47 protein-coding genes and 4 tRNA genes (1 of these 51 running past the window's edge) are annotated in these 57671 nt (G+C 37.0%); 18 read left to right on the top strand and 33 right to left on the bottom strand.

The window, feature by feature from the left end; genetic code table 11:
- Both alr and N3A72_09865 read left to right on the top strand, forming a co-directional pair.
- Positions 1-927, top strand: the 3' portion of a protein-coding gene (gene alr / locus N3A72_09870; GenBank protein ID MCX7919889.1) for an alanine racemase. It extends 192 nt beyond the left edge of the window; only the last 927 of its 1119 coding nucleotides appear in the window; the start codon falls outside the window, past its left edge; the stop codon is at positions 925-927.
- Between the two features lie 78 nt (positions 928-1005).
- Positions 1006-2742 (top strand): DEAD/DEAH box helicase, encoded by a 1737-nt coding sequence (locus N3A72_09865; protein ID MCX7919888.1) that lies wholly within the window; start codon positions 1006-1008, stop codon positions 2740-2742.
- A 104-nt stretch (positions 2743-2846) separates the two neighbouring features.
- Here the strand turns inward: N3A72_09865 and yqeB are convergent, their stop codons facing one another.
- The 16 genes from yqeB to N3A72_09785 all read right to left on the bottom strand — a co-directional run bounded on the left by yqeB (position 2847) and on the right by N3A72_09785 (position 20414).
- Positions 2847-3722, bottom strand: a complete 876-nt coding sequence (yqeB, locus tag N3A72_09860; protein ID MCX7919887.1) for a selenium-dependent molybdenum cofactor biosynthesis protein YqeB — start codon at positions 3720-3722, stop codon at positions 2847-2849.
- Between the two features lie 17 nt (positions 3723-3739).
- Positions 3740-4435, bottom strand: a complete 696-nt coding sequence (locus tag N3A72_09855) for a nucleotidyltransferase family protein (GenBank protein ID MCX7919886.1) — start codon at positions 4433-4435, stop codon at positions 3740-3742.
- Positions 4436-4489: 54 nt separating this feature from the next.
- A complete protein-coding gene (locus N3A72_09850) occupies positions 4490-5191 on the bottom strand; it encodes a polyprenol monophosphomannose synthase (protein ID MCX7919885.1) in 702 nt (233 codons plus the stop codon).
- Between the two features lie 29 nt (positions 5192-5220).
- Positions 5221-7734 carry a YfhO family protein gene (locus tag N3A72_09845; protein MCX7919884.1) on the bottom strand — a complete coding sequence of 838 codons (2514 nt, stop codon included), beginning with the start codon at positions 7732-7734 and terminating at the stop codon, positions 5221-5223.
- A 2-nt stretch (positions 7735-7736) separates the two neighbouring features.
- The gene (locus tag N3A72_09840; protein MCX7919883.1) at positions 7737-8633 is read right to left on the bottom strand and encodes a class I SAM-dependent methyltransferase; all 897 of its coding nucleotides are present in this window, start codon (positions 8631-8633) and stop codon (positions 7737-7739) included.
- Positions 8614-9348: a class I SAM-dependent methyltransferase gene (locus N3A72_09835; protein ID MCX7919882.1), complete on the bottom strand. Its 735-nt coding sequence runs from the start codon at positions 9346-9348 to the stop codon at positions 8614-8616. The genes N3A72_09840 and N3A72_09835 overlap by 20 nt, the downstream gene beginning before the upstream one ends.
- Positions 9349-9491: 143 nt before the next feature.
- Entirely contained in the window at positions 9492-10709 is a 1218-nt protein-coding gene (locus N3A72_09830) for a glycosyltransferase (protein ID MCX7919881.1), read from the bottom strand.
- Between the two features lie 16 nt (positions 10710-10725).
- Positions 10726-11505: a sugar phosphate nucleotidyltransferase gene (locus N3A72_09825; protein ID MCX7919880.1), complete on the bottom strand. Its 780-nt coding sequence runs from the start codon at positions 11503-11505 to the stop codon at positions 10726-10728.
- Between the two features lie 143 nt (positions 11506-11648).
- Complete coding sequence (gene rfbD / locus N3A72_09820; protein ID MCX7919879.1) at positions 11649-12512, bottom strand: dTDP-4-dehydrorhamnose reductase; 864 nt, start codon at positions 12510-12512, stop codon at positions 11649-11651.
- A gap of 78 nt (positions 12513-12590) precedes the next feature.
- On the bottom strand, positions 12591-13046 hold the full coding sequence (locus tag N3A72_09815; GenBank protein MCX7919878.1) for a dTDP-4-dehydrorhamnose 3,5-epimerase family protein: 456 nt from the start codon (positions 13044-13046) through the stop codon (positions 12591-12593).
- A gap of 36 nt (positions 13047-13082) precedes the next feature.
- Entirely contained in the window at positions 13083-14138 is a 1056-nt protein-coding gene (gene rfbB, locus N3A72_09810) for a dTDP-glucose 4,6-dehydratase (GenBank protein ID MCX7919877.1), read from the bottom strand.
- A 310-nt stretch (positions 14139-14448) separates the two neighbouring features.
- Positions 14449-15771 carry a glycosyltransferase gene (locus N3A72_09805; GenBank protein ID MCX7919876.1) on the bottom strand — a complete coding sequence of 441 codons (1323 nt, stop codon included), beginning with the start codon at positions 15769-15771 and terminating at the stop codon, positions 14449-14451.
- Between the two features lie 84 nt (positions 15772-15855).
- Positions 15856-17226, bottom strand: coding sequence for a glycosyltransferase (locus N3A72_09800; protein ID MCX7919875.1), 1371 nt, complete (start codon positions 17224-17226; stop codon positions 15856-15858).
- 142 nt (positions 17227-17368) lie between these two features.
- Entirely contained in the window at positions 17369-18361 is a 993-nt protein-coding gene (locus tag N3A72_09795) for a glycosyltransferase (protein ID MCX7919874.1), read from the bottom strand.
- A gap of 48 nt (positions 18362-18409) precedes the next feature.
- Positions 18410-19474, bottom strand: a complete 1065-nt coding sequence (locus tag N3A72_09790; protein ID MCX7919873.1) for a glycosyltransferase family 2 protein — start codon at positions 19472-19474, stop codon at positions 18410-18412.
- Positions 19475-19562: 88 nt separating this feature from the next.
- Entirely contained in the window at positions 19563-20414 is an 852-nt protein-coding gene (locus tag N3A72_09785) for a glycosyltransferase family 2 protein (protein MCX7919872.1), read from the bottom strand.
- Positions 20415-20791: 377 nt separating this feature from the next.
- On the opposite strand from N3A72_09785, the gene N3A72_09780 reads away from it, so the two are divergent.
- The 3 genes from N3A72_09780 to N3A72_09770 are packed head-to-tail and all read left to right on the top strand — an operon-like array spanning position 20792 to position 23061.
- A complete protein-coding gene (locus N3A72_09780; GenBank protein MCX7919871.1) occupies positions 20792-21631 on the top strand; it encodes a class I SAM-dependent methyltransferase in 840 nt (279 codons plus the stop codon).
- Positions 21632-21657: 26 nt separating this feature from the next.
- Positions 21658-22272: a class I SAM-dependent methyltransferase gene (locus N3A72_09775; protein MCX7919870.1), complete on the top strand. Its 615-nt coding sequence runs from the start codon at positions 21658-21660 to the stop codon at positions 22270-22272.
- Positions 22273-22275: 3 nt separating this feature from the next.
- The gene (locus tag N3A72_09770; protein ID MCX7919869.1) at positions 22276-23061 is read left to right on the top strand and encodes a PD-(D/E)XK nuclease family protein; all 786 of its coding nucleotides are present in this window, start codon (positions 22276-22278) and stop codon (positions 23059-23061) included.
- A gap of 79 nt (positions 23062-23140) precedes the next feature.
- Here the strand turns inward: N3A72_09770 and lgt are convergent, their stop codons facing one another.
- The 4 genes from lgt to N3A72_09750 all read right to left on the bottom strand — a co-directional run bounded on the left by lgt (position 23141) and on the right by N3A72_09750 (position 28630).
- A complete protein-coding gene (gene lgt / locus N3A72_09765; protein MCX7919868.1) occupies positions 23141-23890 on the bottom strand; it encodes a prolipoprotein diacylglyceryl transferase in 750 nt (249 codons plus the stop codon).
- Positions 23891-23986: 96 nt separating this feature from the next.
- Positions 23987-24511 (bottom strand): signal peptidase II, encoded by a 525-nt coding sequence (gene lspA, locus N3A72_09760; GenBank protein ID MCX7919867.1) that lies wholly within the window; start codon positions 24509-24511, stop codon positions 23987-23989.
- 147 nt (positions 24512-24658) lie between these two features.
- Entirely contained in the window at positions 24659-27436 is a 2778-nt protein-coding gene (ileS, locus tag N3A72_09755; protein MCX7919866.1) for an isoleucine--tRNA ligase, read from the bottom strand.
- Between the two features lie 615 nt (positions 27437-28051).
- The gene (locus tag N3A72_09750) at positions 28052-28630 is read right to left on the bottom strand and encodes a Fe-Mn family superoxide dismutase (protein ID MCX7919865.1); all 579 of its coding nucleotides are present in this window, start codon (positions 28628-28630) and stop codon (positions 28052-28054) included.
- Positions 28631-29241: 611 nt separating this feature from the next.
- Between N3A72_09750 and larB the strand changes: the two genes are divergently transcribed.
- Positions 29242-29991 carry a nickel pincer cofactor biosynthesis protein LarB gene (gene larB / locus N3A72_09745; GenBank protein ID MCX7919864.1) on the top strand — a complete coding sequence of 250 codons (750 nt, stop codon included), beginning with the start codon at positions 29242-29244 and terminating at the stop codon, positions 29989-29991.
- Positions 29992-30061: 70 nt separating this feature from the next.
- Positions 30062-31228, top strand: coding sequence for a nickel pincer cofactor biosynthesis protein LarC (larC, locus tag N3A72_09740; GenBank protein MCX7919863.1), 1167 nt, complete (start codon positions 30062-30064; stop codon positions 31226-31228).
- A 73-nt stretch (positions 31229-31301) separates the two neighbouring features.
- Here the strand turns inward: larC and dusB are convergent, their stop codons facing one another.
- The 12 genes from dusB to N3A72_09680 all read right to left on the bottom strand — a co-directional run bounded on the left by dusB (position 31302) and on the right by N3A72_09680 (position 46458).
- Positions 31302-32264 carry a tRNA dihydrouridine synthase DusB gene (gene dusB / locus N3A72_09735; protein ID MCX7919862.1) on the bottom strand — a complete coding sequence of 321 codons (963 nt, stop codon included), beginning with the start codon at positions 32262-32264 and terminating at the stop codon, positions 31302-31304.
- Between the two features lie 184 nt (positions 32265-32448).
- Positions 32449-33456, bottom strand: a complete 1008-nt coding sequence (gene tsaD / locus N3A72_09730; protein MCX7919861.1) for a tRNA (adenosine(37)-N6)-threonylcarbamoyltransferase complex transferase subunit TsaD — start codon at positions 33454-33456, stop codon at positions 32449-32451.
- A gap of 149 nt (positions 33457-33605) precedes the next feature.
- A complete protein-coding gene (locus N3A72_09725; GenBank protein MCX7919860.1) occupies positions 33606-35462 on the bottom strand; it encodes a cobalamin-dependent protein in 1857 nt (618 codons plus the stop codon).
- 9 nt (positions 35463-35471) lie between these two features.
- Positions 35472-36248: a glycosyltransferase family 4 protein gene (locus N3A72_09720; GenBank protein ID MCX7919859.1), complete on the bottom strand. Its 777-nt coding sequence runs from the start codon at positions 36246-36248 to the stop codon at positions 35472-35474.
- 520 nt (positions 36249-36768) lie between these two features.
- The gene (locus N3A72_09715; GenBank protein ID MCX7919858.1) at positions 36769-37614 is read right to left on the bottom strand and encodes a glycosyltransferase family 2 protein; all 846 of its coding nucleotides are present in this window, start codon (positions 37612-37614) and stop codon (positions 36769-36771) included.
- Complete coding sequence (locus tag N3A72_09710; GenBank protein ID MCX7919857.1) at positions 37611-38987, bottom strand: glycosyltransferase family 4 protein; 1377 nt, start codon at positions 38985-38987, stop codon at positions 37611-37613. Before N3A72_09710 ends, N3A72_09715 begins: the two co-directional genes overlap by 4 nt.
- A 67-nt stretch (positions 38988-39054) precedes the next feature.
- Positions 39055-40401, bottom strand: coding sequence for a glycosyltransferase (locus N3A72_09705; protein ID MCX7919856.1), 1347 nt, complete (start codon positions 40399-40401; stop codon positions 39055-39057).
- A 152-nt stretch (positions 40402-40553) separates the two neighbouring features.
- The gene (locus tag N3A72_09700; protein ID MCX7919855.1) at positions 40554-41834 is read right to left on the bottom strand and encodes a hypothetical protein; all 1281 of its coding nucleotides are present in this window, start codon (positions 41832-41834) and stop codon (positions 40554-40556) included.
- A gap of 63 nt (positions 41835-41897) precedes the next feature.
- On the bottom strand, positions 41898-43046 hold the full coding sequence (locus N3A72_09695; protein MCX7919854.1) for a radical SAM protein: 1149 nt from the start codon (positions 43044-43046) through the stop codon (positions 41898-41900).
- Between the two features lie 126 nt (positions 43047-43172).
- A complete protein-coding gene (locus tag N3A72_09690) occupies positions 43173-44645 on the bottom strand; it encodes a methyltransferase domain-containing protein (protein ID MCX7919853.1) in 1473 nt (490 codons plus the stop codon).
- Positions 44603-45538 carry a glycosyltransferase family 2 protein gene (locus N3A72_09685; GenBank protein MCX7919852.1) on the bottom strand — a complete coding sequence of 312 codons (936 nt, stop codon included), beginning with the start codon at positions 45536-45538 and terminating at the stop codon, positions 44603-44605. The genes N3A72_09690 and N3A72_09685 overlap by 43 nt, the downstream gene beginning before the upstream one ends.
- Entirely contained in the window at positions 45535-46458 is a 924-nt protein-coding gene (locus N3A72_09680) for a glycosyltransferase family 2 protein (GenBank protein ID MCX7919851.1), read from the bottom strand. The genes N3A72_09685 and N3A72_09680 overlap by 4 nt, the downstream gene beginning before the upstream one ends.
- Positions 46459-46666: 208 nt before the next feature.
- Here N3A72_09680 and N3A72_09675 point away from each other — a divergent pair.
- The 4 genes from N3A72_09675 to N3A72_09660 all read left to right on the top strand — a co-directional run bounded on the left by N3A72_09675 (position 46667) and on the right by N3A72_09660 (position 47336).
- Positions 46667-46743 (top strand) — tRNA-His (locus tag N3A72_09675).
- 57 nt (positions 46744-46800) lie between these two features.
- Positions 46801-46877, top strand: a tRNA-Arg gene (locus N3A72_09670).
- A 142-nt stretch (positions 46878-47019) separates the two neighbouring features.
- Positions 47020-47095: transfer RNA gene (locus N3A72_09665), tRNA-Lys, on the top strand.
- Positions 47096-47250: 155 nt separating this feature from the next.
- A tRNA-Leu gene (locus N3A72_09660) sits at positions 47251-47336 on the top strand.
- A 357-nt stretch (positions 47337-47693) separates the two neighbouring features.
- Here the strand turns inward: N3A72_09660 and N3A72_09655 are convergent.
- Positions 47694-48695: a hypothetical protein gene (locus N3A72_09655; protein MCX7919850.1), complete on the bottom strand. Its 1002-nt coding sequence runs from the start codon at positions 48693-48695 to the stop codon at positions 47694-47696.
- A gap of 164 nt (positions 48696-48859) precedes the next feature.
- Here N3A72_09655 and N3A72_09650 point away from each other — a divergent pair, with 164 nt between their 5' ends.
- From N3A72_09650 to N3A72_09620, 7 genes are all read left to right on the top strand, one after another.
- Complete coding sequence (locus N3A72_09650) at positions 48860-49078, top strand: NifU family protein (GenBank protein ID MCX7919849.1); 219 nt, start codon at positions 48860-48862, stop codon at positions 49076-49078.
- Between the two features lie 104 nt (positions 49079-49182).
- Positions 49183-49743, top strand: a complete 561-nt coding sequence (dcd, locus tag N3A72_09645) for a dCTP deaminase (GenBank protein MCX7919848.1) — start codon at positions 49183-49185, stop codon at positions 49741-49743.
- Positions 49744-49805: 62 nt separating this feature from the next.
- On the top strand, positions 49806-50993 hold the full coding sequence (locus tag N3A72_09640) for a radical SAM protein (GenBank protein ID MCX7919847.1): 1188 nt from the start codon (positions 49806-49808) through the stop codon (positions 50991-50993).
- Positions 50974-52068, top strand: coding sequence for a radical SAM protein (locus N3A72_09635; GenBank protein ID MCX7919846.1), 1095 nt, complete (start codon positions 50974-50976; stop codon positions 52066-52068). The genes N3A72_09640 and N3A72_09635 overlap by 20 nt, the downstream gene beginning before the upstream one ends.
- 51 nt (positions 52069-52119) lie before the next feature.
- Positions 52120-53244 (top strand): AI-2E family transporter, encoded by a 1125-nt coding sequence (locus tag N3A72_09630; GenBank protein ID MCX7919845.1) that lies wholly within the window; start codon positions 52120-52122, stop codon positions 53242-53244.
- Positions 53245-53326: 82 nt separating this feature from the next.
- Positions 53327-53950, top strand: a complete 624-nt coding sequence (gene udk, locus N3A72_09625) for a uridine kinase (protein MCX7919844.1) — start codon at positions 53327-53329, stop codon at positions 53948-53950.
- Between the two features lie 118 nt (positions 53951-54068).
- On the top strand, positions 54069-57506 hold the full coding sequence (locus N3A72_09620; GenBank protein MCX7919843.1) for a hypothetical protein: 3438 nt from the start codon (positions 54069-54071) through the stop codon (positions 57504-57506).
- The last annotated feature ends 165 nt before the right edge of the window (positions 57507-57671 follow it).

The following is a 57671-nucleotide window of genomic DNA, read 5'->3' as shown; positions in this document are numbered from 1 at the left end:
GCAACTTATGATGAATCTATTTTGTTACGCGAAGCAGGAATTACCATTCCGATTATCGTATTAAGCTGCTGTCAAACTGCTGAGGTTGATCCGGTGATTAACTATGAGCTGATTCCTAATATCTGTCATTATGATGTAGCGGTTAAACTTAATCAATTAGCCGCTAAACACAATCGAGTTATCCCATTTCATACCGAAATTGATACCGGAATTGGTCGCATTGGTGTCTATTATTCAGAAGCAACGAAATTGATTAAACGATTAGTTAACCTTACAAACTTGAAATTAACCGGATTGTTTACACATTTTGCATGCGCTGATACTGACCCAGAATTTACTGCACTGCAAGTACAACGATATAAAACAGTAATCAATGAACTAGCTACCATCGGTATATCCGTTCCTTTTCAACATGTGGCAAATAGCGCGACGGTATTAGCCTATCCGAAATACTATTTTGATGGCGTACGACCTGGATTAATCATCTATGGGTTATATCCCGCCATCTCGATGCAGCGGTTGGCAACATTACAGGAAGCAATGACATTAAAATCGCGAATCATTTATATTAAACGATGTAAAGCCGGACGGACAATTAGCTACGGGAAAACTTATATTACTAATAAACCAACAATAATTGCAACGATTAGTGCTGGTTATCGTAATGGATATCCGCGGTTATTATCCAACCGTGGTGAAGTGCTGGTTCATGGTAAACGAGTCCCAATCGTTGGTAGAATATGTATGGATCAATTTATGACAGACATTTCTGCTGTTCCACAAGCACAGGTTGGTGATGAAGTGGTCTTATTCGGCAAGCAAAAGCGAAATTGTATCCGAATTGATGAAGTAGCAGAATGGGCTTCAACAATATCTTACGAAATAGTTTGTTCTGTCGGTAGGTTGAATAAACGAATTTATATGTAGTGATTATCAATGTCAGTTGTAGGTATTTAGTTATAAGTCTCTGAAAAAATTTGAGCAGTAAACCTAACAACTTATTGTATGGAAATTTGGTTGATTGATAATGATTATTTAGGGGTTCGATTTCAGTTTAATCAGGCTATCGTTGATCAGATTCGAGCTTTAGAAAACCGACGATGGAATCATGAAAAGAAACGTTGGGAAGTACATCTGATTCATCTTCCTGACCTGATACGAATTGGTTCACTTCATCCATCGCAGATAGACCCGCAGATATTTCATCTCTATCGGAAAGATTGGATTCAAACTAATTTGCGGGTAAAAATCAACCATATATATACCACACTATCTGGTGCATCAATTCCGTTTAATCAAATCGAAGCAGCAACCTCGTTTCGACTCAGTGGATCGGAATATAATCCGAAATATATAGAGGGTGTTTGGGATGGAAAACGGCATTTATTTAATAAACGAACCTACCAATTTCCAACCGGTCTACTAAAAAAAATATTAAAAATTCTTGACGCCCATCAAATCAACTACCTTATAGTCGACGAAAGAATCAGCAGTTCACCGAGTTTAAATTTATCTTTCAAATCAAAAGAGAATATTCGAAAATATCAACTTCTAGCAATTCAAAAAGCGCTCGTTGCTAAACGCGGAATCATTGAAATGGCAACCGGTTCTGGTAAAACTATGGTTGCTGCTGGTATCATAGCTGAATTAAACCGACCGACTATCTTTTTCGTTCACACGCGTGAATTACTGTATCAAATTCGGGATTTTTTCCACCATCAATTCGGCATACCTATTGGTCAACTGGGTGACGGAATTATCAATTTGCTGCCGATTACAGTTGCAACAATCCAAACCTCAATTCGCGCGCTCGGTGGTGAATACCATCAATTTGACGAAGAAGATGAAGACGATAAAACCGATATTACTGCAAACCGTGACGCAATTATCCAAATGATTGAATCGTACCCGGTTGTATTTTTCGATGAATGTCATCATATTCCCTCTGATACCTGTTATTCTATAGCCATGCAGACGAAACGAGCTGAGTTCCGTTACGGGTTGAGTGCTACTCCATATCGGGCAGATGGACATGACTTGCTTATTGAAGCTGCGCTAGGCGAGAAAATTATTAAAATTAATGCTTCTATGTTAATTGACGAAAAGTATCTGGTCCCGCCTCGAATATATTTTATTCCGGTTCCTTCAAACAATACCAACTATAAATCGTTTGACTATTCAACCATCTATCAGAATGAAATCGTTCACAATAAATTTCGAAATAAATTAATCGCAAAAAAAGCACGGCTATTGCTTAACCAAGGGCTAAGCGTTCTTATTTTGGTTCAACAGGTTGAACATGGGAAACTGCTTCTTCGATTACTTCCAGAAGCAACGTTTGTCCACGGTACGATTCCGATGCAAAAACGTAACCATATTTGGAACGAATTACGGTTAAAAAATATTAATCTTGTCATTGCGACTACGTTAGCCGATGAAGGACTCGATGTTCCTAATCTGAATGCGTTAATTCTCGCTAGTGGGGGGAGGTCCGAAACTCGCGCTCTTCAAAGGGTTGGCCGAGTTCTGCGGCGTTGCGAAGATAAAGAAGAAGCCATTATCATTGACTTTCTAGATTCTGCACCGTATTTAAAAGAGCATAGTAAAAACCGATGGAAAATATACCTCACCGAACCTAAATTTAGTATTACCGTCGAAAACGAGAAGAATATTATGAACGTATTCACTAATAAATCAGGTTTGATTAAGCAAAAGAAAGGTTTAATTTCTCATTCCAGATAAAACCCTTTATCCTTCCACGAAGAGTACCCATAATAAATCAATCTCGTATTAATGCGATAAAAAGTCGGAAAATGAACTACTATCAAACTTAGGCGGAATGTGAGTTACAGATTTAAGTTGATTGCTCGCAAAACTCCATCACCGATCGTTCTAGCTCTATCAGAAATTTGAAATATTGAAACTGCTTCACCTCGGGGGTCAATATCACCTAATTTCATCCCACGGTCAACTATGAGTCCGGAATGAATTAACCCGCGCAATAATCCCGAAATAGGTGCGTAGACATTTACACCGTTGATATTACCAAGGATATCCCCTTGTTGAACTAGTTGGCCAATTTGAGCTTGGGCAGAGAACATACCGTAAGTTGGTGCACGAATAACTCTCTGTTCAGTAATTCCAAGGATTGGAGCTGGAATTCCTGTATTAGGTTCTGTGGTGCCGGTCGTGATAATTTTACCTAGGTTAGGACCCCGCTTAGTTTCAATAACACAATGGGTATCTATTCCGGCAATAAATCCCGGGCCTAATCCGATAACTAGATTTGCATCAGAACGTTTTGTACCAAGGTTTCTTTTCGCTAAAATCGCATCGATCAGAACTATTCGCGTATATTTTTCACGTAGGATAGCAATGATTTGTGTAACGATTTTCCCCGAAGCATCCGGGTCAATTATCACCGGAACAAATTCATGTTGTTCTAGATAGGTAATGAGAGTCAATAATTCAACACTACTATTATTTTTTAGTTTGTTTGCAAAAACCCCACATCTGTGTTTTGATGGAAACAAACGAGCGATAACATGTTCAACTTCTATTTCTCCTTGATATATCGCTTCACAAAAAGAGACTGTTCGACGCACCGCTGTCGGTTGCGGTAAATCAATTACAATAACTGGAAAACCAGCTTGAAATAGCCGATGGGCTACACCGGTTCCAATATCACCTCCACCCTTAATGACAATTGCTACCCTGTTCATAAGAAAAAATATAAAGGTTAGCAGGTAGATTTTCTGCCAGCCAACTTTTGACTTCTTTTTCTAACTTGGATATAATCTGATATCGTATCAATATCGTGAATGACACCGATATCTTTGACCATAACATACTCCACATCATCTAGATGAGCTGTTATAAGCTCACGTGCTCCAAAGTCTTTATTTTTATCGAGATGACGTAATGCTGTAAAATATTTTTTTTTAAAAACCACCGGGTGCCCTTGTATTCCCTGATATACAGGAATGATAATCCCTTTGTTAGTTTTATTAGTTTGATCAATCATCTTCTGTATCGTTTTAATAGAAATCAACGGTTTATCTGCGAGAAAGATAAAAACCGCATGGGTATTTTGTGGTAGTTTTCCTATCCCACTGATAATCGAACTAGCTATACCTAACCGATACCGAGAATTAATGACGAAAATTGGGTAAATTGTCTGTTCTTTATAATAATATTTTTCAGATAAAATCTGTTGTTTAAGCTGGCTAGCTTGATAACCTAGCACTGTTATTACTTTTGTCAGTCCGGATTGGATAATGCTGTGGAGAATATGGTTAATAATAGTTAGGGTTTGATTGGAGCATAATTTTTCTTTGCTATGCTGCTTTGCCCGTGTATGTAGTGGAAGCAGGAGTTTATTGCTTCCAAACCGCTTAGATTCACCTGCTGCAAGAAGCAATGCGCATACATTCATAGCGGTAAGATTTTTCTGATTCCAACTGTTGAACTTCTCAATTCTTAATCAAAATCATATTCCGCATCGAAGTTTCCAGACAACATACAACGCTTCACGAATAATATGACCGGACATTTTCGAAGTTCCAGAATGTCGGTCAACAAAAACAATTGGCAACTCGCCTATTTTAAAACCGAGTTTGTATAGCCGGTAATTAACTTCTATTTGAAACGAATATCCATTTGATATAATCTGCTCCAATGGTAGGGCTTCGAGCGCTTTTCGGGAGAAACATTTATATCCGGTTGTACAATCGGTTAATTTTAATCCGGTAACAAATCGAACGTATTTGGTTGCCATCCAACTTAAAATTAATCGTCGTAATGGCCAGTTTACAACACTGATACCAGATTTGTATCGCGAACCTATGACGACATCATATGTATCCATCATTCGGATAAACTCCGGTAGATATTTAGGGTCATGCGAAAAATCAGCATCCATTTCAAAAATATAATCTGCACCATGCTGCAAGGCGAATTTAAATCCTTCTCGATACGCGGAACCGAGTCCTAATTTTCCAGCGCGATGGATGACATGAACTCGATTCGGATATTCAGCTGCAAATCGCTCCGCAACTTCACCAGTACCATCAGGAGAATTGTCATCTACCACCAAAACTTCATACTGGGGGTCGATTTTCAAAATCTCTGGAATGATATTAGTTAAGTTATCTTTTTCATTATAGGTCGGAATAACGATGATTATTTTCATAAAAATGATTGCAAAGATTTAAAAAACGATTAAATAGATTTTACCTTTTGGTATTGCCACCAGTTCCAACCAAGATATCCCAAATATCCTGCAAAGAGTATCAAGCATAATCCACTGATATATAATCCTATCATATTAGGTTCATATTTGAAAACTACCGTGTTACTTCCGGCAGGAACAGCTACTGACCTCATTAGATAATTAGTTTTTAATATTTTCACTGGTTTTCCGTTTAGATATGCTTTCCAATCCGGTGTATAATAATCATGGAACACTAATAAACTTGGTGTTTTTACCTCACACTTCACCGTGACTCGATTAGGAGTATACTCAACAATTTGCGCACCATTTGGATTATAATCCGATATCGTTGAAGAACTAAATCCGGGGTCAGATTCTAGAATAACCCCATTACGGACATTAAACGTCGGACTTTGCATTCGTTCGATCACTTTATTTTCATCCGGAATCAATTCATAGCTGCTGATGGTAAATACCCGTGGGACAAATCCTAGATACTCATATACGTAGAAATTCCCGACCGTATATACCTGGCGAAATGCTGGATGAGATAATGGTTGTGCACCGAGCATATATTTGACATTCCCAACATCTAAAAATGTTCCGAAATTTTTATCGGCAATGTGCAGTAAGAAATTATTATACAATGTCGGTAGTCGTGAAGCTGCAATATCCCACGCTGGAATTTCATAATATTTAAATTTGAAATTGGAGAGATTCTCTAGGAACGGATGCCGAGAATATAGTTTAACCCGATAATATGAGTTATCACTTTTCAAAAAAGCAGTAATCGGGTCGAGCTGATATTGTTGTTCCGTATCAATGTATTGAATGAACCGAGATGCGCTGAATCCTAAATCGCATGCAGTAATGGTAATAATCGCTATCAATAAATATCGTGGATATTCTTTTTTATCTTTCAATTGAAACTGAAACCCAGCGATAACTAAACCTACCCCAATAATTAACAAAACAGTCATTCTAGTCCAACTTGAAATTACATTTTCTGCTCGAGTTAATACGGTAGCATAATCGAGCGATGAACCGTGTGCTGCAAGTTTTGCGGTAATGTTTGACACAATTGCTTCCTTAAAGAAAATTCCTATAAGCATGACTAGCACGCACACAATACACAGAATAATAATCGTTGTGGTAAAATAGCTAACTTTTTTATCCGGTAACTGATTTTTCGCTTTGGGTTGACTGATATAATTCGCATACCAATGCATTCCATATCCGGTCACAGTAGCAAAACAGAACGTTACAATGAAAATCCACTTGTTCGGATCACGAAATTTATTCATTCCGGGAATTAGTAGAACATATTTATAAATAGGCGTAAAACCACCAAATGAAAAAATCAACGCTATTAGCCCGAGGATAACCCAAAACCATATACCTTGTTTCCGGACGAACCATAGTGCTAGAAACGCAAAAATTACCGGGATTATTCCAAGATAATCGTCAGTAAGTTTCAAGGTCATCTGTTTACTACCTAACCGACCCCAATATTCTTTATCTCCGCCAGCGCCGCTATAATCCCCAAATGGTCGCCGCATAATAAAAGTTAAGGTCTCTTCAGGTGGAAACGACCAGGAAATATTGAACTCATATCCGCTCTGCGTTTCATCTTCCGATTTAGGTTCAACCGTTGCGGTTACAGCAGCTTGATTTTCCTGATTTTTTTTCTTCCACGCAACATCGGCAGACTGTAGAAATCCAAAAAAATGGAAAATAACCTGCGCAGCGAATATAGCGGTTACTACAGCCATAATCACGAACCCAGCACCTGATTTCAGTAAAGGTTTAATTTGTTTACTTTGTTTAAATTCGCTAACTAACAGATAGATTAGATAAATGAATAGACATATTCCTAAATAAAATGCTACCTGAACTTCAACACCAAGAAACTGCAATCCGAAAAAACAACCTGCTAGTATAAACGATTGAATTTTCTTCTCTTTTACTCCTTTGGTAAGAAAAAGAAATGTCAATGGAGTCCAAGCGAACGTATCGAATTTTCCCATATGCCCGGGGTAAACAAGCGTTACGACATGGTTAGTTAACATCATACTAATTGCTGCGAAGAAACTCGCGGTTCGACTTAATTTCAGATATCGCATCCAGCAATACATAAATACACCCAATAAAAACACATGGAGTGCATAGTTGAAACCAAGCCAAAATGAAGGGGGCATAAAAAATAATAATAAATGCGTCGGATAGATTGGCTGTCCACTAAAATCACCGCCAGCGTGATTATAGGGTAACCATTTCTGCCAAGTAAACTGTCGGATTTGATTAGCAAAATATTTCGCTGACCAAACGCCAAAATCACTACTAACAATTGTTTGGTCAAATGAAAATATCCCGTGAAATAAAACTATAACAATGATAAGCATTATTAATAGCAACCATAAATCAGTTTTATACGGAAGTATTGAGTTGACTCGGTCAGGTATTTCTTGTTTACGACTCTGCCTATCTGCAATTTTCTTCTTACCCCATTTTTCCTTATCCATCACTACACATCTCCTTTTTTAATACATGTTATATGCATATCGGTAGCCAAAAAACGTTTCCGTCTCAATATCACCGATTCAAAGTATGAAATTGCTGCAAATAGTTTAAAAATAAAAAACCATATTTCTCGAAATAAAAGTAAACCTTTTAATATCCATGATTGATTTTGAACTTTCGTTGTGTTTATTGCATAATCTGATAAAGCTAAAGTAGTAGTTTTTCCAAATAGTCTGGTTAGTATTTCTTTGGGGAGAAAGAAACCGAATAACGCAACAAGTTGTCCAAATAAATGTCTTGAATATGAAATCGATTGTACTTCAAATCCAGCACAATTGATAAGTTGGATAACTTCATCTATAGTTAATTTCTGGATATGCCCTAAATGTTTTCGTGTCAGATTTTTTCCCAAACCTATTTTTTCCATGAACCACCATATCGTAAACCTATTCTTTTCACAGGGAATATTGGCATGTAACATTCCCTGAATTTTTAAAATACGGTTACATTCATTCAACAGCTTATTAACATCGGAAATATGTTCAAGAACATCCATCAGAATAACTATGTCAAAAGAATTATTATTGATTGGTAAATTTGAACCATCGCCAACAAAATAATGGATATTAGTATTTGGAGTTGTATCCTTTGCTGCCTTGATGGCTGCATTGCTAATATCGCAGCCATATAATTCTAAATCGGGAATATATTTTGCTATATTGTATAAAAATACTCCCGCTCCGCATCCTATTTCAATTAATTTCCCTCTTCGATATTTTACGGCTGAACAAAATTCTTCAAAATTAAATCTATGTGGGCTATAAATAGAAAGGAAATCAATTGTACCCACTCCCATAATATTTGATTCATAATCAAAATCTTTATTGTTTTGAGCTTTCACGTGTAACACAAAGGAAAATTGTCCCACGAGCAAATAGCGTCGGAAACCAATCACCCAGTTTTTGCCAAAAACCTATGGGGAGCATCGAACTGATTTTTCCGACCATTTCCCATTTTGACCCCTTACCACCTGGATTAACAAAATATGCTTTTTTAATAATGTTAAAATATTTACTGATAAACTGTTCACTTTGTTTAATCGTCGGCAGATGAAGATGTTTATATAATTGAAACGCTTGCGAATCTACCCCAGAGCCTATTAGACACATGATTCGATGATAGAGGGTGCATTCATTAGGTAACGAAATAAGGACTATGCCATCCGATTTTAATAGACGTTGCATTTGCTCCATTAAATTAGCTGGATTAATTAAATGTTCTAACACTTCTCCGGCAACAATGATATCAAATTGTTTTTGTAGTGGAATGGGATCGGTATCAAATCGAACGAATTGAACATGTATTCCTTTTTGTTTTGCAATGGATAACGCTTGTTCATCAAAATCTACTCCCCAATATTCAATTTGGTTACTTTTCGGCAAAAAATCGTATAACCGTGCTGTATAACAACCGATATCTAATATTTCGGCTCCTTTTTTTAAATAAGGAATAACCATTTTAGCATATTTCTGGATTCGTAAATCTGCATAAATGTCCTCTTGATACATATTTCCATACCATAATTGTGGGACATAAGATTTATCTGTTCGATTCATAATTTGGACACAGTGGCTTAAATAGATTTATCGAATGTATAACGATAAATTTGACATATTTAATGATAAAAAACAAAAGCTATTCATAGACCATCAAACAAATATAAATGATAGATTGGAAAATGTATCAAATAATAATCTACCTATTCGATTTGGTGATTTTGCTGAATATGTTGCTGAAGAAACGCTATTAATCGTTTACTTTCTATTTCCCAAAGATGTTCGGTTAAAAGTATTTGATATGCTTTTTCAACCTGTATTTGCGTTTCTTCTGGATGCTCAAAACAATATATCACTTTTTCCGCAAACGAATCCGGCCGATGCGGAATATAATATATTGCGCTATCCTTTAAGGTTTCCTGCAACGATAGTGTTCCAGATGCTACAATAGGACGTTTTGCAGCCATATAATCTAATGCTTTATACTTACTAAAATATCGCATAGCTTCCGCATCGCTTGATGGTAAACAGAGAATATCCGCCATAGCTAATGTTGATAAATGCTGTTCTTCCCAAAACATAAATCGTCCAACAATGACTACCTGTTTCTCAAGATTGAGCTCTTTCACTAAACCAATAATTGATTGGTCATGACCAATTCCCAGTAGAATAAGTTTCGTTTGAGGATATTTCCGGTGTATGATTGGTAGACCCCGAATAAGTGTCGCTACATCTTGTAAATCATAGATACCTTGCTTGGTTTTAACCGGATATGTTGTCCCTGCATTCACTAACACCTTATTTTCGGATGTGATACCATATAACTGCTGATATTTTTCAATATTAATAATTTCCCGATCAAATGCTTTGATATCGATGGCTAATCGTAAAACAAAAATCCGTTCTGGTGCTATGTTCCAATTTTGCGAAATATATGATTTCCAACATTCAGTTAACGAAATAACATAGTTTGCACGGCGAACGATGAATTTTTCAAACCATTTACGGAACCGCATCCCAGTCGGAGCATACCCAACAAGTTCAACATAATAAATATACCAAGGAATTTTCTTTAGTAAACATGCTAACCAAACCGGTAATGCGGTATATATAGCTGGATTATATGCAATAACTACATCAATATTATCATGTTGAATTATTCGATACAGATAAAAAATGATTCGTGGAATTGAACACAATACCTTTAAAGCCAAATTGGTAAACTGAAACGGTGGTTCAATATATCGGATTTGTTGTTGATTGTTTTTCCCAGCAAAATATTTCCCTTCCGCTATTGAATTTTCTGCTACCCAACAATGTGATACATCAACAACTATAACTCGATTCCCTAATCGTTCTATATATTCAGCAAATTGTTTTACTCGAATATTGGCAAATGGAACTACATATAATATTGTCATATAATTTTGTCATAACTCATTTCCCAGTGGTTTTATAAGATTTATCTGTAATCTGTAATTCTTTTAATAATTTCATTCGCTCTTTCTTATCCATGGATAACAAATTGGCACGCAATAACGAATAAAACGTTCCTGCATCAGTCCAATGTCCTTGAAGAATCTCATATTCCATAAGTCCGCGTTGAATATACGCATTATTGACATCGGTTATTTCTAATTCACCTCGTTCTGATGGTTTCAATGTTTTAATAATTTTGAATACTTCCGCATCATACATATATATCCCAACCACAATATAATTCGATTTAGGTTTTTTCGGTTTTTCAATGATACGAACCACTCTATTACTTTTAAATTCTACGACTCCAAATCGTTCTGGGTCAGGTACTTGTTTAAGGAAAATTCGCGCACCATACTGTTGTTTTTTAAATCGTTCCACCGCTCCGCTAATATTATCTTCGATAATATTGTCCCCGAGAATAACTACCACTTGTTCTTCACCGGCAAAATGTTCCGCTAAACTGAGTGCTTCTGCAATACCACCTTCCTTTTCCTGATAAGTATAATTTAGATGCTTTAATCCAAATTCTTTTCCATTACCTAAAAGACGGAGGAAATCACCAGCGTTATTCCCTCCAGTAACAATCAGGATATCTTTGATTCCTGCAGATACCAAAGTTTGTAACGGATAATATATCATCGGTTTATCCCAAACTGGCAATAGGTGTTTATTCGTTATTTTTGTCAACGGAAACAATCGAGTCCCTAACCCACCAGCTAAAATTATTCCTTTCATATTTTCTTCTCCAGAAAATTGGATATAAATATAAAATGTTTACTTATTAAGTTGCTTCTCTACATGACATCATTCACTTCACTTGAATTGCCTATACTTCAATTTTGCTTACAACTATAATATACTTTTCGTAATTAAAATTTTCAGTCTTCAATAGCAAAATTAATATTCTCTAAATATTCCTTTAATGCTTCTTGCCATGAACGCAGCGTATGCCCGGTAATTCGTTCATATTTTGAGGAATCTAACTTTGAATATTGTGGTCGCTTCGCGAGTCGAGTAAGCTCGCCAGAACCTATCGGTTGAACTTTAACTTTATTACTTAATCCTTTTATTTTCAATATTTCACAGGCAAACTCATACCAAGAACAAATTCCGCTATTACTGATATGATATATACCGTATTTTTCGGTCTTAATGAGCATTGCAATTGCAATAGCTAAATCTAAGGTATATGTCGGTGAACCGAACTGGTCATTAACTACTTCGATGCTCTTATACCGTTTCGCTTTTTCTAGAATTGTATTAACAAAATTCTTTCCGTTCTGTCCAAATAACCACGATGTTCGAACAATATAATATGGTATGTCTAATTGCTGAATGTATTTCTCACCCTCAAGTTTTGTCTTTCCATAAATATTAATTGGATTAGGTACATCATCTTCTCTATAAGGTTCACCTTTCATTCCATCAAATATATAATCAGTGCTAATATATAGAAATCTTGCGTTAATTTGTTTTGCATATTCACCCATATTTCGAGTTCCTATACCATTGATAGTAAACGCTTTTCCCGGGTTTTCCTCACAACCATCGACATCAGTGCTAGCAGCTGTATGAATAATTAAATCAAACCGGTATGGTTTTAAATAATTATAAATCTGGTGGGGTTGTGTTATATCAACTTCCTGAATATCTATGCCAGTAACTTGATGATGGGGCCTTAAAACCTTATATATATCTGTTCCTAACATTCCTTTTGCCCCGGTTATCAGAATTCGCATCATCTCAGTTCACTCCGGCACCTTATTATAAAACTCAATATATATCAATTAGGAAATTTAAATTCCTAGATTTCCATTCACTCATTTTTCTTGAATTGACCAATCATAGGGGATAACAGATCCATGCGGTGGAAGATTAACTTGGTCAGGATGAGTGTAATGATATACTTCGGTAGGACAATTTATTATTATCGCTTCTGACTCACTGATACATTTCCAGCCGTGATATACTCCATTGGGAATCTGTACTAACATTGGATTATACTCCCCAATAAAAAATTCGTTTATTTCACCATGGGTAGGAGAATCCTCTCGTGCATCATAAATTACTAATTTTATCATGCCTTTAATTGCAACAATATTATCAACTTGAACACGATGAAGATGCCATCCTTTAACCACGCCAGGATAAGTCGTGGTCATATATATCTGACCGAATTTAATATAAAGTTCATCATCATTCCGTAACACTTCCATTAACCGGCCGCGTTCATCAGGAATAACACGCAATTGTTTAGTTTTAACATCTTTTATCATATTTATCTAAAGATTTAGAAATATCATAATTCATTGTTATGTTTTTCTGTTTGCTCGCTCAAATGTTATATCTCGTTGGATGTAGTTTTGTTCATAAAATTTTCGGTACTCTTCATTTTTTTCTTTTATTTTTCGCCACCACATCTGATGTGTAACATACCAATTGATGGTTTTCTCTAATCCAGTAGTAAAATCTGTTTCCGGCTGCCAACCGAATTTAGTTCGGAGTTTAGTTGTATCAACCGCATGACGTTGAACATGACCAGGACGATCTACCACAAACTGAATCAATTCACATGATTTATTAAGAATTCGGATAAGCGTTTCAGTAATATCTAATACGCTTTTTTCGGTTCCACTACCGATATTAAATACCTCTCCTGCATATTGTTTTCCTTTATCTAAAAATAACGCCAACGCTCGACAATGGTCTTCAACATAAATCCAATCTCGAGTGTTTTTCCCTGAACCATAAACCGGAACCGGTTTGTTTTCAAGTAAATTCGAGATAAATAACGGGATAAGCTTCTCCGGATGCTGATATGGACCAAAATTATTTGTACATCGAGTAATAATCACCGGCATATTATATGTCGTATAGTAAGAATATGCCAGTCGATCCGCGCCACATTTACTTGCAGCGTACGGACTTTTCGGCATCAACGCATCATCTTCCCGAGAAGGACGGCCAGGCGCTTCTCCATATACTTCATCAGTTGAAATTTGCAGGAATAACTCAATGTTATTCATTCGTGCAGATTCTAAGAGAACATAAGTTCCATAGACATCGGTTTGTACAAAACTACCAGCATTAATGATTGACCGGTCAACATGGGTTTCTGCAGCAAAATTAACGATTCCATAACATCCTGCGGTGAGTTGATTAACTAGTTGCGAATCACAGATATCTCCATAAACAAAATGATATCGAGTACCAAATTGTTCCGCTAATCCAGCCAGATTTTCTAGGTTTCCCGCATACGTTAATTTATCAAGAACTATAACACTATACTCTGGAAAATCGGACAGAATATATCGAACAAAATTACTTCCAATAAACCCAGCTCCACCTGTCACTAAAAGTTTTTTCATAATATTGTTTCCGGTAAGCTAAATTCAATTAAGTTAGTTTTATAGACTTATGGCTACCCTTACAATTGAAATTATAACATAAAATAATCGTCGCATAAACAGTTATTGTTCAGCTTTTAAGTATATTTTAAATTCAACTAATACTACTACAGAATTTAATTTCATCCTCTCATGGAACGGATAAGCTCTTTAATTTGGGGTTAAAACATCTGAAAGCTGAAGCTTTTATAATCCCAACATAAGTCGAGTAGAAAAATTTTGAAATATTTTAAATACAACCCCCTATTCCTATTGTAATGCAAATCTGGTTTTATCCAAGTTTTTTCGCTGCTAAAATTAATTCTGCACGACAAATATATCTAGTATCAAGTATTTGATATCTGTTTCTGTTTAATAATTCTTTTAAATTCAATAAAGTATAATGAGTTATATGTTCATCCGCATATCCACTCGGAACAAAAAGTTTATAAAAATATTCAATGATTAGCCAGGCAAGCTTATGATAATCCGGGGTTCCCAGGATGAGGACACCATTCGGAACTAAAACTCGATTGATTTCATTGAACCAAGTCGTATTATTCTGCAGATGTTCAATAACCTGGGAACATACGATGATATCTATAGAATTCGTTTTAAATGGCAAAGAAAGTATTGTCGTATTAACCAACGATAATAACCCAAATGTGTCCAGTTGATATCGCAAATAGCGGAGTTTATTGAATTGGATATCCGCACCAATTAGGTATGGAACTTTTTGAACTAGATAACTCGACCCACAACCAATATCGAGAATACGTAACTTACGGTTTGGGTGAATATTTGAAATCTGCAATTCGAAATTCGCAATAAATTTAGTTATAATAGCCACCCGTTTTCGTTGCCAATATCGCTGCAATGGAATAATACTATTATAAGCGCGTGCATCATAATCTGCAGATTGAATTGAATTTCGTAATTTCCACATTCGATAAAAGGTTCGTAAAAATGCTATCCCAAATCGTACTAACTTTGCATGGGTTTTCCCTTGTAACCGAGGATAATAATGAAACGGAATCTCTAGGATGCGATATCCTTCTGCATAAGCGCGTATTAATATTTCTTCTAGGACATCAAAATCTCGGGATATAAGGTGCCCGGTTATTTTCTTAAGCGATTCTGAACGATATAATCTGAATCCGCTAGACATATCTTTGATGCGCAAAGATAATCCATACGAAAAAAAATAATTTAAAATCCGACTTAAGATAAGGCGAATCCATGGCATCGTTGCTTTTCCGCCAGTGATATACCGCGAAGCAATGACAATTTCCGCTTGATTTCTGCTCTGCCATAAACTTCGAATGAATTCCGGGGCATGTGATAAATCAGCATCCATGGTTATGATCCATTTACCGCTAGCCTCTTTAAATCCATCACGGAGCGCGCCGCCATAACCTGGGGTATTCTGGCGAATATATTTGACCTGCCATTGTTCAACTAGATCAACCGTTCCATCAGTTGACCCACCATCAACCAGAATAATCTCATAATCAACCGGCAAAACAAGCTGTTGTAAAAGTTCATGCAGTTTAGGAATAAGTTGGATAAGATTAACTTTTTCATTTAAGATAGGAATGATTATAGATAGGAGCATAATAACTAAAACGGAAGAACAATAAAACGAAAAAAACTATAAGTCTGATTTTGAATCCTGCATTTGACAATTAAATTTATACCATTATTTCTTTTTAGCGATTGCGATTAATGACGCACCTAACGGTAATTGTATTTGGGCTTCTATCCAATCAAATAATGGAAGCATAAAATTAAATATACGCAATTGTATCCCGGGAAGACTTTTCCTTCTCAAAACAACGCTGTTCAACCACCATGCAAAAACACCGAATACATTATAATACTGGATATGTTCAACTGTGAATCCGCTCTGATTAAGTTTCAGAACCAATTCTTCTTTCTGATATCGGCGGTAATGGTTTAATTCAATATCAAGCCTACCCAAAAGCCACGATAACGCCGGAACTTGGATTATTAACCTACTATTATCATCCATTAATTCTGCAATATTTTTTAATGCAGTTATATCATCTTGGATATGTTCAAGAACATTCAGGCACAAAATGGTATCAAATCGTTCCTTTTTCAACTCCTCGGATGGTGAATCAATCACATTATACTGAATAATTTTAACCCGGTCATTTTCAACAATTCTTCGTTTTAATTCTACAAGAAATGTCGATGAAATATCTGATGCAACCACTCGTTCTTTGCCCAGCATTAATCGGGTATAATTTCCCAATCCGGCTCCAAGTTCTAATATACGTTGTCCTAGATATTTTTCAATATGAGAATAGACCGATTTCGTATAATTCTTTAACCTAGTTAGTTTGTATAATTCCGCTTGTTCGCGATGGAGCCGACTCATTCTACCACGAATAAGCCAGTATAACGCAATAAATCCATCTTTCCAAGTTATCTTTTTCCCTTCATCATATCCCCGACCGTCGTATGATATCGGAACTTCATATACTCGATAACGTTTACGGAAAATATATGCGGTAAATTCTGGTTCGAATCCGAAACTTTTAGATTTAAATTTCGCACCCTGGATTACTTCTCGTCGAAACGCTTTATAACACGTTTCCATATCAGTCAGATTGGTGTTATAAAGAAAATTCGTTAAAAAATTCAAAATCAGATTCCCTAAATAATGCGAAAATAAAAAAACTCGATGTCGACCGAGAAACCGCGAACCATAGACAACATCTGCCTTTCCCTGCTCAATTAACTCGATGAGTTGCGGATATTCATCTGGATAATATTCTAAATCCGCATCTTGAATAATGACAATATCACCGGTAACCTGACTAAACCCGGTCTGTAATGCGGCACCTTTCCCCAAATTTCGTTCATGGAAAATAACTTTTATATTGTCAGCTTTAATTCGTTTTAAAATATCGCGCGTTCCATCGGTGGACCCGTCATCAACAACAATAATTTCTTTTTCTATCGGAACCTGTTGAACACGATGGAGTATCTCTTCTATGGTATTGATTTCATTATAAACCGGTATAACAACTGATAATTTCATATATGATTACACCGATTAAAATTAATAGATTACACAAATTATTATTAAATACAGGCATCAAACCGAAGGACTGAAAAGCAAAAAAACATATTGTCACCGATTATGAGGTTTTAGGTTCATTAGGTTTTCCATTCTTAATCTGTCATTCATCAGCTGCTCTTAAAGAGTATTTAATTAAACCATATATTGTCCCTGGAATTGCACCTAGTTGATTGAATTGTCGAGTTATCAAGAATTTATAGATAAAATAACTGTTCATAAATAAGAGATACGCCGAGAACCGATGGAGTTTACTCCAGCTATCAACATGAATATGCCGCAAATAAAATCGGATAAAATTATGTAACCGCCAGAATGCATTCGCCCTAGCTTGATAAATTCCGCTTTGACTCGGATAATGTTTTACCACAGCCTTCGGATTAAACATCATTCTATAACCTAACTTTTTGATTTTATAACACGCATCTGGCTCATGCCATTCTGCAACTTCCTTATAACCTTCATCAAACCCACCGATTTGCGCTAACAATTTTCGTTTCAACGACATATTACATGCTTCTAAATAATCTACTTCAATAATATCTGGAATTGTGGTACATTCTGGATAATTCGGGCCAATAGAAAATGCTCCACTCCGAAAAACTTTACCCACGGCATACGGCTGTTTTTCAAGTATATAATCATAATAAAACTTTCCGATAAGCTTCCATATCGGATTTTTCCCTTCCCGAAACCGCTGATTGAAATATAATAAATCACGATACTCAAGTCGTTCCTGCGGAATGAGTGTCGGTCCCGTTACCCCACCGATTTTTTCAGATATCTGAAATGTCCGAACAATTTCCGCTAGCCATTGCGGAGAAACTACAACATCATCATCAGTTCGAACTACAATCTCGCCTTTTGCAGTCCGCCAAGCAATATTCATCGTCGGGACTAAACCAAGTTTGGATGTGGTTAATTGTATATTTAATGTATGTCGATATTGTTCTATTAGTTCTAACGTACCATCTTTTGAACCGCCATCAACAATCACTACTTCAAAATCTTTATACATTTGCGCAACGAGCGAATCAAAACATTGTTTTAAACTCTCACAACGGTTATAGGTTGGAATTAATACCGAAATTAACATGCTAAGATAAAATTTGTTCCTATTTTACATTTACTCCTAAAACATTAATTATTTTGGTCTGTACCAGCTATCCGCATGACCGACTTTATGCGGAGTAGCTAGTTTCTGATAAAAATATTTCAACGGTCGTTTTCGCAGTATATGTGGTATAAGCTCAGTATCAGTTACCTTCCGGCTTTTCTGGATTAGCTTTCGTTTTTTGCGTGAACTCGGTAGGTGCATTATATTCCACCAAATTCCCTTCAAAATAAGATAGCTATCGCGACCTTGTCCCTTAACCATCAACCAGCACGCTATTGCAAGCCATAACCCGATATGCAACGGTAGTACTCGCCATATATACCATCTTCCAAAATTCTTATATAGCGTCAAAATATAATTTTTACAACCGTGAAAACGAACGTTATAATTTGCAAAATCGGGATAGAATTTCGAAGTAGTGCCAAAGGCATGGTAGACTATCGAACTTGGTATATATACAACGCGATATCCTTTCAGCCACATTCGCCATCCTAAATCTGTTTCTTCAACATAAATAAAATAATCTTCGTCAAAACCTCCAATTTCACGAACAACATCAGCACGCGCTACCATAGCTGCTGATTTCGCACTTAATATTTCTTTCATATTTTCCGCTTGTCCAACATCCAGTTCCCCACCCTGCACTTCTTGCACTAAAAAACCATATTGACTGAGATAATCACCGACATAATCGATTCGATTTGGCTCTTGCATGAGAAGCAACTTACACTGGCAAGCAGCAATACTTTTATCTTGTTCCATTACTTCAATTAGTGGAATCAACCAGTTCACATCCGGTTTAGTATCATTATCGAGAAATGCAAAATATTTCCCTTTAGCATATTCAATTCCACGATTACGCGCATAAGCTGGTCCATAATTCTTTTCAAGCGGAATCAATATGATATGTGGATTATTCGCATATTTTCCATGAATGATAGCAATCGTTCCATCAGATGACCCGTTATCAACCACGATAATTTCTATCGGCTGATACTTACTTTGGAGACATGCTTCAATACAGGAAATGAGATATTCTTTCGCATTATAACTTACAATAATTATCGAAACCAATGATGGGGTATTTACCATTTAAAAAATCAATTCTGACAAGAATTCCAAATATTCTAATAACAAAATATTGAGAACGGTTACGTTATAATTTAAAAACATATTTACTTTATACTTTCCCTCTTTTAAACTTCCCGCCTGCAAGGATATACGATAACACACCACAGCCAGCAGCAATCCCTTTAGTCAGATAAAGTAAAATTAACCCAGGCCAATATAATGGTTTCGAAAATGCCCGTTTCGAAAAATATGACCGGCGGGGAAGACTATGTGCAAGAACTAATTCTCGATCTTGTTTTAGAGCTGGAATATATGATTTTCCATGGGTATAAAAGTTGCGGATAAACTTCGAATAGGTATTAATCGAATCGTCATGGAGGAAGCTTAAATCTTTCCGAAACTTTACTTTAGCTCCTTTTTTTACCGCCTGATGATAAATGATATTATGCTCAATCGCATAAAGATTTTCTGGCCAGGTTATCTCTAGAAGAATTGAACGACGAAAAAACCGCGGGATAGCATCACCGGCAATCGGGTCGTCATCTTCTGCGGTATGAAATACCCATTTATCATAGTCAAGCAATCGCTGGAAATAGGTGTTATTGTGAATAACCTGTCGTTCGACGAACGTTACTGCATCGTAGCCGTTTTCTTCACATTCCTTAACACATTCTGCAATGAGGTTCGGTTCGATATACTGGTCAGCATCAAGAAAATAGACATATTCGCCATAACTTTCCAAAACTCCAACTTTCCGTGCCTCAGCTAAATCTCCTGCGGTTAGAATTCGAGTTTGATACCGACGAGCAATTTCGATAGTTTCGTCTGTACTATCCGAATCGATGATGACAATTTCAATATTTGGATACACTTGATTTTTTACATGGTCTAAACATTTTGCTAATGTTCGAGCAGCATTATAAGTTGGAATATTAATTGATACTAATGGATATCCCGGCATAACAAGTAAATAACAGAGTTTATGCGATTAAGTTATTTCAATTATAACCAGTTATTATACCAGAAAAAGAACCAATAAAAAAACAGCTTGGAATATATTTTTCCAAGCTGTTTACATCAATGATATTTGTTGACTTGCTTATTCATAACAATTAGTTTTGTTTTATTTCTAGCAAATCTAATTAATCTTTGCTAATAATCGCTTTCAGGATTAATCGTAACTATTTTATTTGCAATCAATTGCTCTGGATTCGAGGATAGTTATCATTTTTAAAATATTTTCCCACATCTTCATAAAAAAGATATAATTTATTGTTATATTCTATTCTTTTTTCTTTTTCTTGACGGTATTCGATGTATTTGTTATTATGGTATGTTATGAAATATAACCTAGATAAACTTACTACTCGTGAAAAGGAAGTTCTGCTTAATTATTTTTATCCTCATAAAATAGATGAGAAGATTGAGTATAAAAAGCGGATGATTGAACGCAATCTAACCGGCAGAACAGTTTTAGATGCCGGGGTTGGTAGTGGTTGGCTTTCCCTCTATTTACATCAACGTGGATTTGAGATTATTGGAATCGATTTATCAGAAAAATGTCTTTACGATTCTAAATTTCTCTTTGAAATAGAAAAAGCTACTATCCCACTCATCTTATGTCCAGTAGATAAACTTTGCTTTCACGATAAGACTTTTTCAGCTGTATTATTACTCGAAATACTCGAACATTTACCTGACTGTGTCTCGACATTGGCTGAAGTTAACAGGGTGTTAACCGATAACGGTCGACTCTTTGTCAGTATCCCAAACGGATGGACGTTCGGACTAATTTATGATCGGCTTATTTTCGGTGGTTCTGATACTCCAAACTTTGAAAAAGGTAGTTCGAAAGATTTAAGAGAAATCTTTCGAAAACTAGGAATGAAATATGTTGATTATGAAGCCGATAAAGTATTTGGACATTTACATCAGTTTAGCATTTTTTCAATAAAAAATATTTTACGGCAAAATGGTTTTATGCCAATTAAAACATATAATCTTGGCTTTTTATCACCCTATATCAATTCATTTATGTGCACTATTCTCAAAATGCATCCTAATAAAACGAAACTAATAAATAAACTTGACCAAAAAATTGCTCCGTTTGTGCCACAATGTTTAGCTAGCGGATGGCTTATTGTTTGCAGAAAAAATAACAATCAAGATGAATACTAAATAGATTGAAACTGACGCACAATTTTATGAAATATGATGGATATAATATTGCAATCTATCAGTTAATCTCTCCGCAGTCTAATGTCCTTGACATAGGCTGTGCAACAGGGCGACTGGGTGAACGGCTTAAGTTGGAAAAGAACTGTTTCGTTTCGGGTATCGAATTTGACCCGATATTAGCTGTAGAAGCTGAACAACGATATGACCACGTTCTTATTCTCGATTTAGAAAAAATGGAAACGTTACCTTTTGAAACTAATTATTTCGATTATATTATCTGTAGTAATGTGCTGGAACATATTCGTAATCCAGAAGAGGTTATCGAAAAAAGTAAACCGTATCTGAAAGACCAAGGAAAATATATTATCGCATTGCCAAATATCGCGTTTATCTCAGAACGGATTAAGCATCTATTCGGTAGATTCGAGTATTCTGCAAATGGTGGATTAATGGATGTAACCCATGTGAAGTTATATACGTTGAAAACGGCAAAAGAACTGATTCATCGGACGGGATTAACTATCGAACAAGTTATTCCAAGCAGTGTAACTCGTCCACAATATTTTTTTCTGCGGTATTGTGCCCAAATTTGGAAAACTTTATTCGCGTTAGAATTCATTTTTATCTGTAAAAAGAGATAAACTATGTTTACCGCTAGTCCGTTTAAATTAAGTATATTTTTACAATGTCCACAGAAGTATAAGTTTACCTATATCGACAAATTAGCCGCTGAGTTTCGAACTCCTCGACCATATTTCACAATGGGAGAAAATGTACATAGTGCGTTACGTGATTTTATGGGATACGTTCCTATCGAAGAACGAACTGAAGAGCGGTTACATCATCTACTCCGAAGTTATTGGAAAAAAAACCGAAAAGGGTTCGAAAATGTTGAAGAAGAAAAGAAATGGGGCGAAAAAGCACTCGCAATGTTAACCCGATTCTATCAAACCCAAAATTGGAAATTCCGCCCGCTGGCAGTTGAACAAAATTATGAAGTTCTGGTTAATCCAGACCTGAGTTTATCCGGAAAAATAGACCGAATTGATGCTGAACCTGATGGTTCAATCACGATAATTGATTATAAAACCGGAAAAGAACCGAATGATGTCCAAACTTATCTGCAAGAAGATATTCAGCTTCTTGCGTATAGTTATCTAGCGCAGAAACAATTTAATCGTCGGGTTCAATCCGCCTCCTGTTTATATCTCCAAACCGGAAATTTAGTAAGTATCGAACCGAATCAAGAAATGATTGAATTTGGACTGAAAAAAATCTGTAAAATTGTTTCGCAGATTATTATGGAAACAGAATTCACTCCCCAGATTAATCCATTCTGTCGTTTATGTGATTTTATTTCTATTTGTCCAAGAAGAACTGAAATTGAATCTGTGGTAAAGGAAACCGATGAAGAAGATTTACCTTTTTAACCAGAGAGCACGAAGCTAGAAAAAGAAGCCGTCTAATTAAATACTTGGAAATAAACATGACAACATCCAGCCATCGTTATTAGCTTTTACTACGGAATCGGACGAGAACTCCTACTGAAAAGAAAAATACCGCTATACTAATTAATTGCGCTACGGTAAAATAGCTTAATACCAAACTATCAATTTCATCTCCACGAAACATATCCAGCCAGAACCGAAGAAATGAGTAAAGGATAAGATATGACCAGAAGACTTCTCCATCGAACTTTTTATGTTTCCTTAAAGAAATCAGAAAAATAAAGGTTAAGAGTGCAAAGAGTGAATAGTATAGTTGTGTCGGATGTCGTGGAATAAAATTTTCTGCCGGTAATCCATTGAGATACGGAAAAATTACCCGCCAAGGGATTCGTAACGCAGGTTTACCATAACAACATCCGTTGAGAAAACACCCGATACGTCCAAATATTTCTCCTAACGCTACTCCCGGAACAATAATATCTGCTATTTTCCATATCGGCAATTTTTGCCGCGCAAGATACCATATTCCAACAGCAACTGCGGTAATAACGCCACCAAACATACTAAATCCACTCCGCGAAAAAATGATTTCTAGCGGATGTTCAATAAAATATCCCGGATAACTAATTACAAACAATAACCGTGAGCCGATTATCGCTGCGGCAATTAACCATAGGGATAAATCAAGGATTTTTTCCGGGTTAACCCCTTCTTTTTTCGCACGGCGCATCGCATAAAGAATCCCGATAATAAACCCGGTTGCGAGCATTACCCCGTACCATCGTATTGGACCAAAAAATACTGGATGCATACGTCAATAGAACCCGAATGCCAAAATCTAGATGTTAAACTACACTCGAATTTAAAAATCAAAACAGAACCAGAAGTAAATTAGGTAAGAAAAAGGTTAATTATTCTCTGCAGAATTCTGACTTCTTGCTCCCGTTTTCTGACTTCTGGTTTTAGTCATCAGTTCGATGATAATTATCCCGACTCCAACACATATCGCCGTATCGGCAAGGTTAAACGCTGGCCAATGATAATTCCTAAAATGAACATCAATAAAATCTACTACTTCTATTCTAAAGATGCGATCGATAAGATTCCCCACCGCTCCACCTAGAATGAACGCTAAACCTATTTTCGACCATTGAGAAATCTGGGATTGATATTTTATGGTATAAAATAATATTCCAGCTATGGCAATAACTGAAATAATGATGAACAGTATTCGTTGGTCAGGAAATATCCCAAAGGCAGCACCGGGATTAGTAGTATACACAATATCGATGAAACCGAACCAGCTGGATAACATTCTACTACCCAGACCTTCTTGCGATTGGGCATAGGTAATGATTGCGAGTTTAGTTATCTGGTCAAATATAACTATTATCCCTGCTATGATAAAAAACTTTATGGAAAAAGATTTCACAGAGTATTAATGTTCAAATTCTACTAATTACAACTTTTTGAAAATATGGAAACATGAATGGTTTGAAAAAAACTAACATCGTATTTCTTCTTCGCGCTCCTCGCAAGAACCACTTGCAATTTAACTGATTTATAAGCGGTTAACTATTTAACCGGTGATAACCTGTGCACATCGAGCGCAAACCGTCGGATGCGCTTTATTTTCTCCAACAGTTACACTATAATTCCAACATCGGTCACATTTTTTACCGTCCGCTGGTGCGACCTGAACTTCAATCATCCGGTCAGCTGGCAACCGCTCTTTCACATCCAGCGTTACCTGAGAAACAATAAAGATACTTGCTAAGTGCTCTTCATATTTTGTTAACAATTGAATAAGGGTTTTATCCGCGACGGATAATTTCACTTTTGCATCAAGCGAATGCCCGATTTGTTTTTCTTTCCTAGCAACTTCTAACGCTTTTGCCACCTCTGTTCGGATTTGAATTAATCCAGCCCATTCACGTTCTAAATCCTGATTCAGATACATCTGATTAACTGTTGGCATAGTTGTGAGATGAACACTCGGCTCTTTCTGTTTCAAAAAAGGCCAGATTTCTTCTGCGGTATATGATAAAATTGGTGCCATGAGTTTAACCATCGCAAGTCCGATTTCGTAGAGAACAGTTTGTGCTGCACGACGTTCTATAGATTCAGATTTTGAAGTATACAATCTATCTTTCAAAATATCGAGATAGAATGCGCTCATTTCAACAGTACAGAACGTATACAGTGCCTGATATACGCGATGGAATTCGAATTGATTATATCCGTCAGTACATTCGGCAATCAATTTCTGAAGTTGATGTAACGCCCAATGGTCAATAGCTAAAAGTTGATGATATGTCACTGCGTTTTTATCTGGATTAAAATCATATAGGTTTCCGAGAATAAAACGCATGGTATTTCGAATTTTACGATATGCTTCTACTAAAGGGGTTAAAATTTCGTTTGATAAATAGATATCCGTCGTATAATCGCCGGATGCAAACCATAATCGAATTACATCAGCACCGTATTGATCAATCAACTCTTGTGGAGAAATAACATTCCCCGCGGACTTCGACATCTTCTTGCCTTCCGCATCAAGAATTAAACCATGGGTTATACAAATATGATATGGTGCCTGATTTTCTAAAGCAACCGCAGGTAATAGCGATACTTGGAACCAACCCCGATGCTGGTCTCCCGCTTCAAGATAAATCTCACAGGGGAACCCGAGCTGAGGTCGTTCTTGCAAAACTGCTGCCCAGCTTACGCCAGAATCAAACCAAACATCTAAAATATCGGTTTCTTTTTTTAGCTTTTTGCTATTACATTTTGGACACTGAACCCCATTTGGGAACAAATCTTCTATCTCTTTACTAAACCAAACATCTACCCCTTCTTTATCAATCAATGATAATAACGTGTCTATGTGTTCTAAGGGTAACCAGCCATGCGCACAATGTTCACAATATAATGCTGGTATAGGAACTCCCCATGCCCTTTGTCGAGATAAACACCAATCCGGTCGTCCAGCAACTAAATTATGTATCTTATCATGACCCCATTCAGGAATCCATCGAACTCTATCTATTTCAGATAACGCACGGGTTCGGAGATTATGCTTGTCAACATCGAAAAACCATTGCCGAGTCGCACGAAAAATGAGCGGATGTTTGCATCGCCAGCAATGTGGATATGCATGAGATATAGTATCAGAATATAACAATAATCCCTGCCGTTTCAGACATTCGATAATGAGTTTATTTGCAGCAAAAACCTTTTGTCCATGCCACTGCCCTGCTTCTTTAGTAAATACACCGGAATCATCTACTGGAGAAAGAATTGGTAATCCATATTTCTCTCCAGTAATATAATCCTCCTGCCCATGGCCGGGTGCAGTATGAACACATCCTGTACCGGTATCCATTTTTACATAGTCGGCTAATACACACAACGAATCTCCTTGATGTAACGGATGTTCAGCTTTTAATCTTTCGAATTTATTTCCACTAATGGTTCCAAGAATCCCATAATCTTTAATATGCATAGATTGCATTGCGGTTTCAACTAAAGCTTTTGCAATAATATAATTTTCGCCCTTAGCGCGAACTACCGCATACTCTTCATTCGGATTAAATGCAATTGCGACATTTGCTGGTAGTGTCCACGGCGTTGTAGTCCAAATAATGACATAAACCGGTTCTTTTCCAATATGCCGCGCTAGTTCATCTCCCGGGTGCCACGGAACTGATTTTAGTTTAAATTTTACATAGATTGACGGTGAAGTGTGGTCAGAATATTCAACTTCTGCCTCCGCTAATGCGGTTTTACATTCAGTGCACCAATGTATCGGTTTAAGCCCACGATAAATATATCCTTTTTTCGCCAGTTGGATAAATATTTCTACTATTTTCGCTTCATAATGCGGTACCATAGTGAGATATGGATTATCCCAATCACCGAGCACCCCTAATCGCTGAAATTGTTCACTTTGAATCGCTTGATATTTTGCCGCGTATTTCCGACACAATTGCCGTAATTCGACTTGTGAAACTTGTTTCTTCTCTTTTCGAAGATTCTTAATAACCTGATGTTCTATTGGCATCCCGTGACAATCCCATCCCGGAACATACGGGCTATCGAATCCTTGCATCGATTTCGATTTGACAATAATATCTTTAAGCACCTTATTAAAAGCTGTTCCCAGATGCACTTCACCGTTAGCATACGGCGGCCCATCATGAAGTACATATTTCGGGTTACCGCTACGAAGTTGACGTAATTGATGGTAAATTTTCATTTTCCGCCATTGTTCGAGAATAATCGGTTCTTTTTGTGGGAGATTCGCTTTCATCGGAAATTCAGTTTTCGGTAGATTCAAAGTACTCTTATAATCCATAAACTACTCCATCCTAAAGAAAATTCTTTTCAAGTATAAGAATTTAAATATTTTATATTAAAGAATAACGCCATTCATGTCAAGAAATCTTATGTATGGATATCCTATATCAGCGTGATTAAAAACAAAATTTCTACTTGAATAATGACTACATATTAGATAAAAATAAACTGAAGTTCTGTAATCCGTTTCTCAGGTGGACTTTATTGTACAACCCGGAGCTTTTAAAACGCAAAATTTATGAATATCATTCATTTTATTAAAGTTAATCAAAATCACCATTGGTGAGTTTGATGGGATAGAAATAATCAGTTCTGTATCTTTAACTGCCAAAAATGATAACCCGAATTGTTCAGTTTAATTCGGATTTACCTCTGCTTGCTTGAACCGAAGATTTCAATGTGAAGAAATAACTAAATTGAAGGTAAGATGATTATTTCAGTCAATGTTGATGAACAACATTGAAATGGTTATATGCTATATAAAAAATTTGTACTGTTAGAATTGGATTAAAATCTACCAAATAGTAGCAATACGGTTAAATCTAAATTATAACCTTTATCAACCAAATTATCTGACCTTCCAACCTCTGACATTAGGTGTTTAAATTCTTTTTTATTTTATTCTTGCTTCAACCGCTCTCCAATCAATATTTCTGAAGAAAGCTTCAATGTATTCCGCTCGTTTTAACCCATAATCAAGTAGAAACGCATGCTCGAAAACATCCATTATCAGCAGTGGATTGCACCCAGCTAAATGGGCAACATCATGTTCATTAATCCAGACATTGATTAGTTTCCCGTCCATTAAATCCTGATACAGAACTACCCAGCCGATACCGCGCATCGTTCCAGTCGCTTTAAAATCTTTCTCCCAATTTTCATAACTGCCAAATTGTTCCGTTAGTTTCTTGGCGAAACTACCCTCTTTATTAATCGGAGTTTTCCCACCAAGATTTTCGAAATACAATTCATGCAATCGCATTCCATTAAACTCCCAACCAAACCGTCGTTTTAATTCCGCAAATTCTGGAGTCCCGCTCTTCCCTTCTTTTGTTAACGCATCAAGCGCATCTAACACTTTATTGGTATTGGTTACATACCCTTGATATAATGTAAAATGATTTTTCAGCAAAGATTCGCTAAACCCTGCTATCCCGATAAGTTTTGTATAATCTTTGGCAGTGTAAGCCATGTTTTAATCCTCCTTATAACAGTGTGATATAGTTGCAATGTAGGATAATTATTACCATAATTTCATAACGTTTGTCAAAAGGAAAACAATTTTTATGCTTATACAACAGAACCTGAATCCAATTTTCAATCTATTCTTAAATGCAAACAACCCCGGATTAATACCAAGCGCTAAAATATTCTATAACCCCGAACTTAAATTCGGGAAGGTGCATAGGGTTATACTGTGAGTTTTAAAGCTAATTTTAAATGGATAAAACGTAAAACTTTGAATCTCTCTAATGGAGATAATGAAATGAAATGGTAGAAACGGAAGGAGAAAAAAATGGAATTCCAATGGTTACAGCTTACTCAGCACCGGATACACGTAATTCGCGATAGGTCAATCGTGACTAATGGATATTACAATACGGGGTTGCTGATGTACAACCTAGCTATGAATGGCTCAGATAAGTTCGAACATCAATTCAGGAGTAACAGGAAGTTTGCAGAAGGTTGATGAATCCAATTTAATACCTTAGGTATAATAAACTACGCTCAAACATTGCTTATGCGTTTCTTATTAACGTGAACCATATCGATAGTTCAATTTCTATGCTATAATTTCTAGGTATGCATACTGATAATTTGAAGGTTATATTAAATCAAATCAAATCCGGAAAATTAAGTGTCGAAAAAGCTATTGAAAAACTTCGCACCCTACCCTATGAAGATTTGGGATTTGCGAAACTCGATCATCATCGACATCTTCGGCAAGGGTTTCCAGAAGTAATATTTTGCCAAGGGAAAACGTCTGACCAGATATTGCGAATTATCAGTCGGTTTGTTGCGAGTGGACAGAATGTATTAGCCACCCGAGTTGCTAAAGATGTTGCTAAAATTGTAAAGAAAAAATTCCCAAAATCTGAATATAATGAGTTAGCTAGAACAATCGCAATTAAACAGAAGCAAGTTAAACTCTCCTCTGGTATAATCGCTATAGTTTGCGCCGGAACATCTGACATCCCTGTTGCAGAAGAAGCTGCGGTTACTGCAGATCTTTTTGGAAATAAAGTTGAACGGGTCTATGATGTCGGAGTCGCTGGATTACACCGGTTATTAGATAAAAAAGATATCCTTTTTGCAGCGAATGTGATTATCGTTATTGCTGGGATGGAAGGAGCATTAGCGAGTGTAGTTGGCGGATTAGTTAATTGTCCAGTTATAGCGGTTCCAACAAGTATTGGGTATGGTGCAAGTTTTGGTGGCCTAGCAGCATTGTTAGCGATGCTTAATAGTTGTTCGAGTAATGTTGCGGTAATGAATATTGACAACGGTTTCGGTGCCGGTTGTTTTGCCAGCTTGATTAATCGTCATAAATAAATCAAATGATAGCTAGTAATCCAAATAATCCGACGAATACTATCTGTTCATTTGGTTTTTGCATAGCGTTATGAAAATCGCATATTTTGATTGTTTCTCTGGAATCAGTGGCGATATGTTCCTTGGAGCATTAGTGAACGCTGGTGTTTCTATTGAATCATTATCCACTGAACTTCAAAAATTAAATTTAACTGGATATAAACTACTAGCAAAATCGGTCACTAAACATGGTATTACTGGAACGAAAGTCGATGTTATCATTGAACAAGAACGGCAGTTTAAGCATATTGCCGAAATCCAAGAATTAATCAACAATAGTACTCTGAGTAATAGAATTAAACAAACGAGTATAAATGTTTTTCAACGGTTAGCTGATGCGGAATCGAAAGTGCATGGGGTAACTACTCCGCAGGTTCATTTCCATGAAGTAGGCGCACTTGATGCGATTATCGATGTTGTCGGCAGTATTATCGGGATAAATTTATTAGGGATCCAAATTATCTATGCATCGAAACTGAATCTGGGAAATGGATTAGTTAAAACAAAACATGGTACATTTCCGATTCCTGCACCAGCAACGGTAGAATTGGTGAAAGGAATCCCAGTATATAACCTTGGAATTGAATATGAATTAGTTACCCCAACCGGAGCAGCGATTATCACTACAATTGCTGAAAAGTTCGGTACTATGCCAGCCATGGAAATTAACGCGATCGGATATGGTGCAGGAGACTTGGAGATACCTGAAATTCCAAATTTCCTGCGGGTATTTATTGGTAAAAAAGTTGAACCTCAAAAAGAAGAAACGATAACAGTTATCGAAACAAATATTGATGATTTGAATCCACAGTTCTATGGATATCTAATGGACAAATTGTTTGCTGTTGGTGCTCTGGATGTATATTATACCCCGATACATATGAAAAAGAACCGGCCAGGAATATTATTATCAGTTTTAACCAATGCAGCTAACGTAGATAAATTATCGGAAATCATCTTCGCTGAAACTACAACCTTCGGGCTTCGGATATATACTGCGCAGCGGCAGACTCTCGACCGAGAATCGGTTCCCGTCCAAACTAAATATGGAACGATAAATATTAAAATCGGAAAACATAACGGTAAAATTGTTTCTATAGCGCCGGAATATCAAAATTGTTTATTAGCCGCTGAGAAAAACGGTGTGCCAATAAAAGAAGTTTATCAAGAAGCAATTGAGCAGCTTAAAAATAAATGATTGAATGAAACAAATCATTGTTGTTTTATTCTCTCTGTTCTTTCTGTGACCAAATTTCGCCTATTTACCCTTTTTACCAAGCCTCTGCTATTATAGAGATAACTTCTTGAATAGTATTCAGCTGATTTATTCGATTACGTAATTGCGTTGCATCTTTCCATCCTTTAACATAGTAACATGCATGTGCCCTGAAAATCCGAATACCGCGTTGTTCTCCGTAAAAATCTACGATTGCTTTGAAATGTTCAATGATAATTTGTTTTTGTTCTTCTCGATTCTGGGGAACTGGAAAAATCAAATCTGCGGATGGATTGTATAATTTAATTGCTTCCGCAAATATCCAAGGATGACCCAACGCACCACGAGCGAACATAACCGCATCGCATTTGGTTTCATTGAGCATCTTTATAGCATCTGCAGCTGTTTTAACATCACCACTTCCGATAACCGGAATAGATAAATGTCTTTTTATTTTTTTAATTACCGACCAATCAGCATTACCGCGAAATCCTTGTTGTGCAGTTCGTGGATGCAACGATATTGCTTTAATTCCAACCTGTTCTAGTCGTTGTGTAAGTTCTCCTAATTCATCTGAATGGTCATCCCATCCAGAACGAAGTTTAACTGTAACTGGCACTGGAACACTATCAACTAGAGCAGTAGCGAGTTTAAGCAAAAGCTCAGACGATTGTAACAATGCGCTTCCCGCCCCTTGTTTAACTACTTTTTTCACTGCACAACCACAATTTAAATCTATGAAATCAGCTCCATATGCAACTGCAAGTTTCGCTGCTTTTCCAAGAATATTAGGTTCATTTCCAAATAACTGAACCGCTAACGGTTTATCTTCAGGAGAAGAGCGGAGGAGTTCGTTAGTTTTTCTATGCTCCCGGACTAATCCGGCAGCACTAACCATTTCGGTATATGCTAACGTTGCACCATACTTCCGACATAACAATCGAAATGGTAAATCGGTATATCCCGCCATTGGTGCGAGAATAAAAGGATGGATTATCTTATAATTACCTATATACATAACCATATACTAGTCGAATAGTTTGAATGAATATGGTGATGAGAACAGTATGTGTAGTTGTAAATATCAGATTGATAGGAGAACAAAGTGCATGAATCCGATACCCTGATGACTTGGTGTTTATCCCCGGATAATCTGAATATTTTAGGTTATTTAACCATTGAAGTGGTTAACTCTCTAAGATTTACCCCGGCGCTAAGTTCGCTACTGCATTCATATCGTATCCGGCATAAGGATATCCAGCTTGAATCTGATAATATCCAGCAGCAGCTACCATCGCCGCGTTATCCGTGCAAAGTTTCGGCGAAGGTATCCACAGCGAAAGATTATGTTTTTGGGCAGCTTTCGTCATTTGATTTCGCAAATGAGAATTAGCAGCTACGCCACCGGAAACGATGATTCCCTGTACTTTTTTCTGGATTGCAGCATCAATAGTTTTCTTTACCAGAACATCGACCACCGCTTGTTGAAATGAAGCACAGATATCTTCAAGGTTGACTGCTTCTAAACCTAGTGGATGTTTTTTTAAATAATATACCGCTGAAGTTTTCAACCCGCTGAAACTAAAATCAAACCCATATTCCTCTAAATAAGGCCGTGGAAACTTAATGGCGTTCGGGTTTCCTTGTTTTGCTAATCTATCTATTTCCGGTCCTGCAGGATATCCTAATCCGAGAATTTTCCCGACTTTATCAAACGCTTCACCTGCCGCATCGTCATAAGTTTTCCCTAACCATTCATAAGTACAATGTTTAGGCATATAAAACAAATCAGTATGCCCGCCAGAAACAACCAATGCTACCAAAGGAAAGGAAATCTCTTGATGATCAATAAAACTAGCATAGATATGCGCATGGAGATGATTGACTGCCATCATTGGGATTGAATGAGTCAAACGGATCGATTTTGCAACAGTTATCCCGATTAACAGCGAACCGACTAAACCCGGTCCCTGAACAACCGCAATTGCATCGATATCTCGCAAATCACATTGAGCTATATCTAACGCTTCTTGAAGTATCGGAAGAACCGTATTCAAATGCGCTCGTGAAGCTATTTCTGGAACGACACCACCATATTTCTGATGTAAATCGACTTGCGATAAGACAATGTTTGAAATAATCGTCGTTCCATCTTTAACCACTGCAACTGCGGTTTCATCGCAGGAGGATTCAATGCCAAGAATAAGCATAATAAAAAAGTATAAAATCTAATGCTCTAATGTCTAAAGGAATCAGCTGTTGTAGCTGGATTCCAAGATCACGAAACTCGCAAGTATTTTTCAGCTTTATTTTAGGATAGAGAATTTCCGTTTAACATTTTACAATAACGCTCATTATTTTAGCGATTTGTCAACCAATATTTAACCATTTTAATAATATATGCTAACGGATGCACTACCATATATCCACAGCAATTAGGATCGGTAACGATAATATGCTTCGCTCCACTCAAATAGGTCAAGGTTAATGGAAACCGGCGGAGATACGAATTCGCATTATCGCTTAATAGAACTACTAAATCATATTTTTCAGTTCTTATTTGACGGAGTAAGTGGATAGCAAGCAACAATTTTTTATACCCAGAATGTTGTTGAATCGTTCTAACAATCGTAAAATTGTTTGCAATATCGCTGCTTTTTTCGATTTTCTTTGGGGTTAATAAATGTATCTCGCCAGCGTTTGCTTGGTTATGCAGGATATCAGCTGCATGAAACGCTACGCTTAAATCAGTATAATTAATTACTAAAACTTTTTCTTTTTTTTGAGTAGGTTTATAATGCTCCAATAATGGTATAGGACGAATTGAAATTGGCGTGGCTTGCACTCTTTTATCTCGGTATTGATACCAGGCATTATATGCCCGATGTAATGCATCAATTAAATCTTCTGAAGTTAAATATTCAGTTCTGATTACCGCCGAACGATTCCCATCGAAATCTGACCAGCGAGTGGCTAAAAGATATCCTTTTTCTTTTAATTCGTAATAATATTTTGTTCCCGGAAAAGGGGTAACGATCGAAAACTGCACACTATCTGGTTCCAATGATAAAGCAAAATCTATCGTTTTCTGGATGGTTTCTTTCGTTTCACCTTCCAGTCCAAATGTAAACGTTAAATGCACCTTAATTCCAACAGATTTCGTGATTTTAACCGTTTCAACAACTTTGTTTAAATCTAACCGTTTTCCACATCGGTCGATCAATTCTTGCACCCCGGATTCAACACCGTATTTTATAGCAATCATACCCGCATTAGCCATTGCTTGAAGCATTTCTTGGTCTAATGTATCTGCACGAGCCATTGCCGCCCAAGGGATTTTAATGCCACGCCGATTTAGCTCGGAACAGAAATGTAAAATGCGTTGTTTTCCTAAGTCAAAGGTATCATCATCGAAATAAACCGATTTAAATCCGTAGGTTTTTATGAGCCATTCAAGTTCATCCACTACCTTAACCGGATCCCGAACTCGATATCGATTGCTCCCATACACAACCTGTGGCCAGAGACAGAAATTGCATTGGAACGGACAACCACGACTCGCCCACATTTGTACCATCGGTTTTGGCAAAACACCGAAATCGTCGTTATAATTCAACATTGGTAAATGATGGTAAGCAGGCCAGGGTAGTTCGTCAATATTTTCGATTAACGCACGACGTGGATTCCGAACAATTCGATTATCCTCGGTCCGATATACGATTCCGGTGACCGGTGCTATCGACTCATGTTTAGCTAATTTCTGAACTAACTCGCGTAACGTATATTCATATTCTCCAACTAAAATAAAATCTATATATTCAGCTTTATTCATTATATCTTCTGGCATCACACTTACATGAGGACCGACAAAAACCAACCACCGTTTTGCTTTAGTTTTCCTGATAACTTTTGCTATTTTTTTCGCAATAGCTAGGTCGACCTCAATCGTTGGGGTTGAAGTTTCTAAAACTACCATATCAGGATTAAACTGAATAATTCGGTCAATGAACTCATGTTCAGTTAAATGTTCTGCAATTCCATCAACCAATTTACACTCAAATCCCGCCTGTTCCAACACCGCAGTTGCATACGCTAAATAAAACGGAAACGGGAGATAGACCGAACCCGGCTGCTGCCAATGTGGCCAACGCGACCCGGCACGAACCCCGTATCTATTACCTTTTCTCCATGGTGCATTACCTAGAAATATTCGCATTATTTATCCTTAACTACTAAATATATTTAGATAGTATTTATCGAGGATTTTGTTCCAATCAAATTCCTGTTCGACTCGTTTTCTACCTTCACCACCTAACTTTTTTCTTAAATCGGAGTCATCTAACAGCAATTTCATTTTACTATATAACGCATCCGCATCATTAGGAGGAATGGTAAATCCGGTTACTCCATCAATTACAATATTTTTTAATCCTCCGATATTAGAAGCAATAACGGGTTTTCCACATGCCATCGCTTCTAATGCAGTTATACCGAACGCTTCTTGCCAAATAGATGGAACAAGACATATGTCACTTGACTGATACAATATTGGCAAATCCTCTTGCGATAACCAACCGACAGATTTTATATAAGGGTCTGCGTTAAATCCAGTCTCAGAAGAAGTTACTATTAATTCAAAATCGGTTCTTTCCTTCCATAACCGTCGACAAGCCTTTTTTACCACCGAAAATCCTTTGACTGGGTCATCCACCCGACCAGAAAATAAAATCCGTTTTACTTTTGCCGGTACTTTTTCTGTTACATAGAATCTATTGACATCGATCCCGGAAGGAGTAATTTGAATTCTTTGATTATAGGGACGGATAATATTTGCAATAACATCATTATATACAATTATCTGATAAGCTGACTGTAATGCTTTTCTAAAAATTTGCGGATAGAAAGGAGAAAAGGTCATCGCGCCAAGATACTCCTGACAAAAATGAAGTTTGGTTAAATCTGTATTGCGATTAATCAATATTTTTATAATACTTTTATCCATCCGAAAATTTACTGAAAAACAAAGGGCGCATAAGGTTGGATGTTTCAAAATATGGTTGTTACAAATCCGTTTTAATTGTGATTGATATAAGTTATTCATACCACAGAATATTTCATATGCATAAAACCGCAGAATAACTTTATATTTTTTAGCTAACGCATTAACAAGATGCGGTTTTAAAAAATATCCATCTGTTAAAAAAACATAATCCGGTTCAAACCGGTCTATTGCTTTCTGAAATCGCTCGACAACGGTATATCGGTTAAAACTAAATTTACTAAACTGGATTGATTCAACTGGAAATGGTAAATTAATCTTAATGACACCTCGACGGAAATAACGGGTGAAATCAGGGACATATAAACGAATACTAGCACCGTGATTATGTAACCGAGATGCGACTTCATACACGTCTACCCAAGAACCACCTGTCGGAGGGTAATGAAAGAGTAAATCAAGAAAAGCAATTTTATTATTCACTGTTATTAGAAATTAAAATTTAATCTGAGTTTTGCTGCTCCTATTTTCGGGTTATGGCAAACTTAATGTCATATACAGTCTGATACCATAAAAATAAACAATCTGCAATAATCAGATTAAATCTACCTGCATCTAAATCTTCACGCAAAAAGTTTCGAAAATAAACTAAATTAGTGATTCCTTTATGTAGGAACCCTCTTATAGAATCAGGACGTGGACGATGTAAAAAAAACCAACGCCAATACGTCCGAAATAAAGATGTATAATTATCGTGTCGTAAATGATACACTACCGATTTGGGGTCGTAGATAATTGTATACCCAGCTTCGAGCAATTTTCGAGAAATATAATAATCCTCGTTATTAGTTCTATATTCTGGGGTATCCTTATAAAATCCTACTTCTGCTAACGCGGGACGATAAAATACAGTATTATTACCGAATAGATGCATCGGATTAGTTATAACCTCTTCTCCTTCCCAATACTGTTTCATATGTATTGCCCGCCATCGATCCGGGATATCCGTTTGATGTTTCTCGATTAATTTTCCGCTCACGCCAGCAACCTGTTCTTGATCAAAATAAACCATCAATCGTTCAAGCCAATCCGGTTCCGGAATACAATCCGCATCAAGTGATGCTACATAATCATATTTAGCATTTTTAACTCCGGTATTCCTAACCGCAGCTAACCCTTGGTTTTGCTGATGTTGAATTAATTTCACCGGATATTGTTTAGCTATATCCGCTGTTGTATCTGTTGATCCATCATCTATAACGAGAATCTCAGAAACTGGATATGTTTGTTTCTGGATATATTCTATACATGTTGCAAGATATTTCTCTACATTATACGCAGGAATATATACCGATACAGGTCGTTTCATGATGTTTTGTGTTTTCCTGTTAAACTCAATCTAACTTTATGATATAACCGATATAATAATTTGCTACGGATAGCTTCTAAATCAGCTTTAGCTTTACGTAATTCATCTATTTCTTCATAGAGTCTTCTAATTTCATCACCCATTCGCTGATTATCATTTCCTAAATTTTCTATTTCCTTACCCATTCTGCCCAACTCCCGTTGCGATTCAACGACTAAAACCGCGAGTTGTTTAATCATCGAATCATTCTTTTGCAGAAATTTTGGATTTAAACAGTATTGAGATAGTGGTTCAATAGTTTTATCCCAGGTTAACTGTTCTCTAACCAATCGCTGTGCATTCGTTTTATAAGTGGGTATTACTTCCGGATGTTTTAAAATTGACTGTATCGTTGATTCGACTTCTTGTTGGTCAGATGGGTCTACTACCCATCCTGCCTGATATTCTTTAACTAATTGCGCGATATCACAGAAATCACTTATAACCACTGGTAATCCTGACCATAGGTAGCATACAGTTCTAATTGGATAGGCAAGCAATCTTTCATTATTAGGCATCATCAAGTCTACCGCAAAGCTTGCTTTTACATATTCTTGCATTAATTGTTCATGGTGTAACATTGGATATCGTTCAACTCGCGGACTTTTAACCAATCGTTCTTCCGGTGCAGCGTAAGTTAATGGTATATCCTTTAAATATGGATGAACACTACCAAAGATTTTTAACTTACCACATTGTAATTCATCCATTTTTTTTATTACGAGATTAAGCGGGGTAAATGGGTCTTGCCACGGCCAGAAGACGCCTCCAAACACTAGTGTTAATTCATCAGGTATACTAAATTTAGGCAATTCTGGAGAAAGTGATACGGGAATTGATGCAATACAGTCTGCTTTCGGGTCAATACCTGCTAAAACCATCCAGGTAAAAAAATATGCTTTCTGCTTATCTGAAGCACAGATAAAATAATCCGCTTTAGCAAATGCTTCTATTTTCGATGCGAAAAATAAATCGAGGTCGAAAACATCAAAATATGCATTCTCTAACATTAACAGACCAAACAAATCTAAAACCAAAGGCATTTCTAACCGATGCAATTTATTCGCATGATGCCATTGAATACATACCACTATATCTGGTTTAACTTTAGCAACAACCGCATTCAGATTATTTGATATATGTGTATGCTGGCGGATTAATTCCGGCAAATCCGTTTTATCTTCAATAATGGTTTTCGGTAGGGAATAAAGTACTTCATATCCACGTGATTTTAATCCTTCCCCAATCTGCCATGCACGAATCCCGCCTCCCGCCGTTGGATATCCTAATCCTGGAAGCATCTCTGTCGTAAAAATTAATATTTTTTTGCTCATAGTTTTGAATACCGATTACCGAGTTTGAGTTTAAAAAAGTATAATATTGTTCCCTCTCTCTTCTCACCTAACTCTTAACTTTCTTAAAAAACGATTTTAAAATTTGGATAGGTGAACTCGCATCGAATTCCGGATTTTGCCTTTTACCCCCAATCATTGCAGCACTATTATCGGGTGCAAATTTCGGACTTTTTACCCATTCACGTAACGGTATCGCAGTCTTTTCACAGGTGTAATTAGAATAAACGAATTGTCTTGCTCTTTGTGAAATTTCTTTCATTTCTTGCGGATGCGATATCGCGTAATGGATTTGTTCAGCTAGTTGGTCAGCGTTCCCAATTTCAAAAGTCAACCCAAGCCGATTTTCTGCAATAACATAACTAATTTCGGTGCCAAGGGTTGTTAGAACCGGCAATCCAAGTTTCATCATATGCAGTAACCGATTTCGTGCACCGAAAACAGTTTCATAATTAAACGTATCTATATTTATTCCTATATCTGATTCGAAATAATAGTTGAAAACATCTTCTGACGGGATCCACCCGCGTAACAGAAACCGATTTGTAAATTCCGAGTGTTGGATTAACTCCTGAAACCGAATATAGGTTTTTTCATCATGACCCGGTAACGCGCCGCCAGTAGAAACAAACCAAATTCGACCATCTCTTTTCATTGCGCGCGTTATCCCGTTAAATAATGTATCAATATCAGTCCAGGTATTATATCCACCTGACCATAAAATAACAAATGCATCTTGCCCTAGCCTATTGCGGATAACAATTCTATTATGCTGGATTTCTTTCGGTTCGAACGAATTGGGTATATGGTAAACAAACTCATACCCCGTGGTTATCGCTGATAATCTACCGATTGTAGCAAGTTCGCCAAGTAACGCATATTTCTGGGGAATTGAAACCGTTGAAAAAATATCTGCGGTTCTAATAATGCGTTCTTCCTGCTGCCAGAATTCATCAATTGGTTGATTCGACCCGATACGTGCGGATTTCGATTGCGCTTCCGCCATCAGCCAGCCGTTTAAATCCGCCCAAAATGGTACAGTTCGATTTATCTTGGCAGCAACAGATGCTGGTAGTCCGTTTATCCCAACGATACAATCCGGACGAAATTCATCATAGAGCTTCTGTACTGTTTCCCCATCCAAAAACGGTTCCATTTCGTTGATACTAAAATATCTTAAATTTCGAAATTCATCGTTTAAATTTCGAATTTCCTGAACTAATGGCAGGTTTAAACCTGATTCCGAAGCGGTAGGAATTCGAACCGCAACTAATCGCACCTGATGTCCATCATCTAGCAATGGTTTTACAATATGCCAAGTTCGATATCCAAGTCCATATAAGGTTGTACTCGATTCGAAGGGCAATGGTCCAGCACCAACAGCAAATATTTTCATAAATTATATCATAGCAAACAATATTTCGTGGTAACAATATGATAAGCTAAGCTCAAAAGAGATTGGAGTAAAGGAAACCTTTATTGTTATCCAATATTTTTCTACTATTATTTGAGCTTCCTTAATACTCTTATGCAATATTCAAATTCTGCTTATTGAATCATTCCATTTATTTTATAATCGGGAGCGTGAGTTGGATGAGATACCCACTGTTGGAGTTGGCGAGTAGTTTTTTCAAAGGTCCAATGCTCAAAAATAAATCGTTTTGCTTTCAATCCCAACTCAGTTAATTCAGATTGATGGTCAACAGCCCAGAGAATATGAGTTATAAAAGTTTTTAAATCGCCTATAGGAAAAGTTAACGCTAATTGTTCTTTAGCTAAAATTTGGGTTATTTCCGTTCCCAAAGAAGTTAGAATGGGAAGCCCGGCTCGCATCATACTATTTAAACGATTACGTGCCCCAAAAACTACTTCATAATTATTTCCATCAATATTTAATCCAAGATTTGATGCGAAATAATAATTAGTTACATCATCCAGCGGAATCCATCCTTTCAAAATAAATCGGTCACGGAACCGAGAGTGGTTAACCAAGGTAACAAATCGAGAATAAGTCCTCGTATCATGTCCGGAAATATGTCCTCCGGTAGAAACAAATTTAATGCGCGGATTTCTTTCCATAGCTTTCGTCAAACCGGTAAATAAAAAATCTACATCTGTCCAGGTATTATAACTACCACTCCAGAGTATAACAAAATCTGTATCCGCAACTTCTACTCCACGCAGCACAGTTCTATTCGGTTTTAATTCCGCATTTTCAATTGAATTTGGTATGTGATATACAAATTCATAGCCGGCAGTTTGTGCGTTCAACCGTTTAAATGTCGCTAATTCACCAATTAAAGCATATTTCTGCGGCAATGATACCGTTGAAAAGATATCAGCACGAGCAACAATAGTTTTTTCCATATTCCAAAAATATTGTATCCATTTATCATCTTGGTCTTGAAATGATTTAATTTGCGCTTCCGCCATTGCATAACCGTTCAAATCTGCCCAGAAAGGTTTATCAGACGGTATTTGAGCAGTCATCCAAGCTGCATGGGTATTAATACCAAGTAAACAATCCGGTTGAAATCCATCGTGTACTTCTTTCAGAAACTTAATATCTCGAAAAACCGATAGTTCATCTACCGAGTAATATATCCAAGGTTTTGCACCAGATGGGAAATCGGTTATCTCACGCCGAATTAATTTTTCTAGATTGAGTTCGTTCTCGGGATCAGGTAACTGCATCGCTATCAAACAAATTTCATGTCCGAGTTCGAGTAACGGTTTTATAAAATGCCATGTCCGGATTGATGAACCATAAAATTTAATCTGGTTTTCAAAAGGTAACGGACCGACACCAAGCGCAAGGATTCTGCTCATAGAATTAAGTAGAGAGGTTATATGTTAGAATCAGAAAAAAATCTACGTTCTGATTGCTAACGACTAAATTTTTATAATTTTACCGTTTTTATCAAGTAACTTAATATGATACTCACGTTGCGTTATAATTCGTTTGCCAGTATTGATACAGGTCTGACAATGTGGGTGCGGCCGAGTCGTATTCACAGTCCTGCGAAATTCCTGATATTGTTTTCCATTCCAGACTTCTGCAAACGAATGATTGCGTAAATCACCTAGTTTAACGTCATTGGCACAACAAGGACTGACAAATCCATCACTGCGGAAATAAATGAATTCCCAAGGTTCATAACATAGTTTCCACTCTGGATTATTGTCCGCAGATTTAGAACTCGAATGAGATTGGATCGATAATTTTCTTTTGTCTTTCTCAATATCCGCTTCAGCAAACGACGGTGGAATCCGTAGTTCAATCCCTAACGTTTTCGCTTTTTCTCGCGCTTGAGCAAAAATATGATTCGTATATTCCTGGTGGAAAAAAAGGGATTCGTTCATTAGTTCCGGACGATACACTATCAAATAGTCTCCTGTGATAATCTTTATCCCTAATCGTGCAGTTAACTCGACAAAATCTAAAAATTCTGCTAATGTCCGTTTCATAAAGGTGAATGCAAAGGCCACTTCAGGATATGGCGAATTTCGTTCCCGTTTTAATTTCAGTAATCGTTCAACATTTCCGATAACTCGATTGAAATATCTGCCTCCTCGAACGAATGAATAGGTTTCTTCATTCGTTGCCTCTATCGAAATATAGAGTTGTTTCAACTGATGGTTAATCAATTCCTGAGATGCTTTTTCATCTAGTAGAACACCATTGGTAACTAATCGAGTGGTAACATGGTTGGGTATCAGTTCTAGTATCTGAAATATACGATGGTCAACCAAAGCTTCTCCGTATCCGAAAATAGATAATTCTATAAAATATGGAAACAACGGCTGAATTTTTTTGATAATTTCATCCGATAAATCTGTACGCTCTCCTTCAAAAAAGGATTGCCCACACATCTGACATCGAAGATTACAGCGATTGGTTGTCTCGAGATACCCACGAATCGGATATGAACGAACTCGAAGTGATTGCTTTCTACTCTCCTTATAATTCCGTCGTCGATTCTGCTCCTGTTTGATTATTGGTCTATCTCGTTTAAGAAATTGTGTAAAGATATTTTTCATTGAGTTCCAAGCAATCTTTGATTGAGACCTGATATGCATCAGGATAAACTTTATTTCAACAGTTCTCTCAATCAGAGATTGGCTATAACGAAATGAGTCTCTCAACCCGTTGCTGAACTTTATCTGTCACATTTTTTCCGCATAGACTAGCGCGACATCACCTAGATTAACCTGATTTATACGCGCACGTATTATATCGTTTAATCCGAGTTCATTCCATACTTCTGAGTAGGTTTCCATATCAATTCCAACATAATTTTTTAGCCCAAGTATACGAAATCCATTTTCTTCTAAGAGTTTCGTTAATGTCCTCGTTCCAAAAAAGAATAAATGGTCTTGGTCTGAGAACCAGTCTTTTCCTGCGATAAGCCGAGGGATACTATCACAGTTTGGGGTTCGAATAAACAGTTTACCTTTCGGTTTAAGAATTCGCCATACTTCTTGCACGGTCTGTTTCGGATTCGGAAGATGTTCAATAACATGCGTCATGGTAGCAAAATCAAACGATTGCTCCGAATAACTTAACTGCTCTAACGGACCTTGCACTACCTTAAACCCCATTCTCCTATTAAACGCAATAATTTCTGGAGATACTTCAACTCCTTCAGCGACCCAACCGCGATTTATAAATTCTGCTAGTAAACCACAGGTCGCACAACCGATATCGAGCATTTTCCGGTTGCAACCGATTTGAGATTCATATTCTTGCAGACCAAGCGATTCTAACCACTGGAACACCAACGAAAACTGTTTGCCAGTAGGGCTAAAAACCTTCCCAGTCGCTGACCACTCTTGCCAGACGGTAAGTATTTTTTCTGCGTTGGCAAGAAAAGGAGCAAAATATCCTTCTGTATATTTCTTGGTTAGTTCTGTTTCCGTCGGTTGTGGAAATACAAAATATAATCCGCATTCCACGCAATAGAATACTTGGCGGTTTGTCTTTGGATTGATATAATACTGGACGATTTCGGATGCGCCACAGAGCGGACATTCTACTTTTGCGTAGAGCTTCGCACGTAATTTCTGCCAAAATGTCTGGCGCAATAACGGCATATCTAATTTAACCTTGGTTTCAAGAATCTTTAATACTAGCCGCTCAAGTTCACGGTGGTTTTTTACATCTAACTGCAACATATCTACCAGCCAAGCAAATTGACATTTCGGATTGGTTCTCAACGATTGATATATCAGCGCTGCTTCAGATTCCTTTCCAATTTGGGATAACGTCACCGCATAATTCAAGTGTAGTACTAAATTATCAGGTGCAACTCGCATTGCTTGCTGATAGTGTTCAATGGCTGGTTCAAATTTCTTTTGCGTCACCAATAGATTCGCGAGTAATATTCGTGCTTCTACCAAATTGGGGTTTACAGCAATCGCGTGGTCTAGTTCTGATATTGCCGCAGGGATATTTCCGCGATAAAAAGTCCAAGCGAATCCATCACGATAGTCGAATTGGGCTAATTTTTCCGGAATATAGCCATCGATATCTTGTTCGAATGGAATCGGCTCTCGAATAAGCTTTATTGCTTGTTGGTAATGGTCAGTAGCAGTATTCACAATTTTTTCATTGCACATCGCATTCGATAATCCTGCCATTTAGTTTTCCATCGGGCAAATAATGTATTCGGTAATCGAATCATGTTATAACGATATGCTTTTAATATAGCAGCATATTCAGGCGTGCCTTTAACTGAGGTACGGAACTTCGTCTCTTCTTGTAATGCCCAGTATAACTGGTATATCGAGTAATTCTTCAAAACAAATCGTATTCGATTTCGATGATATTTTTCAAAAAAATCTGAGGACGCTTTCCCCGTTGAATAGGATTCATAATGATATGCCACCGCTGACGGTAGATAAACCACTTTATACCCAAGTTTTTTCGCTCGAAAACATAGTTCGGTTTCTTCAAAATAACCAGGTTTATAATCCTCATCGAGATATCCAAGTCGTTCAATCAATTCACGCCGAATCGCAAACGATGCACCAGTCACATAATCCGGTTCATCAGTTGTATCCCATTGCCCGTTATCTAATTCCCCATTTCCGCGATGCCAAGTTCGACCATTCGGATACATGATTCCGCCGGCATGCTGTACCGTTTTTTTATCCGGATAAAGCATTTTACAGCCGACGATTCCAACTAATGTATCTCGCTGAAAACATTGGACATATTCGGTTAACCACAATGGGGTTACGGTAACATCGTCATTGAGCAAAATCAATATTTCCGATTTATCTATCGCATATTTCATTCCGAGATTATAACCACCAGCGAATCCGAGATTCACCGGGGAATCTATGATTACCACCTGAGGAAATTGCTCGGCTACAATTTCACGGGTTCTATCTATACACCCATTATTGACAAAAATGATTTGATAATTTTTATAGTCACTTTCTAATAACGAGGTTAGACATTGAGCGATAACCGATTCGCCTTTATACGACGCAATGATAATCGAAACAAATGGCGATGTTGAATTCATAATGTTAGCATATTTCGTCTATCATTCCAAAAGGTTCGATACCGATGCCATAACGTGAACGGTAACCGAATCACATGATATTGATACGCTCGTATCACCGCACGATATATCATATCATCCTTTATAGTTTTAAGGTATTTTATTTCTTCTTTACAAGCTAACCGGAGCTTCGAAAAAGGGAAATTCTTCAGCATAAACCGAATCCGATTTCGATGATATATTGTAAAGAAACTTGGACTATACTTAACGGTTGTGCGCGATTCATAATGATAGACGAGCGCAGTTGGTAGATAGACAACTTTATATCCTATACGTTTCGCGCGATAGCAATAATCAGTTTCTTCGAAATATATCGGACGATAAGATTCATCAAGATATCCAAGTCGCTGAATTAACTCCTGACGAAACGCAAACGCTGCTCCAGTCACATAATCGGGTTCATACATAGTATCCCATTGCCCTTTATCTTCTTCTTCATATCCATTATGCCAGGTACGCGCGTTCGGATAAATTATTCCGCCAGCATGTTGAATGGTTTTTTTATCTGGATAAAGAATTTTACAGCCGATAATTCCTACTCTGGCATCGTTCTGAAATGCCTGCACAATTTGTGAAATACAGTTTTTTGCTAATTCAACATCATCATTAACCAGAAAATAATACTGCGCTTCCGGTACTGATTGTATTCCTAAATTATAACCGCCAGCGAACCCTAAATTAACCGGTGAATTAACCAACGTAATATCTGGAAACTGTTGTTCAATGATTTGTTTTGTTGTATCTGTGCTACCGTTATTAACTACAACAATGTTTATATTTGCATAATCTGAATTTTGAATTGAACTTAAACATAACCGGATAACGGATTCACCGTTATATGAAGCGATAATTACCGCAACCTGCGGAATATTGTTGTTCATATATCTATTTTACCATATCTTATAGAGCAATTATTGGTTGGTAGTTGCGTTGTGGCGGATTAACCAGAAGTGGTTTTGCAATAAGAATTTTCAACTGCGCTTTATCAGGTTAAGCCTATACCAAGCATCGAGTTATTCGGTCATTTTAACGAATCTTTACGAAACTAGCGTTTACTGGTAAAATATATTGATAAATTTTCATGATATGGTGAGTGTAGCTCAATTGGTCAGAGCATTGGACTGTGGCTCCAAGGGTTGGGGGTTCAAGTCCCCTCACTCACCCCATGTTTTTAAAAGACAAATCCCAATATTAACTATAAATATCGCATACCGAGTTTATGTGCGCCCGTAGCTCAGCTGGATAGAGCGGCAGACTTCGAATCTGAAGGTCGTAGGTTCAACTCCTACCGGGCGTACCATTTTTTACAAAGTATCAAATAGAAAGAATCGAATTAAGTGCCAAGGGCACTTAATTCAATTTAAAGTCAGATTTTACTGGATCTATCGAACTGATATTTTTTAGATTTTTAGTCCTTCATAACTTGGTAATTGAGTAAACCCGGGCCATTAGCTCAATTGGTAGAGCAATTGACTCTTAATCAAGAGGTTGAAGGTTCGATTCCTTCATGGCCCACCATTTTGAATATTCTAAACCAAATTGCAAATTCCAAAAGGATAAGCGTAACCCTTGTTATCAAACTCAAAGTAACTATTTATAAGGATTGAGGAGCAAAACTTTTTTAATCCTATCAGAGAAGTTCGTTTTTAATCTTCTTCTCACCTGTCAATAAAGCGAGAGTGGCGGAATTGGCAGACGCGGTAGACTTAGGATCTAGGGGGGATCCCCCGTGGGGGGTCAACTCCCCCCTCTCGCACCAACCAAAATAAACAAAAGAACTGAAAAATTTACATAACTTACAAAAGTGGATAAATAACAATTATGCTCTCTCATTTTTTTATTTCTTGGTCTTTTGTTCTTAAGTATTTTAAATTTATTTCTCCCAGAATAAGATAGTGCGACAATCAAGTCTTGACTGCTCTTCATTTAAATTTAACCATCTGGAACCATGGAATTCCATTTGTAATACCATTAACTAGCTCAGTTCTAGCAGAACATCTCGGATTGATTATGGAGTATAATGGGAATTGAACGGTTCAATTCTCATTATGTTCCACTGTTGGTTTTTTAACTAGTAACTTTAGTTTATCAGTTTAACTATAATATTTTCAATATATTATTCGTATATTGCCCAATATTTTGGTAGGAGAGTAGTTGGGTCGGCAATTGTATAGTTGGTATTCTGAGTAGTATAGCTGAAATCGGAACTAGCTTGTGGTAATAAAGTCAAATTATAACCGGGAAATCCGCCGTTCGCATACGCAAACCAGCACGCACAATATATCTTTTGTCTATGACTACGATTCCAATTATTTATTTCTTCAAACGCTTTATTAATCCAACCAGTAGAATAATTATATTTCGGATACCCAGGAATACTTCCTTGTCCGTCAGCAAAACAGTTCATTTCTGTTAGATATACCGGTTTCGCATACGCATACATATTATTCCCGATAATTTGCATCCAATCTTTATATACCCCAAAACCCCAATAATTATCATTTCTTGGGTCAGAATCCCCGTTCCGTCCTCCGTACGCATGAATTGCATAACCATCGCAATCATCGTTGATGCCGTTTACTAAAGTGTACATATAATTTAACCAAGCATACGAATAGGGACCGCCGGGATTCTGACTTGAATTCCATGGCGCAACCGCAGCAACTAATACTTCCGCTTCAGGTTGCACCGTTTTAATAGCGACTCGGCATTTCTTGAAAATAGTGATATAATCACTAGCAGGAATATTGCTATCAAAATTAGCATTCATTTCGTTCCCGATAATCCAGCGTTTACAGTAAGAACTATATACGCTTACTGTACTTGCACAGCTTAAAGCAAACGTATCCCATTCGTTTGAATTACGCGGAACCGATTCACCCCATTGCTTCCCTAAACGAACAAGTATTGTGAATCCTTCACCGGCAATCTGAGCTAATGGTTTTGTATCCAATCCAACTCGAATCATTTCTACATCCCATCTACTTTTTCCATTAAACAATCCCTGCGCAGTTGAACCCCAATCGTGAATTCCATAGATATGGGTAGCGTCTTCTGAAATAGCTATCTCAAAAAAAATTAGGAGACAAAGAATGGGTAGAAATCGGAATGTTTGCATATATAAAAATATTTTACATTTTTTCGTCTTAAAAAGCAATTACAATGGTTAGACTAATTCAATCTCATCAAAACAGGATAGATTAAATCCTGAATTTTTTGATATAATATATAGATAAAAAATGTGGTAAAATAAATTATCTTTTCAGCGAAAGGTCTTTGGTTATGAAAGAAAAAGTTCAAGCAGTTATCGAGAAAATCCGACCTGCACTGCAAGCAGACGGTGGCGATATCGAATTGGTCGATGTTGTTGATGGTTCTGTAAAAGTTAAATTAATCGGCGCATGCGGTCATTGCCCGATGTCGCAGTTGACTCTGCGAAACTATGTTGAACAGATTATTAAGCAGGAAGTACCGGAAATAAAAGAAGTTGTTGCCGCATAATTTTTTCTTAAAGTGCAAAAAGTAACGAATTTTTAGAACTAAATTCGGTAATTTTTCTTACTATTTCGGCATTTTGCACTTCCAATTGGGTACATAATAATTTTATGGGTATTAAGTCGGATAACTGGATTAAGCGGATGGCAATTGAACATAAAATGATTGTTCCTTTTGCTGACAACCAGGTACGGGATGGCGTAATTTCATACGGCGTTTCTTCCTATGGATATGATTTTCGGTTAGCGGATGAATTTAAAATATTTACTGCGGTTGATACTGGTTTAGCTTTCATAGACCCCAAAAATTTTAATTCTGATTATTTTACCGAGTTTAAAGGACGTATCTGTGTTATTCCCCCGAACTCGTTTGTCTTAGGTCGTTCAGTAGAATATTTTAAAATCCCGCGCAATATTCTAACTATTTGCGTGGGTAAATCAACCTACGCTCGAGCCGGAATCATCGTCAACGTAACTCCATTCGAACCGGAATGGGAAGGGTTCGTCACGTTATCCATATCCAATACCAGTCCATTACCTGCGAAAATTTATGCCCATGAAGGAATCGCGCAGGTTATCTTTTTTGAGAGTAATGAACTTTGTTCAATCTCATACGCGGATAAAAAAGGAAAATATCAATCGCAAAAAAAATTAACTCTTCCCAAAATCTAATTACGATTACAGAAGAGATTAAATCGTTAGAATCTGATTTTATAATCGTTGTAATTTTTTCCATGATTGGAATAACGCGACTATTTTGCGGAACCACTACTCCCGGAGATGCTCTTCGTTATGGTTATGATAGCGGAAGCATCCCAACGCATCCTCAACGTTTTTCTAAAGATAAAAAACCGATAGTTGTCTGGAATTGTACCCGCCGCTGTAATCTGCATTGTATCCATTGTTATTCTAACTCCGAAGATAAAGAATATGCGGGTGAATTAACTTCGCAAGAAGCGAAAAAATTGATTGATGATTTAGCAGAGTTTAAAATTCCAGTTATTTTATTTTCTGGCGGTGAACCGTTACTCCGCGAAGATATATTTGAATTGGCTAAATATGCGAGAACTCGAAACATTCGGCCGGTCTTATCTACCAACGGTACGTTGATAACTCGTGATATTGCAAAAAAGCTCCAACAATCGGAATTTGCTTATGTCGGCATCAGCCTTGATGGAATCGGATTGAACAACGATAAGTTTCGGGGAAAAGCCGGTGCGTTTAATGATGCAGTGCGTGGGTTTGAAAATTGTATTCAAGTTGGTCTGCGAGTCGGATTGCGATTAACGTTAACCAAACGGAATTATCAAGATTTATCCGATATCTTTACGTTTATTGAAGAAGAGAAAATTAATCGCGCCTGTTTTTATCATCTAGTCTACTGCGGTCGGGGAAGTGATATGGTTAGAGATGATTTAACCCATGAAGAAACTCGGACTGCAATTGATTTCATTATTAACCGAACTATAGATTTCCATAATCGAGGACTCGATAAGGATATTTTAACTGTTGATAATCATACTGATGGAGTATATTTATATTTGCGATTGACGAAAGAAAAACCAGAAAGAGCAAATGAGGTTATGAGACTTCTCAAGTTGAACGGGGGAAATAATTCCGGTGTTGGAATTGCGGATATTGATAATCTCGGTTATGTCCATCCTGACCAATTCTGGATACAACATACATTCGGTAATGTTCGAGAACGGAAATTTGGCGATATCTGGATGGATACGATGCATCCAATTCTAGCCGGTTTAAAGAATCGGAAACCATTACTAAAAGGCAGATGCGCCCAAATGAATTGTAAATGGATTGATATCTGTAACGGAAACCTTCGTGCTCGTGCAGAAGCGGTGTTTAACGACCCTTGGATGGAAGACCCCGCATGCTATTTAACCGATGAAGAAATCAGAACATAATCCAATGAAACGAAAATATCCGCTGCGTTTAGTATTCTGGGAAACGACGGTCGGGTGTAATCTTCGTTGTGTTCACTGCCGAGCGGAAGCGACTCCCGCTTCACCTCCAGAAGATTTGACTACGAAACAAGCATTAAAATTTATCGATGACCTTGTATCCTTCGCATCACCGATTCTAATTTTATCAGGCGGAGAACCTCTGTTTCGACGAGATATTTTTGAACTCGCAAACTATGCAACAGAAAAAGGGTTACGAGTTGCGCTGGCAACTAATGGAACTTTGGTAACCAAAGAAGTCGCTCATAGAATACTTCAATCCGGAATAAAAAGGGTCAGTATAAGTCTTGATGGTGCAACTGATAAAACGCATGATACATTTCGCGGGAGCCCAGGTTCTTTTGAATTAGCCATTACGGGATTAAAGAACTTAAAAGAACTTCAAATGAGTTTACAATTGAACGTTACAGTTACAAAACATAACGTTACTGAATTATCTAAATTAATGGAATTAGCACAAAAATTCGAAATTGACGCCGTGCATTTATTCATGCTAGTCCCTACCGGGTGTGGTTTGATAATAACTGCAGAACAGCAATTATTGCCAGAGGAATATGAGCAGATATTAAATTGGTTGTATGACCAATCAAAAGTTGTACCATTTGAATTAAGAGCAACTTGCGCACCGCATTATTATCGAATACTGCGACAACGGGCAAAAAAAGATAGAATTAATGTTACTAGGTATGATTTCGGATTCTCCGCGATGACTAGAGGTTGTCTTGCAGGAACTGGTGTCTGTTTTATATCGTATCGTGGTGATGTCTATCCATGTGGTTATCTGCCGGTTAAAGCTGGAAATATTAATGAACAAACAATACAAAATATCTGGGAACAATCAGATGTATTGCAAATATTACGCGATCCGACGAAATTACGTGGTAAATGTAGCATTTGTGAATATCAGACTATCTGTTATGGATGTCGCGCCCGAGCGTATGGTGAAACCGGAAATTATCTTAATGAAGAACCTTATTGCATTTACGAACCGAAATATGGCTCTCCGACCCTGCTTTAGCAGAAGATGGTTGAGCCTTAACTCGGTTACCCGCTTCATACTTTATTTACTATGCTCGAAACAAATAAAAAACAAAACTTCTATTTAGCGATTATTGCTTCCGGAATTGTTATTGGATTTCTCTATTATGCACAGTCGATTCTTATCCCATTAGTGATAGCAATTTTCGTAGCTTATCTTCTGTATCCATTAGCTGAATTCCTCGACCGGCTTAAAATTCCAACTTGGTTAAATATAATCATAATCGTGCTCCTAACGGTATTGATCATTTTAACGTTTGGCTATATTTTATATAAACAATCTGAACTTTTTGTTCGAGATTGGCCTATGTATCGTGAACGATTGACTGAACTAATAGAAACCGGTTGGTATCGACTTCAAACTGTATTTCAATCATCACAAACCACTGGAACTGAGTATAAACCGATGCCGCAACCGAAATTACCGAAATTCATCTCTGAAGAAGAATTGGTTAAACTTTTATCTAAAGTAGTTTTACCATTATCATCGCTGGTATCAACACTTATTCTGATTTTAATAATCGCTTATTTCATTGTCTATACTCGCCACTCGCTGCATAGTAAACTAGAAATGTTACTGGGAAAAGAGAAATCTGACCGGGCTATTCAAATGGCTAAAGACGTTAGTATTGCGGTGCAAAATTATATCCTCGGTCGGGCGATCATTATGGTGATTTTAATCTTACTTACCACCGTTGGGCTTTGGCTCATTGGGGTAAAATATGCGTTCTTATGGGGAATTGTTGTTGCCGTATTAAACTGGATTCCGCTGGTTGGCGTTATTATTGCAACACTGATGCCAACGCTGGTTGCATTAGTTCAATTTCCAACTATCTTACCTGCAATTTGGGTCGTTATTCTATATACAGTTATCCAGTTATTCGAAAATATGATATTAAGCCCGATCCTCCTCGGAGAAAAAGTTAACCTGAGTCCATTGGTTGTTCTCATCGCATTTATGTTTTGGAGTTGGTTATGGGGAGTTATGGGTGCGATTTTAGCTATTCCGATTACGGCAACTATGAAGGTTATTTGTGATCGAATAGATTCACTTAAACCGTTAGGAATCATCCTCGGTAGTGGAATACCACCCAAATCTAATTCTAAAGCAATCGCTGATGATTATAGCCAGAAATTAGAAAAATCTGAACGTTAACTGCTTATAGTTTCAGTTGACGAAGAACTCGACAATATCTTAGAATTTTTAATAAAAAACATACCTTACTCTTATATTTTTTATGTTAATCATTGGAATCGCCGGAGGAACCGGCTCAGGAAAAACAACCGTCGCTAAAGCTATTGTTCGCGAATTGAAAGATGAACGAATTACTATTATTCATCAGGATGCATATTATCGCGACCAAACACATTTACCATTAGAAGAGCGGATGAAAATAAATTATGATCATCCGGATGCTATTGATAAACCGCTGTTAATCCACCATTTGCGTACATTACTTGCGGGACAACCGATTGAAAAACCTATCTATGATTTTAAGACGCATACCCGGTCGCCGAAAACGGAACGAATTATCCCTGGTGATGTGATTATTATTGAGGGAATATTTGCGCTTGAAGATCCAGAATTACGCGAATTAATGAAAATAAAAATTTATGTTGAAACTGATGCGGATATCCGGTTTATTCGCCGATTACGTCGCGATATTAATGAACGTGGACGAACGGTTGAATCAGTCATCGAACAATACAAAAATGTGGTTCGGCCGATGCATTTACAATTTGTTGAACCATCAAAACGATATGCTGATATTATAATTCCGGAAGGCGGACATAATCGGGTAGCAATAGATTTAATTGCAACCAAAATCAGAGAATATCAGCAAAAAAGGAAAAAAGAGTAAAGAGTTTTCGAGATTTTGAGCCAAAAGGTAGTGTAACGCTCATGCATAATTGAAATTAACTATCGTTTTATTTTTTCTATTTTCTTAATCCTTAACTCTCTCAAATGGAAATTATCCTATGCTTCGAGATGCAATTTGCTTAAACGGCGAATGGCAGTTCCAGCCGGATCCCGGCACTTTACTCTATCCACCGGAACCAACCCGATGGTCTGACACAAAAATTCGCATCCCGTCTCCCTGGAATGTAAATGCTTTTTTCCCAGAAAAAGGTGGCGATTTCCGATGTTATCCGAGTTATCCAAAGGAATGGGAATTTGCTGCAGCTGGTTGGCATCGTTGCGAATTTGTTGTACCAAACCGTTGGAAAAACTCCCAGATTTTTCTGCAATTCAATGGAGTACATTATTATTGTGAAATATATCTTAATGGAACTCTTATTGGCAACCACGAAGATGGATTTATCCCATTCGAAATCGATATCACTAACCACATCAAATTCGAGCAAACGAATGAATTGATAGTAGGCGTTAAAAGTTTCGTTTTCTTTAATCGGCAATCTCCGATAGATGCAAAAACAAAATACCCTTATCCGACTGGGTCGTTTTGGGGAATGTTTGCTTCAGGAATTTGGCTTGATGTATTTATACATGCATATCCAAAAATTCGAATCGAAGATGTATATATCCAGACTTCGGTTAGAAAAAAACAGATTATTCTATCTACCACGATAATTAATTATACAAACGAACTACAAACCATTCAGCTTCGCCATAAAATAAAAAAATGGAGATCTTGGCAAACTACTTGTACGATTAAACCTTATGCAAAAAAAAATGTTGCGATCTCCTTGAACTGGGCGAATCCACAATTATGGCATCCGGAACATCCTTATTTATATTATCTAGATACGGAAATAAAATCCCATACAGATTCTACCGCAAAAACAACGTCTAGCTTGTCACATCCGTTGCTGGATAAGGTAACGACTCGATTTGGGTTCCGCGAATTCTGGATTGATAAATCGCGTTTTATCCTTAATGGTTCACCGATTAAACTTCGCGGTGATGCCTGGCACTATCTGGGCATCGCATACCAGAATCCGAATTATGCGCGGTTATGGTATCAGCTAGCGAAACAATCGAACATTAATCATATTCGACTCCACGCACAAATCTATCCCCAGTTTTATTTGGATTTAGCTGATGAGCTTGGTATTCTTATCACCGACGAGACCGCAATTTGGGCATCGCATTGCGCATTTCATTATAATCCCGATTTCTGGCGAAGAGCGAAAGACCATGTAACTGCATTAGTCAAACGCGATCGAAATCATCCATCAGTCGTTATTTGGAGTATAGAAAATGAAGCGCTCGCTGCATATACGTTTGTTCAAGATGACGCGGTAAAAAATGCTAACGATTTATCCGAACGATTCTATGAATTAGTCAAAGAAGTGAAAAAAATAGACGCAACTCGACCGATAAGCGCGGATGGCAGTTTTGATCTTTGTGGCAAAGCCGAAATATATAATATCCATTACCCGCCGCTGCCACGATTAAAAAATACAATTAAAAATAAACCGATTGCAGTCGGTGAGCTGGGCTCGATGTATTACTCTACACCAGATGAGGTGAGTTTATTACACGGCGAAAAAACGTATTTAAGCTTTAAAGAACGGCTAAAAGCTATTGCAAAAGAGCAGAAACGAATGATTTATTTCGTTCGCGAATGGGCTGAACTTGTTACTCCATTTAATATCGTTTGGTATAGTTTAGAACCATTACCTTTCTCTGGGGAAAAAATCAGTTATACCCAGCTGAATACCGCAGGACCAAAACCTGAACGTATCGGTCCTTATTGTGCTACGCTAAATCCAGGATATGATAAGCAGTTACCCAAATGGAAACCAAATGTGTTATATTTTACACTAAAAAAATTATTAACACCGATTCGGGTTTTTATCAAAGAACAGGAAAAAAGTTATTTTTCGGATTCTCCTGTTCGATTAAATTTAACTATCCATAACGATAGTTATGATACAAAAAATATTATTTTAAACTGGAAAATTCAAATAGAACCTGAGAAAAGAAATGTTGCTTATGGCCATAAATCGTTTAAGCTTCAACCAGCAACAAAACAGTATTATCAGATCAAATTTTCTACTCCGCATGTTACACAACGCACTGCGGTTACGTTAGAAATCCAAGTAAAAAGCAAATCACGTAAACGCACTTCGGATATTATTTTTCAGGATAAGTACCGCATTTTTTGTTTACCAAGATTATCACCGGCAATTGAACGGTTTAAGTCTTGTAGACAAACAATGAGGTATACCAGGACGATATACGATAATCTGATTCTCATTTCTCCTAGAACGAAATTATCTGATGACGAGATTTACCACTTAAAATCACTGGTTTATAATGGTTCTCGGGTCATTTGTCTGGATAATAATGAAGATTTCATCAATAAGTTAGGATACACAAGTTTTGAACCGGGTAAATATGACCGAGCTTTTATTCAACTACCCAGACATGCGATTTTAAATAATATCAGGCAGTCTGATATACAATTTTGGGGTAGTGATGAATGTATTGCGTATAGTCATTTCGCCAACTTTCCCAGAGGAAATTTTCGTCCTCTCATTAATCTTGGTAATGGGAAGCCAGTATTGATTGAGCTTTTTGCAGGGAAAGGGGCATATTATCTAACGACGCTATCTTTATCAAAAAATATTAGAAAAGAACCTGGAGCGGAGCTTATTTACCGTAATCTGGTGGAGTATGCTCGGCAACCGTTAAACCATCAGTTTACTGCAACAATTCTTCTCGGTGAAACGAGAAAAACCCTCAAATTATTTTTAGATTATTTAGGAGTCGAATATCATCATTATACAAAATTGACAAATCCTACAACCTCAACAATTATTATTGATGGAAGTCAAACATTTGATGTAAAACATATTAACTATATTCGGAATTTTATTCGTAATGGGGGAATAGTGATTATTTTTGGGCTTAATCCAAATACGCTAAAATCATTCTATCCTATATTCCCTTTCCCAATTCAGGTAATACAACATGATATTGAACATTTGGTTAAAACTAAACCAGACCAGTTGCTCTCTGGAATACATAGCGCCGACCTTTATTGGATTGAACGTAACCATAAAAATCCGATAATTCAGTATGGCATAGAAACAAACCAGAATAAAAAATGCGATATTTTGCTTGGCGCTCCGCAACTTGATTGGCGAAAATGGAACTGGGAAGCTGAACCGATAAAAACCGCTGCTATTCACAAATCAGAATTAACCAAACCTAAACCAGCAAATGGATTAGTCCGATTCCGAATTGGGAAAGGACAGATTATTATCAATCAGCTTTGTTTCGAACAAACTAACTTGATAAAATCCGGCAAGGTTATGAGTTTACTATTTACCAATCTTGGCGTTCGTCTAAATCCGGAAAAAGCTAATCAATTTGCTAGTAATCTACAAATGAAATCTAAAGATGATGATAATCGTTGCATTCTATTACTCAATCCATCCGGATGATAATAACGATATATTTTGATTTTACTAATTCCATCTATTTTGGTAAAATATTTACAATTTTATTCTTATTGAAAAAGGAGTTTAACTCATGGTAGATTTACAGGCGATTGCGGATAATTTATTGCAGGGGAAGGCGAGAGAGGTGAAGGGGTTAGTTGAGGCGGC

The organism is bacterium (assembly GCA_026416715.1).
Classification (GTDB): Bacteria; UBP4; UBA4092; order JAOAEQ01; family JAOAEQ01; genus JAOAEQ01.
This window is presented reverse-complemented; position numbering and strand designations above follow the sequence as displayed.

Coding starts and splice junctions, on each gene's coding strand:
- N3A72_09620 (MCX7919843.1), top strand. CDS start 54,069: ATGCTTCGAGATGCAATTTGCTTAAACGGCGAATGGCAGTTCCAGCCG.
- dusB (MCX7919862.1), bottom strand. CDS start 32,264: ATGTATATAGGTAATTATAAGATAATCCATCCTTTTATTCTCGCACCA.
- N3A72_09780 (MCX7919871.1), top strand. CDS start 20,792: ATGAAATATAACCTAGATAAACTTACTACTCGTGAAAAGGAAGTTCTG.
- N3A72_09710 (MCX7919857.1), bottom strand. CDS start 38,987: ATGAGCAAAAAAATATTAATTTTTACGACAGAGATGCTTCCAGGATTA.
- ileS (MCX7919866.1), bottom strand. CDS start 27,436: ATGGATTATAAGAGTACTTTGAATCTACCGAAAACTGAATTTCCGATG.
- N3A72_09850 (MCX7919885.1), bottom strand. CDS start 5,191: ATGAAAATAATCATCGTTATTCCGACCTATAATGAAAAAGATAACTTA.
- N3A72_09725 (MCX7919860.1), bottom strand. CDS start 35,462: ATGCGAATATTTCTAGGTAATGCACCATGGAGAAAAGGTAATAGATAC.
- N3A72_09785 (MCX7919872.1), bottom strand. CDS start 20,414: ATGCCGGGATATCCATTAGTATCAATTAATATTCCAACTTATAATGCT.
- N3A72_09855 (MCX7919886.1), bottom strand. CDS start 4,435: ATGAATGTATGCGCATTGCTTCTTGCAGCAGGTGAATCTAAGCGGTTT.
- N3A72_09865 (MCX7919888.1), top strand. CDS start 1,006: ATGGAAATTTGGTTGATTGATAATGATTATTTAGGGGTTCGATTTCAG.
- N3A72_09835 (MCX7919882.1), bottom strand. CDS start 9,348: ATGAATCGAACAGATAAATCTTATGTCCCACAATTATGGTATGGAAAT.
- N3A72_09635 (MCX7919846.1), top strand. CDS start 50,974: ATGAAGAAATCAGAACATAATCCAATGAAACGAAAATATCCGCTGCGT.
- tsaD (MCX7919861.1), bottom strand. CDS start 33,456: ATGCTTATTCTTGGCATTGAATCCTCCTGCGATGAAACCGCAGTTGCA.
- rfbB (MCX7919877.1), bottom strand. CDS start 14,138: ATGAAAAAACTTTTAGTGACAGGTGGAGCTGGGTTTATTGGAAGTAAT.
- N3A72_09800 (MCX7919875.1), bottom strand. CDS start 17,226: ATGAAATTATCAGTTGTTATACCGGTTTATAATGAAATCAATACCATA.
- N3A72_09750 (MCX7919865.1), bottom strand. CDS start 28,630: ATGGCTTACACTGCCAAAGATTATACAAAACTTATCGGGATAGCAGGG.
- N3A72_09685 (MCX7919852.1), bottom strand. CDS start 45,538: ATGAATTCAACATCGCCATTTGTTTCGATTATCATTGCGTCGTATAAA.
- lgt (MCX7919868.1), bottom strand. CDS start 23,890: ATGCATCCAGTATTTTTTGGTCCAATACGATGGTACGGGGTAATGCTC.
- N3A72_09720 (MCX7919859.1), bottom strand. CDS start 36,248: ATGGATAAAAGTATTATAAAAATATTGATTAATCGCAATACAGATTTA.
- N3A72_09845 (MCX7919884.1), bottom strand. CDS start 7,734: ATGGATAAGGAAAAATGGGGTAAGAAGAAAATTGCAGATAGGCAGAGT.
- N3A72_09805 (MCX7919876.1), bottom strand. CDS start 15,771: ATGCTCCTATCTATAATCATTCCTATCTTAAATGAAAAAGTTAATCTT.
- rfbD (MCX7919879.1), bottom strand. CDS start 12,512: ATGATGCGAATTCTGATAACCGGGGCAAAAGGAATGTTAGGAACAGAT.
- N3A72_09650 (MCX7919849.1), top strand. CDS start 48,860: ATGAAAGAAAAAGTTCAAGCAGTTATCGAGAAAATCCGACCTGCACTG.
- N3A72_09775 (MCX7919870.1), top strand. CDS start 21,658: ATGAAATATGATGGATATAATATTGCAATCTATCAGTTAATCTCTCCG.
- N3A72_09640 (MCX7919847.1), top strand. CDS start 49,806: ATGATTGGAATAACGCGACTATTTTGCGGAACCACTACTCCCGGAGAT.
- dcd (MCX7919848.1), top strand. CDS start 49,183: ATGGGTATTAAGTCGGATAACTGGATTAAGCGGATGGCAATTGAACAT.
- N3A72_09830 (MCX7919881.1), bottom strand. CDS start 10,709: ATGACAATATTATATGTAGTTCCATTTGCCAATATTCGAGTAAAACAA.
- N3A72_09790 (MCX7919873.1), bottom strand. CDS start 19,474: ATGGTAAATACCCCATCATTGGTTTCGATAATTATTGTAAGTTATAAT.
- N3A72_09770 (MCX7919869.1), top strand. CDS start 22,276: ATGTTTACCGCTAGTCCGTTTAAATTAAGTATATTTTTACAATGTCCA.
- yqeB (MCX7919887.1), bottom strand. CDS start 3,722: ATGAACAGGGTAGCAATTGTCATTAAGGGTGGAGGTGATATTGGAACC.
- N3A72_09695 (MCX7919854.1), bottom strand. CDS start 43,046: ATGAAAAATATCTTTACACAATTTCTTAAACGAGATAGACCAATAATC.
- larB (MCX7919864.1), top strand. CDS start 29,242: ATGCATACTGATAATTTGAAGGTTATATTAAATCAAATCAAATCCGGA.
- N3A72_09680 (MCX7919851.1), bottom strand. CDS start 46,458: ATGAACAACAATATTCCGCAGGTTGCGGTAATTATCGCTTCATATAAC.
- udk (MCX7919844.1), top strand. CDS start 53,327: ATGTTAATCATTGGAATCGCCGGAGGAACCGGCTCAGGAAAAACAACC.
- larC (MCX7919863.1), top strand. CDS start 30,062: ATGAAAATCGCATATTTTGATTGTTTCTCTGGAATCAGTGGCGATATG.
- N3A72_09690 (MCX7919853.1), bottom strand. CDS start 44,645: ATGGCAGGATTATCGAATGCGATGTGCAATGAAAAAATTGTGAATACT.
- N3A72_09795 (MCX7919874.1), bottom strand. CDS start 18,361: ATGTTAATTTCGGTATTAATTCCAACCTATAACCGTTGTGAGAGTTTA.
- N3A72_09815 (MCX7919878.1), bottom strand. CDS start 13,046: ATGATAAAAGATGTTAAAACTAAACAATTGCGTGTTATTCCTGATGAA.
- N3A72_09705 (MCX7919856.1), bottom strand. CDS start 40,401: ATGAAAATATTTGCTGTTGGTGCTGGACCATTGCCCTTCGAATCGAGT.
- N3A72_09630 (MCX7919845.1), top strand. CDS start 52,120: ATGCTCGAAACAAATAAAAAACAAAACTTCTATTTAGCGATTATTGCT.
- N3A72_09655 (MCX7919850.1), bottom strand. CDS start 48,695: ATGCAAACATTCCGATTTCTACCCATTCTTTGTCTCCTAATTTTTTTT.
- N3A72_09715 (MCX7919858.1), bottom strand. CDS start 37,614: ATGAAACGACCTGTATCGGTATATATTCCTGCGTATAATGTAGAGAAA.
- N3A72_09825 (MCX7919880.1), bottom strand. CDS start 11,505: ATGAAAGGAATAATTTTAGCTGGTGGGTTAGGGACTCGATTGTTTCCG.
- N3A72_09700 (MCX7919855.1), bottom strand. CDS start 41,834: ATGAGCAGAATCCTTGCGCTTGGTGTCGGTCCGTTACCTTTTGAAAAC.